The organism is Clostridium sp. C2-6-12, assembly GCF_009928485.1.
Classification (GTDB): Bacteria; Bacillota; Clostridia; order Clostridiales; family Clostridiaceae; genus Clostridium.
In genome coordinates, this window is sequence record NZ_JAABNP010000039.1 from 1 (window position 1) to 54,086 (window position 54,086).

General features: G+C 29.8%; 43 protein-coding genes, 1 riboswitch and 1 other annotated feature. Of the genes, 9 read left to right on the forward strand and 34 right to left on the reverse strand.

Going from position 1 to position 54,086, the window contains the following annotated elements:
- Nucleotides 1-45 precede the first annotated feature (45 nt).
- The 13 genes from GXK56_RS23190 to GXK56_RS23250 all read right to left on the reverse strand — a co-directional run bounded on the left by GXK56_RS23190 (nucleotide 46) and on the right by GXK56_RS23250 (nucleotide 13,537).
- On the reverse strand, nucleotides 46-942 hold the full coding sequence (locus tag GXK56_RS23190) for a M20/M25/M40 family metallo-hydrolase (RefSeq protein WP_160691918.1): 897 nt from the start codon (nucleotides 940-942) through the stop codon (nucleotides 46-48).
- A 76-nt stretch (nucleotides 943-1,018) separates the two neighbouring features.
- Nucleotides 1,019-1,939 carry a ribokinase gene (rbsK, locus tag GXK56_RS23195; RefSeq protein ID WP_160691920.1) on the reverse strand — a complete coding sequence of 307 codons (921 nt, stop codon included), beginning with the start codon at nucleotides 1,937-1,939 and terminating at the stop codon, nucleotides 1,019-1,021.
- Between the two features lie 445 nt (nucleotides 1,940-2,384).
- Nucleotides 2,385-3,146 carry a Nif3-like dinuclear metal center hexameric protein gene (locus GXK56_RS23200; RefSeq protein WP_160691922.1) on the reverse strand — a complete coding sequence of 254 codons (762 nt, stop codon included), beginning with the start codon at nucleotides 3,144-3,146 and terminating at the stop codon, nucleotides 2,385-2,387.
- Between the two features lie 67 nt (nucleotides 3,147-3,213).
- Nucleotides 3,214-3,771 carry a DJ-1/PfpI family protein gene (locus GXK56_RS23205; RefSeq protein ID WP_160691996.1) on the reverse strand — a complete coding sequence of 186 codons (558 nt, stop codon included), beginning with the start codon at nucleotides 3,769-3,771 and terminating at the stop codon, nucleotides 3,214-3,216.
- A gap of 52 nt (nucleotides 3,772-3,823) precedes the next feature.
- Nucleotides 3,824-4,651 (reverse strand): DUF2785 domain-containing protein, encoded by an 828-nt coding sequence (locus GXK56_RS23210; RefSeq protein ID WP_160691924.1) that lies wholly within the window; start codon nucleotides 4,649-4,651, stop codon nucleotides 3,824-3,826.
- Between the two features lie 66 nt (nucleotides 4,652-4,717).
- Nucleotides 4,718-5,641 carry a YafY family protein gene (locus GXK56_RS23215; protein WP_160691926.1) on the reverse strand — a complete coding sequence of 308 codons (924 nt, stop codon included), beginning with the start codon at nucleotides 5,639-5,641 and terminating at the stop codon, nucleotides 4,718-4,720.
- 118 nt (nucleotides 5,642-5,759) lie between these two features.
- On the reverse strand, nucleotides 5,760-6,923 hold the full coding sequence (locus GXK56_RS23220) for an MFS transporter (RefSeq protein WP_160691928.1): 1,164 nt from the start codon (nucleotides 6,921-6,923) through the stop codon (nucleotides 5,760-5,762).
- 61 nt (nucleotides 6,924-6,984) lie between these two features.
- Complete coding sequence (locus GXK56_RS23225; protein ID WP_160691930.1) at nucleotides 6,985-7,644, reverse strand: TetR/AcrR family transcriptional regulator; 660 nt, start codon at nucleotides 7,642-7,644, stop codon at nucleotides 6,985-6,987.
- Nucleotides 7,645-7,816: 172 nt separating this feature from the next.
- Nucleotides 7,817-9,094, reverse strand: a complete 1,278-nt coding sequence (serS, locus tag GXK56_RS23230) for a serine--tRNA ligase (protein WP_160691932.1) — start codon at nucleotides 9,092-9,094, stop codon at nucleotides 7,817-7,819.
- 555 nt (nucleotides 9,095-9,649) lie between these two features.
- Entirely contained in the window at nucleotides 9,650-10,954 is a 1,305-nt protein-coding gene (locus GXK56_RS23235) for an FtsW/RodA/SpoVE family cell cycle protein (RefSeq protein ID WP_160691934.1), read from the reverse strand.
- Nucleotides 10,955-10,969: 15 nt separating this feature from the next.
- Nucleotides 10,970-11,296: a helix-turn-helix transcriptional regulator gene (locus GXK56_RS23240; RefSeq protein WP_160691936.1), complete on the reverse strand. Its 327-nt coding sequence runs from the start codon at nucleotides 11,294-11,296 to the stop codon at nucleotides 10,970-10,972.
- 358 nt (nucleotides 11,297-11,654) lie between these two features.
- Nucleotides 11,655-12,407 (reverse strand): alpha/beta hydrolase, encoded by a 753-nt coding sequence (locus GXK56_RS23245; RefSeq protein ID WP_243156225.1) that lies wholly within the window; start codon nucleotides 12,405-12,407, stop codon nucleotides 11,655-11,657.
- Nucleotides 12,408-12,532: 125 nt separating this feature from the next.
- Nucleotides 12,533-13,537 (reverse strand): effector binding domain-containing protein, encoded by a 1,005-nt coding sequence (locus GXK56_RS23250; RefSeq protein WP_160691938.1) that lies wholly within the window; start codon nucleotides 13,535-13,537, stop codon nucleotides 12,533-12,535.
- A gap of 346 nt (nucleotides 13,538-13,883) precedes the next feature.
- Between GXK56_RS23250 and GXK56_RS23255 the strand changes: the two genes are divergently transcribed.
- Nucleotides 13,884-15,545 carry a glutamine--tRNA ligase/YqeY domain fusion protein gene (locus GXK56_RS23255; RefSeq protein WP_160691940.1) on the forward strand — a complete coding sequence of 554 codons (1,662 nt, stop codon included), beginning with the start codon at nucleotides 13,884-13,886 and terminating at the stop codon, nucleotides 15,543-15,545.
- Nucleotides 15,546-15,629: 84 nt separating this feature from the next.
- Nucleotides 15,630-15,714: riboswitch (glycine riboswitch) on the forward strand.
- A 262-nt stretch (nucleotides 15,715-15,976) separates the two neighbouring features.
- On the forward strand, nucleotides 15,977-16,573 hold the full coding sequence (locus GXK56_RS23260) for a trimeric intracellular cation channel family protein (protein WP_160691942.1): 597 nt from the start codon (nucleotides 15,977-15,979) through the stop codon (nucleotides 16,571-16,573).
- A 91-nt stretch (nucleotides 16,574-16,664) separates the two neighbouring features.
- Here GXK56_RS23260 and GXK56_RS23265 read toward each other — a convergent pair whose 3' ends face one another.
- Both GXK56_RS23265 and GXK56_RS23270 read right to left on the reverse strand, forming a co-directional pair.
- Nucleotides 16,665-17,534, reverse strand: a complete 870-nt coding sequence (locus GXK56_RS23265) for a methionyl aminopeptidase (RefSeq protein WP_160691944.1) — start codon at nucleotides 17,532-17,534, stop codon at nucleotides 16,665-16,667.
- Between the two features lie 32 nt (nucleotides 17,535-17,566).
- Nucleotides 17,567-18,247 (reverse strand): DUF5680 domain-containing protein, encoded by a 681-nt coding sequence (locus GXK56_RS23270; protein WP_160691946.1) that lies wholly within the window; start codon nucleotides 18,245-18,247, stop codon nucleotides 17,567-17,569.
- Nucleotides 18,248-18,479: 232 nt separating this feature from the next.
- Between GXK56_RS23270 and GXK56_RS23275 the strand changes: the two genes are divergently transcribed.
- Both GXK56_RS23275 and GXK56_RS23280 read left to right on the forward strand, forming a co-directional pair.
- Complete coding sequence (locus GXK56_RS23275) at nucleotides 18,480-19,331, forward strand: helix-turn-helix transcriptional regulator (protein ID WP_160691948.1); 852 nt, start codon at nucleotides 18,480-18,482, stop codon at nucleotides 19,329-19,331.
- 135 nt (nucleotides 19,332-19,466) lie between these two features.
- Nucleotides 19,467-22,085, forward strand: coding sequence for a glycoside hydrolase N-terminal domain-containing protein (locus tag GXK56_RS23280; RefSeq protein WP_160691950.1), 2,619 nt, complete (start codon nucleotides 19,467-19,469; stop codon nucleotides 22,083-22,085).
- 88 nt (nucleotides 22,086-22,173) lie between these two features.
- Here the strand turns inward: GXK56_RS23280 and GXK56_RS23285 are convergent, their stop codons facing one another.
- From GXK56_RS23285 to GXK56_RS23305, 5 genes are all read right to left on the reverse strand, one after another.
- Nucleotides 22,174-23,142, reverse strand: coding sequence for an alpha/beta hydrolase-fold protein (locus tag GXK56_RS23285; RefSeq protein WP_160691952.1), 969 nt, complete (start codon nucleotides 23,140-23,142; stop codon nucleotides 22,174-22,176).
- Nucleotides 23,143-23,278: 136 nt separating this feature from the next.
- Nucleotides 23,279-24,940 carry a glutamate--tRNA ligase gene (gene gltX / locus GXK56_RS23290; RefSeq protein ID WP_160691954.1) on the reverse strand — a complete coding sequence of 554 codons (1,662 nt, stop codon included), beginning with the start codon at nucleotides 24,938-24,940 and terminating at the stop codon, nucleotides 23,279-23,281.
- A gap of 70 nt (nucleotides 24,941-25,010) precedes the next feature.
- A complete protein-coding gene (locus GXK56_RS23295) occupies nucleotides 25,011-25,601 on the reverse strand; it encodes a hypothetical protein (RefSeq protein WP_243156227.1) in 591 nt (196 codons plus the stop codon).
- Nucleotides 25,602-25,699: 98 nt separating this feature from the next.
- Nucleotides 25,700-25,932 (reverse strand) — a binding site (T-box leader).
- 80 nt (nucleotides 25,933-26,012) lie between these two features.
- Entirely contained in the window at nucleotides 26,013-27,692 is a 1,680-nt protein-coding gene (locus GXK56_RS23300) for a M3 family oligoendopeptidase (protein WP_160691958.1), read from the reverse strand.
- 189 nt (nucleotides 27,693-27,881) lie between these two features.
- A complete protein-coding gene (locus GXK56_RS23305) occupies nucleotides 27,882-29,243 on the reverse strand; it encodes a peptidoglycan-binding protein (RefSeq protein WP_160691960.1) in 1,362 nt (453 codons plus the stop codon).
- Nucleotides 29,244-29,451: 208 nt separating this feature from the next.
- Between GXK56_RS23305 and GXK56_RS23310 the strand changes: the two genes are divergently transcribed.
- Nucleotides 29,452-30,498, forward strand: coding sequence for a galactose ABC transporter substrate-binding protein (locus tag GXK56_RS23310; protein ID WP_160691962.1), 1,047 nt, complete (start codon nucleotides 29,452-29,454; stop codon nucleotides 30,496-30,498).
- 63 nt (nucleotides 30,499-30,561) lie between these two features.
- On the opposite strand, the gene GXK56_RS23315 is transcribed toward GXK56_RS23310, so the two are convergent.
- Nucleotides 30,562-31,491, reverse strand: a complete 930-nt coding sequence (locus GXK56_RS23315) for an EamA family transporter (RefSeq protein ID WP_160691964.1) — start codon at nucleotides 31,489-31,491, stop codon at nucleotides 30,562-30,564.
- 201 nt (nucleotides 31,492-31,692) lie between these two features.
- Here GXK56_RS23315 and GXK56_RS23320 point away from each other — a divergent pair, with 201 nt between their 5' ends.
- A complete protein-coding gene (locus tag GXK56_RS23320; RefSeq protein WP_160692000.1) occupies nucleotides 31,693-32,598 on the forward strand; it encodes an AraC family transcriptional regulator in 906 nt (301 codons plus the stop codon).
- A 46-nt stretch (nucleotides 32,599-32,644) separates the two neighbouring features.
- Here GXK56_RS23320 and GXK56_RS23325 read toward each other — a convergent pair whose 3' ends face one another.
- On the reverse strand, nucleotides 32,645-33,232 hold the full coding sequence (locus GXK56_RS23325; RefSeq protein WP_160691966.1) for a hydrolase: 588 nt from the start codon (nucleotides 33,230-33,232) through the stop codon (nucleotides 32,645-32,647).
- Between the two features lie 224 nt (nucleotides 33,233-33,456).
- On the opposite strand from GXK56_RS23325, the gene GXK56_RS23330 reads away from it, so the two are divergent.
- Nucleotides 33,457-34,878: a PLP-dependent aminotransferase family protein gene (locus GXK56_RS23330; protein WP_160691968.1), complete on the forward strand. Its 1,422-nt coding sequence runs from the start codon at nucleotides 33,457-33,459 to the stop codon at nucleotides 34,876-34,878.
- Nucleotides 34,879-35,030: 152 nt separating this feature from the next.
- On the opposite strand, the gene GXK56_RS23335 is transcribed toward GXK56_RS23330, so the two are convergent.
- Nucleotides 35,031-35,333, reverse strand: a complete 303-nt coding sequence (locus tag GXK56_RS23335; protein ID WP_243156226.1) for a hypothetical protein — start codon at nucleotides 35,331-35,333, stop codon at nucleotides 35,031-35,033.
- Between the two features lie 586 nt (nucleotides 35,334-35,919).
- On the opposite strand from GXK56_RS23335, the gene cooS reads away from it, so the two are divergent.
- On the forward strand, nucleotides 35,920-37,839 hold the full coding sequence (cooS, locus tag GXK56_RS23340; RefSeq protein ID WP_160691970.1) for an anaerobic carbon-monoxide dehydrogenase catalytic subunit: 1,920 nt from the start codon (nucleotides 35,920-35,922) through the stop codon (nucleotides 37,837-37,839).
- Nucleotides 37,840-38,112: 273 nt separating this feature from the next.
- Here cooS and GXK56_RS23345 read toward each other — a convergent pair whose 3' ends face one another.
- The 9 genes from GXK56_RS23345 to GXK56_RS23385 form a co-directional block, all read right to left on the reverse strand.
- Complete coding sequence (locus GXK56_RS23345) at nucleotides 38,113-38,643, reverse strand: glutathione peroxidase (protein ID WP_160691972.1); 531 nt, start codon at nucleotides 38,641-38,643, stop codon at nucleotides 38,113-38,115.
- A 298-nt stretch (nucleotides 38,644-38,941) separates the two neighbouring features.
- Nucleotides 38,942-40,924, reverse strand: coding sequence for an EAL domain-containing protein (locus GXK56_RS23350; protein ID WP_160691974.1), 1,983 nt, complete (start codon nucleotides 40,922-40,924; stop codon nucleotides 38,942-38,944).
- A gap of 206 nt (nucleotides 40,925-41,130) precedes the next feature.
- Nucleotides 41,131-41,565: a helix-turn-helix domain-containing protein gene (locus GXK56_RS23355; protein WP_160691976.1), complete on the reverse strand. Its 435-nt coding sequence runs from the start codon at nucleotides 41,563-41,565 to the stop codon at nucleotides 41,131-41,133.
- Between the two features lie 165 nt (nucleotides 41,566-41,730).
- Complete coding sequence (locus tag GXK56_RS23360; protein WP_160691978.1) at nucleotides 41,731-43,776, reverse strand: amylo-alpha-1,6-glucosidase; 2,046 nt, start codon at nucleotides 43,774-43,776, stop codon at nucleotides 41,731-41,733.
- A gap of 269 nt (nucleotides 43,777-44,045) precedes the next feature.
- Complete coding sequence (locus GXK56_RS23365; protein WP_160691980.1) at nucleotides 44,046-44,378, reverse strand: hypothetical protein; 333 nt, start codon at nucleotides 44,376-44,378, stop codon at nucleotides 44,046-44,048.
- A 119-nt stretch (nucleotides 44,379-44,497) separates the two neighbouring features.
- Complete coding sequence (locus GXK56_RS23370; RefSeq protein WP_160691982.1) at nucleotides 44,498-45,409, reverse strand: hypothetical protein; 912 nt, start codon at nucleotides 45,407-45,409, stop codon at nucleotides 44,498-44,500.
- Nucleotides 45,410-45,919: 510 nt separating this feature from the next.
- Nucleotides 45,920-46,813: an AraC family transcriptional regulator gene (locus GXK56_RS23375; RefSeq protein ID WP_160691984.1), complete on the reverse strand. Its 894-nt coding sequence runs from the start codon at nucleotides 46,811-46,813 to the stop codon at nucleotides 45,920-45,922.
- A 304-nt stretch (nucleotides 46,814-47,117) separates the two neighbouring features.
- Entirely contained in the window at nucleotides 47,118-47,993 is an 876-nt protein-coding gene (locus GXK56_RS23380; RefSeq protein WP_160691986.1) for a helix-turn-helix domain-containing protein, read from the reverse strand.
- A 223-nt stretch (nucleotides 47,994-48,216) separates the two neighbouring features.
- Nucleotides 48,217-49,287, reverse strand: coding sequence for a GNAT family N-acetyltransferase (locus GXK56_RS23385; RefSeq protein ID WP_160691988.1), 1,071 nt, complete (start codon nucleotides 49,285-49,287; stop codon nucleotides 48,217-48,219).
- A 441-nt stretch (nucleotides 49,288-49,728) separates the two neighbouring features.
- On the opposite strand from GXK56_RS23385, the gene GXK56_RS23395 reads away from it, so the two are divergent.
- Nucleotides 49,729-50,937 (forward strand): GGDEF domain-containing protein, encoded by a 1,209-nt coding sequence (locus GXK56_RS23395; RefSeq protein ID WP_160691990.1) that lies wholly within the window; start codon nucleotides 49,729-49,731, stop codon nucleotides 50,935-50,937.
- A gap of 99 nt (nucleotides 50,938-51,036) precedes the next feature.
- Here the strand turns inward: GXK56_RS23395 and GXK56_RS23400 are convergent, their stop codons facing one another.
- The gene (locus tag GXK56_RS23400) at nucleotides 51,037-52,632 is read right to left on the reverse strand and encodes a peptide chain release factor 3 (protein ID WP_160691992.1); all 1,596 of its coding nucleotides are present in this window, start codon (nucleotides 52,630-52,632) and stop codon (nucleotides 51,037-51,039) included.
- Nucleotides 52,633-53,047: 415 nt separating this feature from the next.
- Nucleotides 53,048-53,998 (reverse strand): glycerophosphodiester phosphodiesterase, encoded by a 951-nt coding sequence (locus GXK56_RS23405; protein WP_160691994.1) that lies wholly within the window; start codon nucleotides 53,996-53,998, stop codon nucleotides 53,048-53,050.
- Between the last annotated feature and the right edge of the window lie 88 nt (nucleotides 53,999-54,086).

The following is a 54,086-nucleotide window of genomic DNA, read 5'->3' on the forward strand; positions in this document are numbered from 1 at the left end:
TATTGCCAAGAAGGAGTTGATTTTATTCAGTTTACACAAAATTTTTTACAGAGCCTGCTTGACTAAACTCAATGCATAATTACCATTATGCTGTAAAGTTCTCCGACTTAAATTTTCTGCACTATCATCTGAATTATGGTAAGTTTCATACCCCATTATTGATGCAAAATTAAAGCCTTCCCTCCCACCTGTTTTTAGCACTGTAAAATCTGTGTTATTGGGCATATGCTTATAAATTTCATATAAGAATGAATAGGCTACTGGTTCTAAAACTGATTTTTTAAATTCTTTCATAAACCAGTCATTATTATCACCTGTCTCAAACATTATAACTGGTCCTGAATTTCCTCTTGCTTCAAAATTTATTACCATACTAACATCTTTAAATGATTCTTTTTTATCCACAAATGATTTTGCTCCTAAAAGACCTTCCTCTTCTCCATCTGAAAGTAAAAAAATAACATCATTTTTTAGAGGTTCGCCTGACTTTAATGCCCTGATTGTCTCTAATATAGTTGCAACTCCACTAGCATCATCTGCTGCTCCTGGCCCTCCACTTGTAGAATCGTAATGAGCTGATATCAATATAGTTTCTTTACTGTCTCCAGTTCCTTTTAGTCTACAATATATATTTTCTATATTTCCTTGTACGATTTTTCCCCATATTTCATTTGTTGAAAAATCCTTTTGTATTTCTGGTTCCAACCCAAAATTCTTAAGTTCATTAATTAAATAATCTCTTACATTATCATGTTCTTTAGAACCTATGGGATGAGGTCTAACTGCAATTTTTTCTACATACTGCATAGCTCTTTCAGCCGAAAATTCTTCTTTTGAAACATTTTGTCCATTAACTTGTGGTAGTATAAAGCTGCTTATACTTAATCCTAAAGCTAAGATTATAGTTACTAATATTACTATAATTTTAAAAATTCGTTTCATTAAAATCACTCTTCTCTTATTTGATTTACTTGGTTAATAATAATACTAATTTTTCAAATTAGATTTTAAATCAAGATTATTTCTTATTAAAAATAAAGCTCATAACACTTTCATAACTTGGCATAGCTTCTTGTGCTCCCAATGCTGTAGTTGAAATTGCTCCTACTGCATTGCCAAATCTAATGCATTCATCTAGCTCTTTTCCATCTGCTAATGCAAATGAAAATCCTGCATTAAAGGAATCTCCTGCTGCAGTAGTATCGACTGGCTCAACTTTAAATCCAGGTATTTTTTTATATTCAACCTTATTTATAAGAGCAGCTCCCCTACTTCCTAACTTAGCAATTACATTTTTAACACCTCTATTAATTAGTATTTGCGCTGCTTCTTTTAAATCTTTTTCATCTTCTACACTTTTGCCAGTTAATGCTTCAATTTCTGTTTCATTTGGTGTTATATAATCTATGTATTTAAAGATTTCTTCTGGAAGTTTTGCAGCTGGTGCTGGATCAAGGATGATGGTCTTTCCCTTGGCTTTTAATTTTTTTATTGTCTCAGTTACCGTAGCCATTGGAATTTCCAACTGAAATAAAAATATATCTGCCTCTTCTAATATATCCCTCTTACTTTCAATGTATTTAATATCAACTTTTCCATTAGCACCTGGTATTACAACTATATTATTTTCCCCTTTCTCACTAACTTGTATGACTGCAACTCCTGAAGATATTCCTTTTTCAATATGTATCCCAGACTGGTTTACATTATTATTCTTTAACACTTCCAAATACTCTGCACCATACATATCCTCTCCAACTTTTCCTATCATAAAAACATTAGCACCTAATCTTCCTAAAGCTACTGCCTGATTAGCTCCCTTACCTCCTGGAAATGTTTTAAAACTCTCTCCCACAATAGTTTCACCTGGTTTAGGAAAGTTCTTAATTTTAGTTACCAAATCCATATTTAAGCTTCCAATAACACATAATTTTTTCATATTAATTCCACCTTTTACTCTTAAGAATTCTTATTTTGTATACAAAAATTATATTATTTTTTAACTTGTATCTAAATAAGTAATTGACTCTAACCGCCATTACCCTAATACTTACAATTATAACATTATAAAACTATTATAGTTACCTTAGTTTTATATTTTACCTATTTACCTTATTTCTTGCATTAATAATAGAGAACTGACCTAGCAGGAGATATTAAAATTAATGTTATACTTAGCAAATATTATTCTTAATAATATAAAAATGAACAATAAACTAATTATAATACCAACAGTTTATTGTTCATCTTTTATTTTTAATATTATAAGGTTCTTAATTTCTTATGATTATTTTTTATTTTGTCTATGTTAATGAAAAGTGTTAATTACATAGTATATAATAATGGAACTTCTTTTCAAAAGTTTCATTATTATATACTATGTTTTATTTTATATTAGCTTCATAATGCTCTTCATTAAGTCTCACTATTTCAAGTTGTTTTATTTTCTCATTCAGTTTCAATACTAAACTTTGAATCCCAAAGAATTCTGTGAAGGTATGACTCCCAATGATAAGATTTATCCCTTTAAACTCAGCATATTGAATTGTATACAAATTACATTCACCTGTAATGTATACATCACACTTATTTTGAACTGCTTCCTTAAGGCAAGTTGTTGAAGCTCCATTACCACAAACTAAGCCCACTCTCTTCACCTTTTTGTCATTAAATCCCCAAAACTTAACTGGTTCTTCAAGTAGATTTTCAATCTTTTTCACTAATTCATTAAATTCAATTTCTTCATCGTATTCTGCAGTTCTACCAAAATATAACCCTTCCCATTCATAGGTTCTTTTAATATTTTCTAAATTTAGTTTTTTCAATAAACTATCATTTGTTCCAAAGTCACAGTCATCAAGTGGCAAATGATTATAGTAGTGACTTATACCGTACTCTTCTAGTTTTTTTATACACTCTTCTTTTAATCCGTATATCTCCTCCCATGCATCATGGTGTGTCATCATCATATCAACTCCATGAATTCTTGCTTCTTCTATAGTTTCAAGTGTTAAGTTAACACAGTATCCTATTTTTTTAACTTTATTATCTGAATTGTATGTAATCCCAGATTCACTAGAATAGATTTCTTTACTTGTTACATTAAAAAGATCATTAATTCTTTCAACAATCTGTAAAGTATCCATTATACTTCCTCCATAATAAAATTTATTAATTACTCCTATTCTACATTATTATTCTTTATCATAGTCTTTATTTAATATTTTTCAACCATCTATAATCGCTTTTAATTTCTTCTTCATCTTTATAAACATTCATCACTTTACCTATTTCTATAGCAAATTCAATAAATGCCTTGCCGATAGATGTTATACAATTACCATCTGTAACAACATCTTCATCAACAATATTTATATTTTCATACATAGCTTTATTACTTTCATCTATTATAAAACCTTCACTGTTTCCATTAGCTTTTTTATTATCCAGCAATCCGTAATAAGCCATAAGGTCAGCTCCTCCACAAATTCCTGCAATAATTTTGTTTCTTTCATTTAGTTTAAAAATAAATTCTTTCAATTCTTTATTTTTGTATAGCTGAGTTGTATCTCCTCCAGGTATAATAAAAAGATCAATATCATCTGGATTTAAATCCTTAATTGTTTTATCAGGTAAAAATTTTTGTCTTTCTTCACTTGAATACACTCGATTTTCTAATGCCGCTGAGAAAGCATTTTCTTTAAATTGATTAACAGCTAGTACAACTTCAAATTCACAAAAACCATCATAGTAAAACACACATACATTCATTTTATAACCTACTTTCATCTCTATATTTATTTAAAAATCAGTTTATAAATTTTTATTTTAAACTGAGAATTACTTTTTTGATTTCCTCATTGATATGAGTAAAATTATCTTGAGTTATTAATCTAAAATACAATGCTCTTAAGAACCCTTTTACATTAACTTTTAAATGCATATTTTGAATATAACTTGTTTTGTGATTATTTAATTCAAATTCATTCAACCAATCAGTTATTTCTAAATCACTAAGTATATTTTTGTTACACAAAGTTTTAACTACAGTAACCAATCTTTCATTTTCCTCTTCTATAAAAACGTGGTATCCTATGCACACTTTTGTTTTTATAGCTTTTAAAACATCTAACAAATCATTTTTAGTAATAAAACTGCATTTAACTAATTCATCCAAGGCATCTGCTGTATGAGCTGCCGAATGAGCCCAACCTTTTACCTCAACATATCCTCTAACATCTTTTTCATTATTCATATATTCTATAAGCTTATCCTTCACTTCATATAACTTTTCTTTACTCAAAAAGTTTTCTTGCCTATGATTTTCAATTATAAGTGCAACTATCAATACTGAAAAAGTTCTTTTAAAAACAGCATCCTCATCTTTTTCATATAATTTATAAAACAGATGATCCTTGTCTATACTAATCTCCAATAATTTTTGTAGTTGTTCAGACGTAAACTTGTTTTTTGATATCCAATGAAATAAAATTCCATAGATTAATTCATCTCTAAGTATAGGATCTAGTGAACCTATATTCTCAAGCATTTCTAGTCCAATAGCAAAATAACTTTCTTCATTTTTTATCGAATAATTATTGTTTTGAATTTTAATTAGTTTTTCTTTTAAATTATTTTCTTCGTATATCATATATTTTTTCACTTTCTTTACTTCTTCTTTTTTTCATTATAAAATACAATGACTGACATCTATATGTCAGTCATTGTATTTATTATATATATTTTTTATGTATTCTTTTATTTCTTTTCTTAATTCTGCTGGAGCTATAACTTCACAATAATCTCCAAATCCTAAAATAAACTTTTTAAGTCCTTCGTCTCTAGGAAAGGATCCTTCAACTATATATTCACCATTTTCCAAAGGTTTAATTTTATTCTTTGAAAAATATTCACTTAACTGCTCTCCTATTTCATTTGAGAATTTCAATGTTACAAGAATACTGTTCTTCTCATAACTTTGGTTAAATATTTTTTCTATTTCTTCTTTAGATATTTCTCTTTTTATAAAACTTTCACCAAGTTTCATCTTTCTTATTCTAACAAGTTTAAATCGTCTATAATCTTTTCTTATTTTGCAGAAACCAATTATATACCATTGCCCTTCATCGAATTCTATTTGTATTGGTTCAACCACTCTCTTTAGATGTTCCATTTTCCTATTAATATATTCAAATTCTAAAACTCTACTTTCTTCAATTGCTTTATTAATCAAAAATAAATACTCTCTTAATTCTTGCTCCATACTAAAGTGAGACATGTCTATACTTAACTTATCATATTCTTCATTAGTATCCTTCGATAAAGCTTCAAACTTAAGAACTATATCATTAAATTTTTTATTTTTTCCAAATAAAAATTTCAAATTATCCATTACAGCTATTAATGGTTCAATTTCATTTTTATTAAAGAATATATTATTTAGATTATAATTTTCCATGATATAATAGCCTCCACCTTTTCCACCAGTAGCTGCTATTGGTACTCCTGCTTCCCCTATTTTTTCTATATCACGATAAATTGTTCTTAAAGATACCTCAAAATGTTCTGCAAGTTCTTTTCCTGTTACTAATCCTCTTTGAGAAATTATTATTATAATTGATAGAAGTCTATTTGATCTCATAAATCTTAAATACGTTTTTCACGTGTATTTCCTTTCACTAAACTATACTTAATATATATGTTTTTTTCTCTAAATACAAAAGCTTTTATTTTCAAACTAATTTCTCTGCAACAAAATTTTAATTCTTAAGCTTATTGAATTTACTTGAAAATACAACAACAGTTGCTATAAACATAATTATTGCTGCAACTGGGAAGAAAAACTTAAATCCAATCAAATCTAATATCCACCCCATTGAAAGTGTTGCTATACACTGACTTGCTGAAATAAACAAATTCATTATCCCCATAAATTCACCTAATCTTTCTGGTGGAACTATTTCAGCTAAAATGGCATATATGGTTACTTGAATACATATAAAACCAATTCCTATTAAGCCAAGAAGTATATACATAGCAGCAGAGCTTTGTACAAATGAAGCTGCTCCTAACCCTATTGTAAAAATTATTGTTCCTATTAGTAAAACCACTTTTCTGTTAGTTTTATCTGATAAAATACCTGCTGGTAAAGCAAATAAAGCTCCAGTTATAGTTAAAATAAAAAGCCCATTACTTGCTGTCCCATTTGAAAAATGTAACTGTTGCACACAATACTTTACAAAATAAGGTGTTATACATCCATAGCTAAGAAAAATAAAAAATACTGAAGCAAATAACTTTAATACAGCAGGAAACTTAATAAAATCAATTGAAATTTTATTAGGCTTGCTATACTTGTCCTGATTTTCCTTAATAGGAATAGTACCTATTAGTACCGATATAATTCCTAATAACGCTGCAGCTACAAATGGGAAAGCGTGATTTATATCCCAAAGCATTGGGCCAGTAAGTAGAATTATGCCACTTCCTAATACACTAATAATTTTTGAAAAACCATTAGCTAAACCTAGCTGATTTTCCTCAACAACTTCTGGTATTAAGGTATAATACGGTCCTTGAAAAAAATTCAAACTAAAGTAAAACAAAAAAGCTACTCCAAACATAATAGAATAGCTGCCTGAGAGTGGCAGAAAAGCAACAAATAGAGCTGCTAAAATTGCTCCGCAAAGAATAAATGGTTTTCTTTTACCCATCTCAAAATTACTTCTATCACTTATTATTCCAGCTAAATACTGAACAAAAATCCCTGTAAAAGCTCCCATTGAAGTTAATGTGCCAAGCTTTAAATTTCCATCTGTTACAGTACCTACAAGCATTGGAATTAACGACATATTCATAGCCCATAAAAGGCCTACACTTAAATTAGGTATTCCAACTACATAAGGTATAAACTTTTTATTCATTTTTATAACAATTCCTTTCTCTACATAAACAATATTCAAAAATTTCTTTCATAATTATTTATTAATTACTAATGAATCTAATTGCCATATCTATTATAATTTTAATTTGTTCTTCTCCGTTTATATATTCATCGCTTTCTAAAACATCTCCACTTAAAATAAGTTTTTGACATAAGCTCATCAAAGCATGGTTAATACTAAAGTAGAATTGATCATTACACAAATCCTCTCGTATTGTTCCATCTTTCTTTCCAATATCTATAGCCTCCATACATATTGATTTTAAATCTATGATGTTTTCCTCATAATCTTTAAGTTTTTCTTTTGAAATTTTTTCTTTAACTACATATCTATCAAATTCATCAATAAATCTAATAAATTCAGTATGCTCTTTATAAAGCTTAATAAATACTTGTAATATTTCTTTAACCTTTGTAATACCATTTTTATTAAGAAATGCTTGATCATTATAATATTTATTTAATTCAGTAATTTCTTGCTGCCAAAATCTACAGGCTACTTCTACTGCTAGATCTGGCTTAGTTTTAAAATATCTGTACACCGAAGCCACTCCAACTTCTGCTTTTTCAGCTATATCAGTCATTTTTGTACTTTCTATTCCTTGCTTTTTAAAAACCTCTAAAGCTGAAGAAATAACATCTTCTTTTCTCTGATTTTTTTGAATGTCTAATTCATTTTTGCGTTTTTCTTTTAAATCCATTTTATTCTCCTTAAACAATTGATAGTGTAACTATCATATTAATATATATTATATCATTAACAAGATCAATTTCAATATAACGTTTTCACTTTAATAATAGTGGCTAAAAAAAGTTAAGAAAATAATTACTATATAAAATAATTATCTTCTTAACTCCTAAAAATAAAATCTATTATTTAATTACTGTCATTCCACCCATATATGGTTGTAATGCTGTTGGAATGTTTATAGAACCATCTTCATTTAAGTTGTTTTCTAAGAAAGCAATAAGCATTCTTGGTGGTGCTACTACTGTATTATTTAAAGTATGTGCAAAATATTTTCCATCATTTCCATCTACACGAATTTTTAATCTACGTGCTTGTGCATCACCTAAGTTAGAACAACTTCCTACTTCAAAATATTTCTTTTGTCTTGGAGACCAAGCTTCTACGTCTACTGATTTTACCTTTAAATCTGCTAAGTCACCTGAACAACATTCTAATGTTCTTACTGGTATATCTAAAGAACGGAATAAATCTACTGTATCTTTCCACATTTTATCATACCACTTCATGCTATCTTCTGGTTTACATACAACAATCATTTCTTGTTTTTCAAATTGATGAATTCTGTATACTCCTCTTTCTTCTATACCATGAGCACCTTTTTCTTTTCTGAAACAAGGTGAATAACTAGTTAAAGTTTGAGGCAATGAGCTTTCAGGTAATATTGTATCAATAAATTTACCAATCATAGAATGTTCACTAGTTCCAATTAGATATAAATCTTCACCTTCAATTTTGTACATCATAGCATCCATTTCAGCGAAACTCATAACTCCTGTTACAACTTGACTTCTGATCATGAAAGGTGGAATGCAATATGTAAATCCTCTATCTATCATAAAATCTCTTGCATACGAAATTACTGCTGAGTGAAGTCTTGCGACATTTCCCATTAAGTAATAGAACCCATTACCAGCAACCTTTCTAGCGCTATCTAAATCAATTCCATTTAATTTTTCCATAATATCTGTATGGTATGGAATTTCAAATTCTGGCACAAAAGGATCACCAAAACGTTCTACTTCAACATTTTGACTATCGTCTTTACCAATTGGAACACTTGGATCTATTATATTTGGAAGCGTCATCATAATAGTTTTAACTTTTTCTTCTAATTCTTTTTCTTTCACATCTAATTCAGCCATTCTCTCTGAATCTGCATTAACTTTTTTCTTAGCTTCTTCGGCTTCTTCTTTTTTTCCTTGAGCCATTAATCCACCGATTTGCTTAGAAATCTTATTTCTATCAGCTCTTAAAGCTTCAACTTCTTGAATTACCTTTCTAAGTTCTGCATCTAAGATTAATACTTCATCTACTAACTCTAATTTATTGTCTTGGAACTTATTTTTTATGTTTTGTTTTACTAGCTCTGGATTTTCTCTTACAAATTTTATATCTAACATGAGTTTCCCTCCTAAATTAAATGTATAATTGAATATAAAAAAACCGTCCCAAATATATAAAATGGGACGGAATAATCCGCGTTGCCACCCAAATTGCTGGTATAATGAACCCAACCACTCGACTATAGTAATATAAAGGTTACTCCCCTTTCGATTCATCACCGACAGCTCCAAAAGTGGAAAGATTTTGCCTTTCACCGCTTCGCACCAACCATCGGCTCTCTGAAGAAATTCATAAATCGTAGCTTTTATCATAACTGCTTATTCATATATAAATTTTTTACTATTTATTATTATATCTATATTTCTTTCAATTTTCAAGTAAATACTTATCTTTGATTGAAATTTGTTTTAACTGTTTTGAAATAATATAATAAGTTTTTATGATAAGTTCCTGTATATCATTAATTTTATGTTTAATGAAAATAGCACAATGTTACTTTACTATCACTTGTAATATTAGATCTATGAATTATTATCCCTCGAAATGAATTTTTAATCATTTGAAACACTATTTTTTTTAATCTATCTTGATAATAGAAGATACCTTAAGTGTTATACTTGAAGATTAGCAGGACTTCTATCCTTAAGTCCTCTTCTTCGATATATGCTACATAATAACCCAATCATAATTATACTAGTAATAGAATTGATAGTTCCAAAACATATAAATGGTAAACCAATATACACTGCAAAAAAACCTAAATTACTAAACATATTTATTATTATCTGCATAAAAAACATAGAACCCATTGATAATATTATTGTTCTTCCATAAGAATCTTTAACTTTATTCATAATAGTAAATATTCTTGCTACAAATGCCATCACTATAGATATACAAATGCCTCCAAATGCTATTCCAAAATTAGAAATAATATAAATTAAGGTAAAATTACTTTTTAAATCTCCTAGCTCAAATTTTTCCACATTCATCTCATTTCCATACAACGTCGCCTTAGATAATAACTCCCTTATCCTTGTATTAACATATCCATTCCCCTTTGGATCTCTAGCTGGATCTATAAGACTATAAAAACGTGCCAATCTATATGGCTCACTTACTACACCAAATAAAATAACTAATATAACAAACACAAACTCTACACCTATTAAGCTTATTTTAAATGATCTCTTTACTTTTGATGACAAAAAAATTACATTTATACCAGATAGATAAATTAAACCTACAGTCATATCTCGAGCAATAAAAAATAAAAGTAATGGGATGATGCCCATAGCCCCAATATAAATTATGTCAATCTTATTATTTATACTTTTAATATTTATTACACCGCTTAAAGCTATTAAAAGCAATATTGTTACAGCCAAATGAAAAGAAATCTGACTTTCAGAAAACCGCCCAAATTTAATAGTAAAGAAACTGTCTGCCATAAAGGATGTAATCATTAGGATAATTATTGCTGCTAAATATATATGGTAGCTATATCTTTTAATTTTTCTATAATCAAAAAAGTATATTCCTATTGCAATTATAGCTCCTATTATTAATCCAATTATATTATCAAATGAAAAAGTTTCACTGGATATACTATTTTTTTCTATTGAATATATAGTAATTATTCCTATAATCGCTAACGCCAATGATAATATAATAGTAATTATATCTGGTTTCACTTTGTGTACTTTATTTAACTTAATTCCACATTCATAAGCACTTCCAAGTCTTTTTATAGCTTCATTTACTGCTTCATCTTCACTCATTCCATCACTTATATGCTCATCTACAATTTCATAAAGATGTTCTCTAATTTCATCAGAAATTTCTTCATGAACATCTTTATTTTTAACATAACTGCATATATCTTTAAGGTACTCATTAATAATTTCATTATTCATAGAAAATGCCTCCCCTTACTCAGTAATTATCTTATTTACAGTTGAAGTAAATAAATTCCATTCCTCTTGTTTTTCTTTTAATTTTCCTATGCCTTTTTTTGTTATTTTGTAGTACTTTCTTTTCCTAGCATTTTCGCCTTCCTTCCAAAAGGATTCAACTAAATTTTCTTCTTCAAGACCATGAAGGATTGGATAAAGTGTTCCTTCTTTAAATTCAAAAACACTATTTGATTTTATCTGCATTTCTTTAATTATTTCGTAACCGTACATTTCACCTTTTCGTAATAAGCTTAAAACTAAAATACTTGTACTTCCCTTTATAAGCTCCTTATTTATTTTCATAATTAAATCCATTCCTTTCTTGATGCACAAAATACAATATAAACATTTCTTTTAACTAAGCTAATATATACCTAGTAAATCTATGTATAAAATATACGCTTTATTCCTTATATTGTCAAATAATTTAATTAACATTTCTCTTTATAAAATACTTTCTTATTAATATATAATAGATTCTAATTAAATTGATAAATTAGAATTTAAAAAAGGTAAAGTTTATGAATAAAATAGCTTTTCTATTTCATTCATAAACTTTACCTCTTCACTCTTACTTCTTATTGGTTAGCAACTTATAATTTTATAAACTATATTTCTAAGACTTTATATATACTAATTTATTGATCACAGATTATTCATATTATCCAATTTCCTTTAAAAATTTTGCAATATCCTCTGAAGCATTATGCATTTGTTCTTCATTGCTTATAGTTGCTTCTCCGTCACCTTTTTGATGTCCATAATCTCCAAAACCACCATGATTTCCACCTTTTATCTCTTTAAATTCTGAATCAATAGGCATAACTTCCTTACACTTCTTAACTTTATTTAAATCAGCAACTTTATCATTATCTCCCCATAAAGACAATACTTTTATATTTCTATTAGTAAAATCCTTACCTTCTTGAGAATAAGAAGCTAAAAGAACTAATCCTTCTATTTTATTATTTTTTTCAGCATAATCTGCTGCCATAACTCCTCCTAAGGAATGTCCTCCTATAACCCAATTACTAATATCATTGTTTTCTATTATAATTTCATCAGCTTTATTTGGTGATAGTATTGCTAAATTAAAGCTCATTTTAGCTATTACAACTGTATAACCCTTTGATGCTATTTCTTTGGCCATTGGCGCATACGCTGAAGCTTCTACCTTTGCACCTGGATAAAATATAAATCCTATGTTTTTAGAATTATTTAGTGGTTTAAATGTAATATTCCCTTTATCTTCAACTAAAACAGTTGAATCTGATTTTAAGCTATTTAGACCTATAGACCCTACTTTGTAATATGAACTAACATAAATAAAAAAAGCTGAAATTAAAATTATTAATAAAACAGAAAATATTCTAGTAAACTTGGATATAAAAGATTTTTTACCTATCTCATTCACCTTCTTTCTTAATATTATTTGTTATAATATGATATTCTATCATATTTGATTCATTAAGAAAAAATTAAAAGCAGATATGCATCTTCAATTTTATGCATACCTGCTTTTAAAAAATAAAGAATATTCTATTTATTTTGCTTTAATTTTATTGGATATAATAAATCAAGCTGATGTTCGTCACTTTCTGGCCAATTAAGATTTGAATAATAGACATAATTCATATGCTCTTCAAGTAATCCTCCCATACACTCTGCACATTGACCATTTTCATCCACAATGCTATTGGATTCATACTTAGAATTATTAACATTAACCCAGTTAGCTAGCCATTCCCATTCATGAAAATTAGGAAACACAATTGTATGGGCCGCATACATCCCTCCAGGAAAACACTTTCTTTCTAGAGGATCTGGTACTTCCATATCTTCAGGAATTGTTACCCATAACTCGTATCCATATGTTGCTTTTTCAGGAGATGGATTTGGATTATTAAAACCAAATACACGTGCATCCGGTTTTATTTTATACAAATTGCTATCCTTCAAAAACTTTTCTAATTGCTTTCCTGCATTGTCTTCTGGATTTTCTCCAATATAATGACTTGCTGCAACTGTGCATGGCGGCAAATGAATAATCCTCACATTCTTTAGTGTTGATAGGTTTTCTGATGCTTTGTTTAAATCCTCCATTGACTTTTCCTCCTTAAAATTATTTTTTTGTAAGGATAAGGAGTCAATTATTTTAAGTATGGAATCCCCTTCCAGCAAATTAAATTTCAGTTGCAACTTTCCATTCTCCTGCAACTTATCAATAAATATATTTAGTATTTCTTTAATTGTTGATAATGCATTTATTTCATCATTTAACTCTCTTATATTTTCCTCAAATATTTCAATAGCTGTCACAAGCTCCTGATTTCCAAGTATATGCTTAATTTGTTTTAATGAAATACGTAATTTTCTTAAAAGAATAATTTGCTGCAAAGATGAAATTGAGTTTTCATCATAAACTCTATAAGCATATCCCTCTTTTTTGCTACTTTTAATAAGTCCTATTTGTTCGTAATAACGAAGAGTTCTTGTAGATATGCTAAAAGTTTTTGAAACCTCACTAATTGTTTTAAGTTCCATTCTTAAACCTCCTTCCTTAATTAAAATTTTAAAGTACGACACGACGTCAAAGTCAATAGAGCTTTTACAAAAAATTTTTAATAGTTCTTCAAATATTCTCATACGTATATTACCATATTATAATATATCTCACATTGTATAGCTTAGTAATTTCAAAAATTAATTATATCTAACTAACTTTGAAATATATGCACCTTATAGTAATTATAATAATTTTATCTTTATTTTTTCTTTATATTGGATTAAAATTGTTATTAGGTTAAAATAACATTGTCGTTAGGATAGAATACGATTTAATTCATATTCTTTTCTTGAACTTAAATACGGTTATAAGTGAGGTAAAACTATGTCAAACGAAATTAATTCTTCTAATTTTATAAGAAACATCGTAGTAGAAGATCTAGAGAGCGGAAAACATAAGGAAATAATTACTCGTTTTCCTCCTGAACCAAACGGTTACTTGCATATAGGGCATGCTAAATCTATACTTTTAAATTTTGGTTTAGCTGATGAATTTAACGGAAAAACTCATTTGAGATTCGATGATACAAATCCTGTGAAAGAAGATACTGAATATGTTGAATCTATTAAAGAAGATGTTAAATGGCTTGGTGGAAACTGGGATGAACTTTTCTTTGCATCTGATTATTTTGAGGAAATGTATAATAGAGCAGTTTTATTAATAAAAAAAGGTAAGGCTTATGTTTGTGATTTAACACCTGAGGAAGCAAAAGAATATAGAGGTTCTTTAACACAACCTGGTAAAGAAAGCCCTTACAGAAATAGATCTGTAGAAGAAAACTTAGCTTTATTTGAAAAAATGAAAAATGGTGAATTTGCTGATGGTGAAAAAGTTTTAAGAGCCAAAATAGATATGGCATCACCAAATATAAATATGAGAGATCCTATTATCTACAGAATATCTCATTCTACTCATCACAATACTGGTGATAAATGGTGTATCTATCCAATGTATGACTTTGCTCATCCATTAGAAGATGCAATTGAGCATGTAACTCATTCTATTTGTACATTAGAATTTGAAGACCATAGACCTCTTTATGACTGGGTAGTAAGTGAATGTGAAATGGATGCAACTCCTAGACAAATAGAATTTGCAAGACTAAATATGACTAATACAGTTATGAGTAAGAGAAAGCTTAAACAATTAGTTGATGAAAAAGTTGTAGATGGATGGGATGATCCTAGAATGCCTACTATCTGTGGACTAAGAAGAAAGGGTTGCACTCCTGAAGCATTGAGAAATTTCTGCACAGCTATTGGTGTTGCAAAAGCTAATTCTATAGTAGATTCTCAAATGTTAGATTATTTCATAAGGGAAGATTTACAATTAAAAGCTCCACTTGCTATGGCAGTATTAAATCCTTTAAAACTTGTAATAACTAATTACCCAGAAGATCAAACAGAAATGCTTGAAATAGAAAATAATGCCAAAGATGAAACACAAGGAAAGAGATTAGTTCCATTCTCTAGAGAAATATATATTGAAAAAGAAGATTTCATGGAAGTTCCACCTAAGAAATACTTTAGATTATTCCCTGGAAACGAAGTTAGACTAAAGGGAGCATATTTCGTTAAGTGCAATGAAATCATTAAAGATGAAAATGGTGAAGTTGTAGAAATACACTGCACCTATGATCCAGAAACTAAGAGTGGTTCTGGTTTCACTGGTAGAAAAGTTAAAGGAACTATTCACTGGGTAGATGCTAAAACTTGTGTGCCAGCTGAATTTAGATTATATGAACCATTAATATTAGATGACGTAGAAGAAAATGAAGGAAAGCACTTTCTAGAACAAATAAATCCAAATTCATTAGAAGTGTTACAAGGTTTTGTTGAGCCAACAGCAGTTAAAGATGCTAAACCTCAAGATAAATTCCAAATGGTTAGAAATGGCTTCTTCAATATAGATACAAAATATACTACTGCTGATAAGTTAGTATTTAACAGAATTGTTTCTTTAAAGTCATCATTTAAGTTAAGCTAGAAATATATAGGTTTAATAATTTTTTACAAATACAACTTATATAAATAAATCATAAATTAATAAACTAAAATAACTATTTATCGTATGACGAATTGGGGAGAGACTGTTAATAACAGCGCCGAAGGTGAAGCCGCAACAAACTCTCAGGCAAAAGGACCGAATTCTGACGATACTCTGGAAAGTCACATGACACCCAAGAAGCAATCTTTTATTTATAAAAGAGAATCTTTCAGGTACAATAACAGAGGCGAATTGTTTATACAATTCGTCTCTTTTTTTTGCGTACTTATAAAAAGAGTGACTTTACCACGATACAGAATTCCCCATAAACAGGAACTTATCTACAAATAGGAACTTGTATTATTAGCTAGACGTAATATGGATCATAGGTTCATTAATAAAAATTAAATAATAAAAAGGAGTAATTTATAATGTATGATATTGCTGTATTAGAATACCTAGGCATCTTTGCCTTTGCTGCTTCTGGTGCCTTCGTTGCAATAGAAGAAAAATTTGATTTATTTGGAATTTATATCTTAGCTACTGTTACTGCCATGGGAGGAGGGGTTCTTCGTGATATTGTTACAAATGTAGGAATACCATTGTTTTTTTCAAACTATAAAACAATTCCTTTTATCCTTTTAGGTGGAACAATTCCTATTATTCTTCGTGGAAAATTAAAATATAATACATTATTTGTAGTAATTGATGCAATTGGATTGTCCGCCTTTTTTGTATCCTCTGGCATTAAAGCTATCGAAAGTGGATATAATTTAATGCTATTTCTATTTGCTGCAAGTATAACTGGTGTTGGAGGTGGAATGCTTAGAGATATAATTACTAATAGAAAACCTGAAATTTTTAAATGCGATATTTATTGTGTTGCAGGGATTGTTGGTTCACTTTTATTATGGTTCTTATATCCTGCTGTAGGTGTTCATATCGCACAGCCATTATCTCTGATTACTATATTTTCAATTAGAATGATTTGTTACATGAAAAAAATTAATCTGCCAGTTATTAATTAGAAAGATTTTAAAGCATGTCCTAAAATCATTACCATCCAATTTTAGGACATGCTTTAATTATTTATTTTCACTTTAAAATTTTTATTCATATCTATTTTGAAATGACTTCTATTCCCTCTTCAGTTATAAGTACTGTATGTTCCCATTGTGCTGAAAGAGAACCATCAGCAGTCAATGCAGTCCACCCATTATTTTTGTCAATTATTACTTCATGGCTTCCAGCATTTATCATAGGCTCAATTGTAAATATCATTCCAGGTACTAAAACCATATCTGTTTCTCTTTTTCCAAAATGAAAAACAAATGGTTCCTCATGAATATCTAATCCAACTCCATGTCCTCCAAATTCTCTAACTACTGAATATCCATTATCTTCTGCATGTTCTTGAATTACAGCTCCAATATCACCTAAGAAACTCCAAGGTTTGGCTGCTTCCAAACCTTTATTTAGGCATTCTTTAGTTACTTGTACTAATTTTCTAGCTTCCTCATTTACTTCACCAATCATAAACATTCTTGATGCATCTGAGTAATATCCATTTAATATGGTTGTTACATCTACATTTACAATGTCACCACTTTTAAGAATAACCTCTTTGCTTGGTATCCCATGGCATACTTCATTGTTAATTGAAACACAAATACTTTTAGGATATCCATCATAATTTAGAGTTGCTGGAATTCCACCATTAGATATAGTATAGTCATAAGCCAATTTATCTATCTCTTCTGTTGACATTCCTTCTTTTATATTATTACTAATTAAATCTAAAAGACCATTATTAATCTCGGCGCTCTTCTTTATTCCTTCAATTTGTTTTTTTGTTTTTATAAGCTCTCTTGTCGGTACTATGTGCCCTTTTCTTTTTAATTTATCTAATCTTTCATCAAATTCTAAATGACATTTCTTATATTTCAACCCACTTTTGCACCAACATAAATCGTTTCTATTTAAAATCATAATACTATTTCTCCATTTATATATTCTATATGCTACTTAATTGATCCACCGTGAAAATAGCATTCATAAACCTTTATATCCTCAAAATAAATTTCTTCATGTCCTTGAAACCAATTAAACTCGCCATTAATAATACAATGATATTTATACTGCCCATTTTGATAGATAACTGGACCACGATAAGGACTTTCTTTACTCACTAAACTTAAAACTTCCTTTAGAAAACTTCCAGAAAATCTTTCGTCTAGTACTCTTCCAATATAATTCATTGACCAAAATGGAATATCATCCTTCCATAAAGCTTCTTCCCCTGAAAATCCTTCTCCACCTAAATATGTATCAATATATTTTAAATTACCATCTACATATTCTAAGTCATGAGAATTGGGTCTTGATGGTCTACTTTCTGTCCCTTTTCCAGCATATGTGGATTTTTTCGCCTTACATAAGAAATCAATTATATCTTCATATATATAGTTAATTTTATTTTCTTCTATGGACAAACGGCAATTTTCTTCATAATCATTAACTAATTTATCAATGCTTACCTTAAATAAATCACTCAATGAAATTAATCTAGCTATATCAGGGTAAGATTGCCCTACTTCCCATTTTGCAACTGCTTGTCTTGATATTCCTAAAACCTCAGCTAACTTTTCTTGTGACATACCTTTTGCTTTTCTAAGTGTCTGCAATTGTTCTTGAAAACTCATTATTTAACCACCTCTAATACCAGTATACTTAGAACATTATCATATTTCTACCAATTAAGTATAACAAGGTTGACAACTAGAAGTTGCTATAAATAAAAAATTATTTACTAAATGACATGTATATTCATCTCTTATCTTCAATTTGTATCACCCCATATGTAAAATAGTTAATTCGTAATAAATTATTGTTATACTAAAATTTTTCACTTATAGTAAATATGAGGTGAACACAATGAATTTTGGAATTGAATTGCAAAATTACAACTTTTTAATAAAACTTGAGAACTGCTCCATAAGAATTATAGATGGAAATTGGGGGACTTTTAAAAAATCTTTTACTAATCATATGCACAGCTATTATGAACTTCATTATGTATCAGGTGGGCAAGGTGCCTTAATTGCTGATACTTTAAATATTCCCCTGTACAAGGGTTGCTTTTATCTTCTGCCTCCAAGAATTAATCATGAGCAATTGAGCAATCCATTAGATAATTTAGAAGAATATCATCTTGCCTTTGAACTCACTTGTAACTCTGAAAAAGATTTAGCTTGGAAATGCCTCTTTTCCAATGGATATTATAATACTAATCAAAATAATCTTGAAATCTTTTTTGATAACATAGTTAAAGAATCTAATGAAATGCAGTATGGTTATGTAGATAAAATTCATCAAAATATACAGTCAATTTTTATTACGCTTATAAGATCAATTTCTAAAAATAACGATGAAATTTCTGTTACACAGGCCAACTGGGATGATAGGCGTATAATGCTCATAGACCAAGCATTTATCTATGAATATAATACCATTGCCCTATCAACCTTAAGTAATAAATTAAAGCTTAGCACTCGGCAAACACAGAGATTTATACAAGATAAGTATGGAGTTCCTTTTTCAACGCTAAAACTCCGATCAAGGTTGAGCCATGCTGCAATGTTATTAACTACAACAAAACTATCCTTGGATGAAATAAGCCTTCAAGTTGGTTACCTGAATTATTCATTTTTTAGCAAATCCTTTAAAAATCAATATAAAATGACTCCAATGAATTATCGAAAATCTCATTATCAAGAACAGACATAACTAAGCTGGTTATGCTTATATGACATTTTTTATTTAACAAGGTCATATAAGGCTATGGTTAAAATTATTAATATAGATTTATAATATCCTTAGAAAACTTCATGTCCATATTATGTATAAAGAAAGGGATTTTATATGTCACAAAAATACAAAACCAAAATATCTTCTAACTCATTTACTGAAATCATTCCATATTATAATTATGACATCAGAGAAGCAGGCTGGCGTGACGGAATGGTTATTGGCAATGGTGAAAATGGTGTAGTCTGCTCATGCTCTCCTTATTCTGAAACACTAATCTATCAAAATATGTACTTCATTATGCCTTCACGTCAACCTCGTTTTGTACCACCTGAAGTTACGAGTGAGCTTAATGAAGCTAGACAAGCAGTAATAAATTTTGATGACAGTTGGAATGTCCATGACAGAAATCGTACATTTCTTTATTGTTTTCACCCAGGCCACCAGCTCAGATTGAATATGGCGAAACAGGAAATACTAGATTATTCTCGTGAAACAGATTATGAAAAAGCTGAGATATCAGTCAAGTATTCAGATAAAAATGGAACATGGCTAAGAAAAACCTTTACCTCGAGAGAGGATAATGTAACTATTACAGTAATAAACAAATCTAGTACAGACACAAAAATCAATGTTGATATTTCAGTAGATGATTTTTCTTCTATGAAGAATTTTGGTGGAGGTGTTATTAAAAACGGTGTAAAACGTGATGAAGAGAACATGCAATACAAAAAGCTTGTTGATGAAGAATGTTCCTACATCTCAATGGTTGCACATTACCCGTCCTATGATGGAAGTGAACTTTCAGAGGGTGGCTTTGCAGGCGTTACTAGAGTTATTACAGTTGGTGGAATGAAAAAGAAATTGCTTGGAAATGATTCAAAAGAAACTGTTAATGTAGGAATTGATAAAAATCCGATTATTAGCATTACAGGTGCAGATAAAGTTTATTTAATCACAAAAACTTCACGTACACATCATATGGGTAAATTAAGTGATTTTTCAGATACTGAAGAATATGATATAATCAATGAATTGCTATCTGATACTGAAAAAGTAGATACTAAATACAAGAATGAGAATGATAACTTTTCCTATAATTCAGCACTTGTACCACATGCAAAAAAACATTCATTGCTATTTAATTCAGTTTCATTCAGTCTTGGCTCAGATAGATACAAATATTCCTATAATGAAGACTTATTAAAGAAACAAGCAGATAGTAACAGCTTACTAGATGCTCTTGTAGAAAGAGCCTATAATCAAGGCAGATATGCACAGATATGCTGTTCAGGTTTCTCCGCTCCACGACTTTGCGGTCTTTGGACAGGGGAATGGAATCCTGGATGGAATGGTGCCTACACTATGGATGCTAATGTAAATCTTCAGGTTTCTGGAATGAATACAGGAAATATTTACGATGCCGCATTAGGATATATATATTTTGTTCTAAGGCAGATAAAGGATTGGGAAGAAAATGCAGCTTTAGTCTATAGCATGAAAGATGCTCTGTTGATTCCAGTCAATACAGATGGTGACAGAGCTATAATGGTTGAATATGATCAAGATTATCCTTTTCAATACTGGAATGCTGGAGCAAGCTGGATGCTTTTACCTATATTCGAGTTCTGGCAGTGTTTCGGAAATCAACAAATACCAGTTAATGATAAGATAAGTCATATATATAAACAGGAATATATTGATTTGGAAAAAGATATTTTATATCCACTCCTAAAAAAACAGGCTAACTTTTGGGAACAGTTATGCACACCAGAATATTACACTGATATCAATGGGAAAGCTTGTTACGAAAAAGGAAAGAATAAACTTTTAGATGGAGAGAAATATCTTATCATTCCATCCTACTCCCCTGAAAACAAACCAAATGGCTACAACAGTATAATAACCGCCAATGCAACCATGGATATTTCTGCAGCAAGGGATGGACTGAAGATGACCATTTCCATAGAAAAAGCATTGGCGTACAATAACTATGAAAAAGAAGTGGAAAAATTGGAAAAGCTTATTGATAAACTTCCTGAATATAAATATGACGACACAGGTGCACTGTGTGAATGGGCAATGAATGAATATGAAGAAAATAACGCTCATCGCCATATAAGCCACCTATATTGTGCATGGCCAGCATATGAAGCTAATAATAATGAAATGTTGACTGCGGCATGCAATACAGCTATAGAAAATAGAAATCGTGAGAATGTTGGAAAGGATGATACAGCATCTCATGGATGGGTTCATAAGGCATTAGTTGCTGCAAGGCTTAAAAATGGCGAATCTGCATATGATTTACTTAATACCATTATGTCCAGTGATATTTATTTTACATCTCTTATGACTGATCACAATACAGATAGAAGCAGGGGGGTGTTCTGTACTGATACTTTAATTGGGACAGTAGGTATCATAAATGAAATGCTTTTATTTTCAAATACAGGTGAGATAGAACTTCTTCCTGCATTGCCATCAAAGTGGAAAAAAGGTTCTATAAATGGACTTATGGCTAGAACAAATGCAAAAATTACAAAACTTGAATGGGATCTTACTAAAAGAAAAGTTATTGCTTCTATTCTCTCTTATTCTTCACAATCAATCAAGATTACATGTCTGATTGGTACAGGCTCCTTTGAAACATCAAATGGAGTAATATATACTAATGGTGATGAAATAGAATTTAAGAAAGATCAAGAAATAACCATTAGTATTTGTATATAAAATTAATATGTAAATAAAATTATTAAACCTTCAGTCTGATGAAAATATCAAACTGAAGGTTTTTCTATATACTTAAAAAATAATTCCTTTATTTAAAAATTCTCTTTGCAAAGTTATAAAGACCATGTTTCCAAACAGTAAAATCATGGTTACCATCAATAGTATACCAAATATGGTTAACTTTATTCTCAATTAATGTTTGGTGATAAGTGTTAGGTGTATTTCTAACAACACCATCATTATTTCCAGTACATATCATTATTAGTTTAGGGGTATTAACAGAGTTTTGTGGAATAGTAAATTGTTCTTTAGTAAATTGACCTGGGAAATTTAATTGGCTATCTGCAAGTAATCCAGGTGCTGGTGAAAACGCTCCTATATAACCAAACTTATCTAGGTTCTTAAAACCTATGTATAAGGATTCTTTTCCACCCATTGAAAGTCCAGCTATAGCAGTATTTTCTCTTCCTTCTTTAACTGAGTATTTTGATTTAATAAAAGGCATCAAGTCATTATTTAAATCATTTACAAAATTATCAAAAGCATTTATGTTTTCTTGACTAAAAATATTTTTAGGTACTGAATCATCAGCAGCTGCACGAATATTAGGCATTACTACAATCATATCTGATGCTTTATTTTCAGAAGCTAAATTTCCTATTATTGCTCTTGGGTTTCCATCTAGCCATTCAGAATCTGTGCCGCCTATGCCGTGTAATAGGTATAATACTGGATATTTCTTATCAGCTGAGTAGTTCGCTGGCAATAAAACATAGCATTTTCTTGTAGATCCAGTTGTTTTTGAGCTATAGGATACTTCTTCTAACTTTCCATATTTTACATTAAGTTTATTAGTATCAAAACCATAAGGGACCTCATAGTCAGCCTTAGCTTGTACCTCACTTCCTGTAAGTTGTAATTTTTGTCCAGCATCTTTTAAGTTTATTTCTGCTACATTAGTATCAGCAAATGCTGTGACTGCTAAAGGTTCACTACACATGCAAGATATAAATAAAGTAGAGAAAGCTAAACAAAATGCTTTCTTTCTTAAATTCATAAAAAAACCACCTTTCAATTTATAGTATTCATTCCTTAATTATACAATTACAAAAAGTCAATATCAATCGTTTTCATAAATAATAATCATAAAAAAAGCATGACACCCTATAAATAAGGGTTTCATGCCTCAATATCTATATATTTAAAAATTTATCAAATCTACTTCTAGTATTTTCTTCACCTATTATTTGCATTATAGTATATATGTCCGGTGAGTTAGTTCTATGAGTTAATGATGCTCTCACTGCACCTGCAACATCAGAAATCATACCTTTGTATTGATCTGGATTTGCTTTGAAATCTTTTCTATTTGCGCAATATCCAAGTCTAAGTCCAATTTCTTTTAAATCTTCAAACCAAGCTTCTTGGTTTTCAACATTAAAATTGAACTCTTTTTTATAAGTTTCAACAACTTCTTTAGCAGCTTCTAGGGTCATTCCCTTTGGAAGTTCTATTTGCTCTGCTGTTTCTTTATAGAATAATTCATCAAAGAAATAGAATATTTTAGCTTTTACTTCATCCCATTTAGCAAAATCTTTTCTTGGTTTTGGACCTTCTTTATCTATATTGAAGATTTTCTTTGCCATAGCTTCATTTCCTGAAACTAATTTAAACATTTCTTCATCAAATTCTTTAGCCCAAGCTGTATATTGATTATATACATCTTCAGCCTTCATAGCAGCAATACAATCCTTTGCTACATCATTTAACTTAACTAAATCGAATAAGGCTCCACTCTTACCCATTTTCTCTAAATGAACTTCAAATTCATGATAATCCACTTTAGGATTTTCAGCTCTCCATTCTTCATAAGTAGAATTTACTATATTAAGTAAATATTCAATTACTGTTACTGTTGGGAATCCAACTTCCTTATAATAAGAAACAGCAGCTTCTGGATCTTTTCTCTTAGAAAGCTTTCTCTTTGATCCTCCATCTTGCTTCATTATTACTGGGATATGAGCATATCTTGGAGCTTCAAAACCTAAAACTTCAAATAATTGAACATGTATAGGAAGTGATGATAACCATTCTTCTCCTCTTATTACATCAGTAGTTCTCATTAGACAATCATCAATTGCATGCGCAAAGTGATATGTTGGAAGACCATCTCCCTTTATAAGTACTACATCTTGATTGTTTTCTGGGAACGATATATCACCTTTTATTAAGTCATGGAATTCAACTCTATTTTCAGGATTTCCAGGAGATTTTAATCTTATAATGTACTTTTCACCATTTTCAATTCTCTTAATAGCTTCCTCTTCAGTTATATTTCTAAACTTAGCATATTCTCCATAGTAACCTGGAGTAATTTTATTGGCCATTTGTCTTTCTCTTAATTCTGCTAATTCTTCTGGAGTGCAGAAATCTGGATATGCTAAGCCTTTTAAAAGCAAATCTTTTGCAAAAGTATTATATATATCAGCTCTTTCACTTTGTTTATATGGGCCATATTCCCCTTTAGACGTTTCTTGTCCTGTCATACCTTCACTAAAATCTAAGCCAAAGTTATGCATAGTTGCAATTGTATCTTCTATTGCACCTTCTACTTCTCTCTTTTGGTCAGTGTCTTCTATTCTTAAATAAAATACTCCACCACTTTGACTTGCTATTCTTTCATTGATTAATGCAGAAAATACTCCACCTATGTGTTGGAAACCTGTTGGACTTGGTGCATATCTTGTAACTCTTGCACCTTCTTTTAGATTTCTCTTTGGATATTTTTGAATATAATATTCTGTTGTATGTTCAACATTTCCAAATATCATTTCTGCTAATTTTTCAAAACTCATTATATATCTCTCCTTTAATTTTTTTGTGCACAAGGTATTTCTGGCCCCTTGTTATGGCAATTTATTTTTATCATAAAGATATTACAACTTCAGCAATTTCCTTTTTCTCAATTAATGGAATTTCATATTCTTTGAAAATCAATTCGATTCCAGAAACATCATCTGGCAGTGCAGGTGATACAACAAAATTATAACAAAAATGATCTGCTGCACCACCTCCACTTTTCATTCTGCAATTATATTCGTTTCCTATAAATAGTTCAAAACTACTATGCTTTGATATGCAATTTGAAGGATCATCTATATCATTCTTATCTATAATAAAATTTATAATACTTGCATTTGAGTACTGACGAATTACAGTTATAGAAAAAAGACGATTATCTTTCTCTGCTATCTTTAATACTGGTATATTCATCCTAAATTCTTCTGGCTCAACAACTGGTTTATATAATTCTTCCTCCCATAGTGAACTGAATACTGATTTTAATTGATTCTCATATAAATCAAACTTTAATGCCCATTTTGAGATATACTCAAAAGGTGGATAACCCGGATTATTCTTCGAGATTTCCTTACGCTTTTTTATTAATTCACAAATCTTCTCATCAACTTTAACTATTTTTTCTTCATAATGATCAGTTGGCCTTCTAAACGGCATTAATTCCACTTTGCACCTCCCAAGAAATTTTCTTATCTTTAACATTTCTGAAACCCTGTAATTTCCTCGTACAATAAAAAAATCCTCTCATCCTAAAAACTTAGGACGAAAGGAATATCTTCCGCGTTACCACCTAGATTGATCAAACTATTATAAGAGCTTAATCCACTCAATTATCTTTAAGGGAATAACCCCACAAATATACTACACCAAAAGGCTTTCTATTCATTGCTCCAAAGCTTCCTTCAATAGTTTTAAATTCCAGGTTTACACCCTCCCTAGATCTCTTAAAATTAAAATACTATTTACTCTTCTTTTTCAACACACTTATCTTTTATAATTCAATTTTATTATTTATGAAATACAAGTCAATTATACATTTTGAAAATACCAATGTAAAGATAATTTAATTTATAATTTTATCTTATCAACAATTTCCTTTATAAATCCATCTTCAAATGGACTTTTAAATCCAATCTTATGAAGCATATTAGGGAAATAATCTTTTGCTGATTCTAAGCTGAATGTAATATATTTTTCCCATGCATCCTTATAATCTTCATCCATTCTTGTCTTAAATTGAAGTGCACATGTTTGTGCAAGACAATAATCAATATAATAAAATGGACTATTATATACATGTTGTTGCATTTGCCAAGTACGTCCCTCACCATAGAATTCATCATCATTAAAAGCAAGATGTGGTTTATATTCCTTTTCCAATTGCCTCCAAACATCTCTTCTTTCAGAAGGTGTAAGTTCTGGTTTTGTATAGATTATTTCTTGGAATTCATCTACCATACATCCATATGGTATAAATGCAATAGCATCTTCTAGCTGCATTTTTCTATAATCTTCAGCTCTGTCTCCAAAAAATAATTCCATCCATTTGCCTGTGAAAAACTCCATTGACATTGAATGCACTTCAGCAGTTTCCATAGTTATATTGTTATGCTCTAGTATTTCATCATTTCTTGTTAGGTATCCTTGGAATGCATGGCCACATTCATGTGTCATAACATCTACATCACCACTTGTACCATTAAAATTAGCAAAGATAATTGGAGCCTTATAAAGCATAAGCATATCCATATATCCACCTGCTTTTTTATTTGGTCTTCCTAGCACGTCAAACAATTCATGTTCTAACATAAAATCAAAAAATTCTTTTGTTTCTGAAGATAATTCTCCATACATTTTTTTACCTGCTGCAAAAATATCATCAGCATCTCCAATAGGAATTGGGTTTCCATCAAGGAAATAAACTCCTTCATCAATATAATCAAGTTTTTCTATACCAAGACGTTTTCTTCTTTCCTCATGCATTTTAGATGCAAATGGTACAAAAAACTTTTTAACTTGATTTCTAAAATTAGCAACATCATTTTTATCATAAGAATTACGCTGCATATTATAATAGCCAAGCTCAACAAAATTATCATATTTCATTGCCTTTACCTGTTCATTACGATTAGCTACAAGCTTATCATAAATTTCATCTAACTCATTCTTAACTGTAATGAGTTTTTCACTTCTAGCTTTTGCTGCTTCAATTCTTGTTGCTCTATCTTTGGATTTTAAATATTTTCCTAATAAAGATAAGCTAAGTTTTTCACCTCTAAATTCTACATTTATTTGAGCAATTAATTTATTATATCTTGAGGCAAGAGCATTTTCCTCCTGTTTAAGTGGAATAAGCACATCATCAAAAGCTTTTAACTTAATTTCTATATCTTTAAAAGGAACTTCTCCTATCTTCTTTTCAAAAAAAGATCTATATTTAGAATTTAAAAATAGCTTTTGATATTTTACTGTAAAACTCTCAATTTTAGGAGCTATTTCATCGTAATAATCCTGCTCTTCTTCATAAAATTTATTTGAAACATCTCCATCATGCCTCATTCCTGCTAAAATAATAGCAGTACGTACTTTTATCATTAAATTATAATATTTTTTATGAACTAAAAACTGTTCTTCTCCATCTTTAGCTTCATTAAATTCTTTTATTATTTCTAGGGCTTCCTTTTCAAAATCTTCAATTTTTATTCTTTCATAAGGAAGTTTTGATAATTTAAAATTTTCCTTTTCCATCAATTTCACTCCTAACTTAATTGGTTCATGTCGGTTAAATATCTGCTTTACCATGCAGATATTTAATTTATTGTACATTTTCTATTATATAGTTATTTTATAATTTTTTGTATATTATAAAAAATATTTTTCCATAAAAAGAAAAAATAGCAGTTTTCTTTAACCCAAACTGCTATTTATTAATGAAATTTAGTAATAAAACTTAGGAATTCCTCTCTTATTATCCATTCCCGGTATAATTGGTGGAATGAACTCGTTTAATGCTCTGCTAGACTCAGTGGTTGTAAGTTCTGCAAGTTTTGTTACTCCAACATAAACATCTGATATCTTGTACCAGGTTGCATAGTCAACTACACCTGTTTGAGGCAAGGTAAATATTTGTTGAAATACTTTCACTGCATCTGCAGTTTTTTGCGTGTACTGGCCATCTTCAGCCTGCTTTGGAATTAATGGATAATTTCTAGCTATTCTATTTAATTGACCTTGAATTGTCCTTACATCTGTGCCCGTTGAACCTATAGTTAAAGGAGTTCCTGGATATGACTTTGGACTTCCTTCAACCTCCTTTGCAGTAAGTAATTCAATATCATCTCCATAGTAGTATCTCAATATATCATAAGGAGTTCTGCCTTGTTGTGCTAATGATTGGCTTCCCCATTGACTTAACCACTGAGGGCAGCTAACACTCTTACCGTCACAATATTGTGAAAAAAGAGGCTGCTTCTTTCCAACTCTTTTTATATAAGTAGAAAAAATCTCATCGACCACCTGACTTATACTGTCATAAATATTTCTTCCATAATTAAAAGCATGATCATAAGCTGTAGAGCTTGTAATATCATAATTTTTACCTTTTCCTCTATACCATTCAGTAAAAATTCTATTTAAAGTAAAAGATATAATGCAATAAATATTTGCTCTTATAGCTGAATTATTCCAAGTTGAATATATTTCACATGAAGCAACATTTTTAATATAATCTTTAAATGGTACTGTATAATTTGGAGCTGATGGATCATTAGGACTTCCTTGATGAACAATAATGTATTCTGGAACAACAACTTCTGGCAATACAACTCCTGAAGTTGGTGGTGGAACAGGTTTCTCTTCATCTTCAGGTATTTTAGGCGGAAAATTTCCATTTAAGGTATTGGGCTGTACATTTATAACCTCTTGTCTCATATTACTTCTTCCTAAGTTTGGTGCTAAATTACATATTTGATATGCAACTTGGGTAGGAAATACTTGACATCCTCTTATTACAATTGGATTAAAACCATTTCTCTCAACAGTTATATCATATAAGCTGTAGGGTAAATTAGTACTTTCTTTATTCAAAGAATATTCTAAAGGTGGTGCTGGTAAATCTATTTGCTGAGTCAATCCAGCTGAATTTGTAGTTAAATCAATTGTTTGTAAATTTCCTGTGCCTTCCGCACCCCTTACAGTTATCTTTGCTCCATCAATGGGAATGTAGTCATTGCCTCTAAAACATTGGACCTTTAACCTCCCAATATTACTCATGGGATTTATGTTATTTGTAATATCCATATAAAGCCTCTCCATATTTTTTCTCAAAATATTATATTTCAGCAGCTTAATATTTATTACAAAATTAAACATATCTTTATTTTGAATTTGCCTAATATTGCATTTTAACCTTAGAAAAATAAGTAGATTTAACATGAAGTATAAATCTAAAATAAAATGACAACATAATAATAACTATTGTAATTTGAAAATATTTGTGGAGGTCAATATGAAAGTATCAAAAAATATATTTTTTCTTCCTATTATATCTATATTATTATTCCTTTTCGTTACAAGAAATATTGTTTATGCCACTTCTGCTCCTAATACTCAAACTCCAATTAAAGCAGCTGTATTTTTAAATGATTTTAATGATCAATTCATTAGTAATGTTAAGAAAAACTTAGAAGCTATTCAAACGAAAAACGGAAATAATATCCAATTCACTTTTTTTGATGGTAAGGGAAATCAAGTTATTCAAAATCAAGAAATTTATCAATCACTTAATAAGCCCTTTAACCTTATTATATTAAATCCAGTAAGTAGTGATCTTAATAAAATTCAAGATGTCTTGAATAAAATAGGACAAAACAATATTCCATTAATCTTATACTATGGAAAGACCACACCAATAGTAAATTACCTAAAAACTTATCCTAATTCTGTTATTATTGACACTGATATTAATCAATCTGGAATAATGCAAGGAAAAATCTTAGCTGATCAATGGAATTCAAACAAAGAACTTTTAGATAGAAATAAAGATAATATAATGCAGTATGTTTTGCTAAAAGGCCCTGTAAATAGTCCAGAAACAATAGCAAGAACAAAATATTCTGTTCAAGCAATTAACGATTCAGGAATTAAAACTCAGGAGCTTTCTTCAATCACTTGTAATTGGGATGAAGAATGTGCTAGAACTGCTATTGAATCAAATTTATTGACTCTTGATGGAAAAATAGAAACTATAATTGCTAATAATGATGCCATGGCAATAGGTGCTGTTAAAGCCCTTCAGAAGTATGGATATAATAAAGGCGATAAATCAAAATATATTCCAGTTGTCGGTGTAGATGCCTTACCAGAAGCTCAAGCATTAATTAATCAAGGTGCCCTGACAGGTACAGTTGTGCAAGATCCGCAGACTCATGCAAATGCAATTTATACCATAGGCATGAATCTAAGTTCTGGCAATCCACCCCTTAGTGGTACAAATTATAAATTTGATGAAACTGGAATTACGGTTGAATTACCTTATTATGAATACTTAAAATAACCCGTTATGTTAGTATTCATCTACACCCATAACATTTTAAGTAAAATATTATGGGTGTATCATTTAAGAAACTAACTCTTTGGATTCCTTAAGACTTTCTCCATTTTTAATCCAAGATAAAATTATAATAGTGATTATAATAAACGCTGTTCCTAGCCACTCTGCTATTCCAAGCTGTTCATTTAACCATACTACAGATAACAAAGCTGCAGATAAAGGTTCAGCTGAGGATAATATACTTGATTCTATTGGCTTTATATACTTCAAGCTTTCCAAAAAGCATGTGAATGCAATTAAAGTTCCAAATAATACTACAAATATGATTGCAAGTATCGAAGCAACAGACCACTCACCATTGCAGTCCCATGGCTGATGAATAAAGCTGAAGGCTACTCCACCTATTAGCATTCCCCATCCAACTACTAATACAGAGCCCCATTTTGTAAGTAGTGAACGTGGCTGCAAAGTATAAAAAGCTGCTGCGAAAGCTGAAGTAATTCCCCAAAATAAAGCCAGTTTTGAAATTGATATACTATGAACATTGCCTTTTGTAATAATAAGAAAAGTTCCTGACATGGCTAAAATTATAGCCATTAGCTCTTTTAAATTTGGAATTCGCTTAGTTTTGATAGCTAAATAACAAGTTATTATAACTGGAGACATATATTGAAGTATTGTCGCTGTTGCTGCATTTCCATATTTTATAGCAGCAAAATATGTATATTGAACACCTAACATACCTATGATGCTGAATAATATAAGCCTTAACCTATCCTCTTTAAATTTCCATATTTGAAATATATCTTGTCCACCTTTAATAGCGGATAATACTAATAACGCAATTCCTGATACTAATAAACGTATTACAACAAGCCATTCTGGAGTAAAGCCGTTTTTTTGAAATAAAAATTGAGCAACTGTTCCAGATACTCCCCATAGCATTGCAGCTGTAATTACTAATATTATTCCTTTTATTCTTGATTCAAATTTCATTATATTTTCACTCACCTTTTAAGTTTTTTTATTTTCAGTATAACTTTAATTGTATTAACTTAATCAAGTAATTACTTTCTTCAAGCTACTATAAATATATTGATTAATATAAAGTAATCTGTAATAATTTTATTATTATATTAAGCTATCCACAATTAATATATTATCAAAAATTAAAACTATATTAGCGAGATGATAAAAATGCAAGCAACAAAAATAGAAGTAAATGATAATTTACAAGAAACAGTAAAACATGGTTCTTATGATTTTCCACTAGCAATCTATACTGACAAATTCAATTTATTTGAAGAAGGGTATATAAGGTGGCACTGGCATAAAGAGCTGCAATTTTCATATTCCCTTTATGATAAGGTAGTTGTTTTTATTGAAGATGAAAAAATAGTTTTATGTCCAGGAGAAGGAGTTATGATAAATTCAAATGTCCTACATCAAATTAAACCATATAACAATAGTGATTGTATGATGTTTTCTCTTGATTTTGATCTTTCTTTAATTGGTGGTAAAGAAGAATCTCTTATAGAAAAGAAATATTTAATTCCATTTGCTGAAAGCAACACATTAAAGTTTGTAAGCTTAAAACCTGATATTCCATGGCAGAAAAAGATATTGGAACACTTAGAGACAATCTTTATGTTATATAATGACGAGCCCTATGGATATGAGTTAGAAATTAAGAATAACCTAGGCATCCTTTGGCTTAACTTAATTAAAGAAATGAAAAACGAAATCAAAGCTTCTCATACTTCAGTTTCAAATGATAATGAGCGAGTAAAATTAGCTCTTGAATATATACACAAACATTATGCAGATAATATTATTTTAGAAAATATTGCAATGACAGCAAATATAAGCAAAAGCGAATGCTGCCGCAGCTTTAAAAGAATTTTAAAAATCACACCTTTTGAATATTTGATGGAATATAGAATTTCAAAGGCAGCTGAACTTCTTTTAAAAAGTACAGATTCTATTTCTAACATTGCTTTTGATGTAGGTTTTAATGGAATAAGTTACTTTGGAAAGATCTTTAAGAAGTATAGAAACTGCTCACCTTCTGAGTATAGAAATAAATATTCCAATTTGAGATGAGAATACTTATTTACTAATTCTCCTCTCAAATTGAAGAGTATAAATCTTATTCAAATTCTTTCATGCTATTATTTACACTTTCCTCACATGATCTCATAGCCAAAATTGTTTTATCTAAAAGTTCATCTAAAGTCCATTCAAGTAATTCTGCTCCCTTTTGAATAATATCTCTTGAACATCCAGCTGCAAACTTTTTATCTTTATACTTTTTCTTTAAGCTTGATAATTCCATATCCATAACACTCTTTGATGGACGCATTCTTGCAGCTGCACCTATAAGCCCAGTTAATTCATCTGTTGCAAATAATACTTTTTCCATAGTATGATTTGGTTTTATATCAACACAAATTCCATAGCCATGGCTACATATAGAATAAATCATTTCTTCACTTGCATTAATTTCCTTCAATAATGCTGGAGCTTTTACGCAATGTTCTTCAGGCCACATTTCAAAATCAATATCATGTAAAAGTCCTACCATTGCCCAATAATCCGCTTCACTTCCAAAGCCTAATTGTTCTGCATACCATCTCATAACTCCTTCTACTGTAAGAGCATGAAGTATGTGAAATGACTCCTTATTATATTTCTTTAGTAAATCAATTGCTTCATTTCTTGTAATTGAATTGTTCATTATATTTCCTCCTGTTAATTAAATAGTTATTTTATCTTTTATTTTATACTTTGAAGTTACTGTTAAGTTTGTAAGTAAATATATTATACATATCCTAAAATATTTCTTGTTTTCAAGATAACTGAATTGTTTGTTTTTTCAAATTATACCATTGCATATATTTGCATACAATAATATAATTGTATGCAAAACAATTTGATTGAAAATTTGAAAGGAGGTCTTTTATGCCTGTTAATTCCTTTGATAACTATCCAATGAGCTGGAAACCAAATATAACTAATAAAAAGTGTCCTATTTATAAAGCATTAGCAGACTTATTAGAAGAAGATATTAAAAATGGAATTTTAAAACCTGGCGATAAGCTGCCTCCACAAAGAGAGCTTGCCGATTTTTTGGATATTAACCTAAGTACAATCTCTAGAACCTTTAAATTATGTGAACAAAAAGGATTAATAAGTGGAACAATAGGCAGGGGTACTTATATATCCTCTGATGCCAATGTTAACAGTACTCTTTTAAATCCAACACATGCACGAAATTTAATTGAAATGGGTGCTACACATCCAACTTATTCACAAAATAAATATGTAATTAAGATCATTGAGAATATGTTAAAGCAACCTGATTCTCATAAGTTTTTAGAATACTCTTCACCTTGTGGAACTTCTTCACAAAAATTATCAGGTGTAAAATGGCTGAAAAAAGTTAACATAGATACAACTGAAGATAATATTCTCCTTGCTTCAGAGGGACAAAATGCCTTATGTGCGGTTTTATCTTCTCTTTTTCAACCTGGTGATCGTATTGGTACTGATCCATTAATTTATTCAGGCTTAAAAACTTTAGCTAAAATGTTAGGAATTCAATTGGTTCCTATAATGCAAGAAAATAATGAAATGTCTCCTTTAGCTTTGAGAAATTATTGCAAGAATAATGATTTAAAAGGTTTATATTTAATCCCTGATCACCAAAATCCAACTACACACTCCATGTCTTTGCAAACAAGAAAAGAAATTGCTAAAGTTGCAGTGGAATATAATTTAATTATCATTGAAGATGGCATAAACAGTATATTAAGTGAAAATAGCAATACTCCAATTGCTTCACTTGCTCCTGAACATACTATTTATATATCAAGTACTTCAAAAGCATTATGCGCTGGACTTCGCATTGCATTTATAGCTACACCTTCTATTTATAAAAAAAGTCTAGAATCAGCTTTATATAATACAAATATTATGGTATCACCTTTTAATGCAGAAATTGTCCATAAGCTTATAAGCTCTTCCGTTGCAGATAAAATAATTAAAGAGCGTAAAGAAATGACAATAGAAATGAGCAATTTAACAGATTATCTTCTGAAAGACTACAATCTTATAGGAGATAAAAGCTGTAATTTCCGCTGGCTCCTGTTACCTGAAGGCTGGAATGGCAAAACATTCGAAACCTGTGCTAAAAATGCAGGTGTCCAAGTTTATTGTGCTGAACGTTTTGCTGTTGGCAATGCACCCGTACCTGCAGCTGTTAGAATTTCCATAGCTTCTCCCAAAAATTTAAAGGAATTAGAAAAAGGCATAAACATACTAAAATCCCTATTAAAAAATGATGATACATTTACTATGTCACAAAATTATATCTTTATATGATAACTATATTTCACAACTGTAAAAAGTACACTATTATTCCTTCAGCAGCATTTAACATGAGAAATCTTACAATTTAACATAAGAAACTTTACAAAAACACACCGAGTATTGATTATTATTGATACTCGGTGTATTTGTATAATTATTTCATTTTACCAATTTCCCCCAGGGGTCTGACCCCAATCAAAATACCTGCTCATTTTGCTCATAGCTAATAATTTAGAAGTACCTGTTTTTTCCCAGCTTTCTACTTGTTCAATTGCCTCTTGAGGTTTCTTTCCTAGTCCTACAAGCACTCCTGCCAATATAAATTCCTGATACAAGTGTTCAGGATTAATTCCCTCTTTAGCTTCTGCTAGTGCACGATTAACTAGTGGAGTAATATATTTAACCCAGTCATCAGGAGTATAATTAGCTGTGTTATTAACCATTTCATTGGCTTTAGTTGTTTCCATAGATTTTACTCATTCTCCTACAAATAATTAACTCACTTTTATTTTATTACTTATTTATAGATTTGTTCTTTGAAATTCTACAAATAAATATAAAACTATACAGAAAGTATAGATAAAGGGAAATGGGTAAAGGTATCTTTGAAGTAGCCAACGAAGTAAGCAATCTTTATCTGCTAGTGAATATCAAGCAGCCGCAACAGAGCGAATCTGAACTTCCTTTCCCTTAGGAATATGAACCTCATATTTAAGTTCACAGCTTTCTCCAATCTTTATTTTATCTGTTGACGCAGGAATTGCTCATAAATTATTTGCCCCCTTTTCTTTCTTACAGATTTTTTTCGATTCATATACTTCTTAGATATATTATAAAACTTTTACTATGACAAATGTATGTCATAATTACTTTTAATCTATAATTGGTAACTGTCACCAATAAAAATTTTAACTTACATAATTATCAGTTTTATTGGGAAATCTATTTTTGTTGTAAAAAACTCTAAAAACTAATATTTTTAATACGCAAATCTTTGGGTTTGAAATACCTTTTTATATTTTACATTAAACAAATTAAAGGAGTGACTAATTTATGAGTGAAAAAACACAAGAGAGATTTGAAGGCAGAGCTAGTTACCATGACTCTGTTGAAGAAATGCTTAAAAGAATTAGAGAAGATGGAATGTCAAATGCCTTTGACAGATATGCACAACAGGAAAAAATCCGTTGTAACTTCTGCCTTCAAGGTATAAGCTGTCAATTATGTTCAAATGGTCCTTGCAGACTAAATGAGAAAACTGGTCTTGAAAAAGGTGTATGCGGAATCGAAGCAAACGGTATGGCCATGAGAAATTTTCTTCTTAAAAATATTATGGGAGCTGGTACTTACAGCCATCACGCTTATGAAGCTTTTAGAACTCTAAAGGCTACAGGTGAAGGAAAAACACCTTTTAAAATTACTGATGTAGATAAACTTAAGTGGATGTGTGAAAAAGTAGGCATAGATACAAATCAAGAAACTAATAAAATGGCAATTCAATTGGCTGATTTACTTGAAGCACAACAACATATAGGAATTGACGAACCAAACATCATGGTAGAAGCTTTTGCTCCAAAAAAGAGAAAAGAATTATGGAAAAAGCTTGATATATCACCTGCCGGAACAATTCACGAAGAACAAAATTGTGTAGCAAGCTGTCTTACAAATGTTGATGGAAGTCATGTTTCACTTGCAATGAAAGCACTTAGATTAGGTATAGCTACAATTTATAACACTCAAATAGGACTTGAAATGGTTCAAGATATACTCTTTGGAACTCCAAAACCTCATGAGGTTAATATGGATCTAGGAATTATGGATCCAGAGTATGTAAACATAGTATTTAACGGGCATCAACCTTGGCCAGGTGTTGCTACTATACTAAAAGCTAGAACTCCAGAGGTTCAAGAAAAGGCAAGAGCTGCTGGTGCAAAAGGACTTAGAATTATAGGTTCTATTGAAACTGGTCAAGAATTGCTTCAAAGATTTGAAATGGATGAGGTTTTTGTAGGCCACATGGGAAATTGGCTTACTATTGAACCTTTACTAGCTACAGGAACTGTTGATGTCTTTGCAATGGAAGAAAATTGTTCTCCACCTGCTATAGACATGTACGCAGAAAAATATCAAATAACCTTAGTTTCTGTAAGTACAATAATTGATATGCCAGGTCTTGAACACAAAATTCCTTATGAACCTTCTGAAGTTGCTGATATGGCTGATAGATTAATTGATTTAGGAATAGAAAATTATAAAAAGCGAAAAGAAAGAAAAATAGTTCCAATGGTTCCTCAAAAAGTACAAAAAGCCATAGCTGGTTTTTCAACAGAAGCAGTACTTGGTGCTCTTGGCAATAAACTAGATCCATTAGTTGAAGTTATAGCTGCTGGAAAGATTAAAGGCGTTGTCGCTCTTGCTAATTGTTCTACCTTAAGAAATGGTCCTCAAGATTCTATGACTATAAACCTTACAAAGGAACTTATTAAAAAGGATATCTTAGTAGTAAGCGGCGGCTGCGGTAATCATGCGCTTGAAGTTGCTGGTTTATGTACAGTTGAAGCTGCTAATAATATGGCTGGAGAAGGCTTAAAAGAAGTATGCAACATGTTAAAAATCCCTCCAGTATTAAGCTTTGGAACTTGTACTGATACAGGAAGAATCTCAATGCTGGTTACTGCCCTTGCAGATCATTTAGATGTTGATGTATCTCAACTTCCTATAGCAGTTACAGCTCCTGAATGGATGGAGCAAAAAGCTACTATAGATGGTGTATTTGCTTTAGCATATGGTACCCTTACTCACTTATCTCCTACACCATTTATGACAGGTGCTCCTCAGCTAGTACAATTACTTACTGAAAAAGCAGAAGATGTGACAGGTGGACGAATAACTTTAGGTGATAATCCTAAGGAGGTTGCTGATAATATTGAAGCACATATAATTAAAAAGAGAAAAGAAATGGGACTCAGTTAGCAGTTAACAGCTTGTGCCATTTAGTAAAACATTTAGTCTATCAAAGTTAATTTTCTTCATTAAAAACCGGAGTCAAATTAAAGCTTAAATAAGCATTTAATTGACTCCGGTTTTTTAATAACAATTCATAGAATAATAAAAAAATCAGAAAAAGTTATATGCTCTTTATATAGCTAACATATAACTTTTTCTAATCTATATTGGGAGGATTATTATTTATAATGGCAAACTCTGAAAATATAAATTTTCTTTTATTTCTTCAATAATTTGTGACTATAATAATTCTTTAATTTGTTCTTCTATTTTTTCTGGCTCAACTGTTGGTGCAAATCTAGCTATTACTTTACCTTCTTTAGAAACTAAGAATTTTGTAAAATTCCATTTAATATCATCACCACTTGTATTAAAGCCTTTTTCTGATAAGAAATTATATAATCCCTTTGATGCATCATCTTCATTAGCAGAAGGGGCTTCTTTTTTTAAGAAAGTATATAAAGGATCGCTACTTTCTCCATTTACATCAATTTTAGCAAAAGTTTTAAATGTTGTACCATATGTTAATTGACAAAAACTCACTATTTCTTCATTGCTTCCTGGAGCTTGCTCGAAAAATTGGTTTGAAGGAAAATCTAATATTTCTAATCCACTATCTTTATACTTGTCATATAATTTTTGAAGACCTTCGTATTGAGGTGTGAATCCACAGCCTGTAGCTGTATTAACAACTAAAAGTACTTTACCTTTATACTCCTCTAGTGAAACTAAATTTCCCTTTACATCTTTAACTCTAAAATCATAAATCATTCGACATATCTCCTTCTAAATTTTATTTTATTATCTTTAATTTATTTATTTTTAATTTTACTCAATCTTTTTCACAAACTTAGTATATATTTTATTTTTATTCTTGTCAATTACTAAAATATATTTTTTCATTTACAATTAATATTAATTATTATTTATGCAAATGTTTCTCCTCCATAACAGCTATAGTATTCAAAACTCAAAAAAAGAGCTAGATAAAACATAATAATAAAAATGCTTTTTACCTGACTCCTAATCTAAAAATATTCCTTTATCTTATTAATTAATATATACATAACTACGCTAAAAATTTATCCTTAAACTCCTCTTCCTTCATAGGTTTACCGAAATAATAACCTTGAAATATGTCGCAATTAAGATCCTTAAGACATTCTATTTGTTCTCTAGTTTCAACACCTTCTGCTACAACTTCATAGCCAAAATAGTGACACATTTTTATAATTGTATTTACCATAACGTTAGTTCCATCATCAAAAACTAAAGTATCAATAAAGGATTTGTCAATTTTTACGCTATCAACTTGGAGCTTCTTTAAGTAATTCAACGAAGAATATCCTGTTCCAAAATCATCAAGACTTACCTTTATTCCATAACTCTTAATCTTTTTGATACTCTTTATAGCAATATCAAAGTCTCTTATTATTGTTGATTCCGTCACTTCAAACTCTATATATTCAAAAGGTACTTTATATTCTTGTATTATTTTTATAGCATTCTCACATATACTTTCGTCAATAATCTGTTCTGCTGATAAATTAATTGCTATTCTAAAATTTTTATACCCATCTTTAATCCATTTGGATATATTTTTACACACGTCAATAATCACACATTCACCAATATCTTTTATAAGCCCTTCTTCTTCAGCAAATTCAATAAAATCTAATGGTGGTATAATTACGTCTGCCTTAATCCATCTTACAAGGGCTTCTGCACCTAAAAACTTCTCCTCTTTTGAAACTTTAGGCTGATAAAAAGCTATAAATTCCCCATTTTTAATGCCTTCTTCTATTGCTTTTTTCTTTAGAATTTTATCATATACATCGGAATACATCTGTTCCTCATAAAATACATATTTATTTTTCCCAATTTTCTTCGCCTCGTACATTGCGTCATCTGCATTATTATATAAAGTTTCAAAATCCTCTCCATCTTGATTAATTACTGTTATTCCTATACTTGCGGTTACATAGTCAATGTCTTTTCCTTCAATATGAAAAGGCTCCTTAAAAACGCCTTGTATTTTCTTAACTACAATTTCTGCTTGATTTTTATTATAAACAGAATTAATTAAAAACAGAAATTCATCTCCTCCCATATGATAAACATGATCCTTAGTATGTATTACTCTTTTAAATCTTTTCCCTACTTCTTTTAAAAGTTTATCTCCAAAATCATGTCCCAAAGTATCATTAACTGCTTTAAAATTATCAATATCCAAACTCATAAGTATTGCAAATTTATCTCTATATAACTCTTTAATATCTTTGGATATTGTATTAATAACATGATTCTTATTAGGTAATCCTGTTATTGAGCTATACAGTGCATAATATTCTGCCCTTTGATTAATTTTTTTAACAACATATATCATCAAAATAAAGAAACCAATCATGAAAAAGTTAATAATAAAAATTGTATGCATAATTATCTTTTCATTTTTTTTATTTTGCTTGTTTAACATATCAATGCGATTACTTGAATAATTTACTAATTTTTTGCTCAATTCAATTCTTTTGTCTTCAGATGAAATTATTTCTTTTATTTCTTGCTGCCCAATTGTATTTGAATTATTAATCTCCTCTAAAACGCTTTTAATTTTATTATTATACTCGGTATCTGAACTTATTAACTCTTCAATCAATGCTTTTTCTTCATATAATAAATTATTTAACATTTTATATTTTTGAATATTTTCATCAATATCTTTTGAATATATCTTTAAGCTTTCTAATAGAGCTTCATTCCAGCTGCTGGAATATTTACTTGAAGATATTCTCATATTTAATATATCATCATTTATTTTATTAGCATAAATAGTAGCCATATAACCTTCTTCATAAATTTTATTTTGATTATTATAGCTATAATTCAAAGTTCCATGAATAAAGATAGTGAATGCTGAAAAAATAATTACAACTAAAATTGTTATTTTTTTAAATATTGACTGTAATCTGTTTCGTTCCATATTCTTTTCTATAGAAAATATTTCTTTAATTTTATTAATTACTTCTTTACCAATTATATTTAATTTTTTCATTATAAATATTCCTTCTTATCTAAATTAAATTTTAATTGTATAATTAAGCTATAAATTATATGGTAAATCTTTCTCATATTTCATACAATTTGCATATACAATACAAATATTACTACATGTTTTCAATAAATTCTATAAGAAATTTATATATAACAGTTACTTAACATTGAAAACAGCTGTCTCTATTGTTATTTGGGTTATTCGATTCACAAAAATAGACCACCAATATTTGATTGGTGGTGTGCTAAAATATTGATTTCTCCTTTTATTTTTGTAAGATTTCCACTCACTTCAAATTTTAGCTGAATTGGATGAAACTGATGTTTATTACGAAATTTTTGAGGAGACTGCTTATACATGCTTTTGAATGCAAGGCTGAAAGCCTGTTGTGATTCGTATCCTGCATCCAAAGCTATTTGAATAATTTGTTTTTCAGTAAATATCAAACTCTTAGCTGCCTCCGTTAATTGTCTGGGTTTGATATATTGATGCAACGCTAAACCTACTACTCCAGTAAACATTCGATGCAAATGATATTGTGAATACCAAGTTGTAGCAGCTAGATTGTCCAAACTGATTTCTTCAGTTAAGTGCTCCTCTATATAATCTATTAAGAACCTGATCACCTCAGTATTATTCATGAGTGTCACCTCCTTTTCTTAAATAATATCATTTCTATATCTTTCTATTTTCATATTTCTTCCTATATATTTTGTCCTTGTTTTGGTAAAAGCAATACAAAAAAAGTGAGAGAAAATCTCCCACTAAATTATTAAATATGATTGAGTAATGCTAGCTATATATGATTAGACATAAGGCAACACATCTCGAGTATAGGCTCTTAAAACCTCTCCTACACTCCAGGCTTGGCTATAACAGCCTCTGCTGGTAGCTGCAAAATCACCATCAAAAACTTCTGCAATTCCATTTATGCAGCCATCCTTCATATGATCCTCGAAGACTTCGCACATTTCCTTTGCCTTTATTACTGCTTCCTTAGAATAATCATTTACCTTACAATAAGCTGATATAAATCCGCCTATAGTAAAGCCCCAGGTTGTCCCCATATGATATGCTAAATCTCTCTTCATTAATGGCCCTGCGTATTCTGATTTATATTCCTCATCTAAAAAGGATAAAGACCTTAATCCATAAGTTGAATATAATTCTTTATATACCTTATTTACAACTTTCTTTTCCTTTTCTCTGTCTAACATTGCAAACGGTAATGATACTGCCCAAATTTGATTTGGTCTAACTCTTCCATCATTTTCATCAACAACATCAAATAAGCATTGCTTTTCTTCATTCCAAAACTTTTCATTAAAAGACTTCTTAACCTTTTCAGCTAAGTTTCTATACTTTTCTGGATCTTGTCCAAATTTCTCTGACAAGTATGCCATTATTGATAATCCATTATACCAAAGAGCATTTATTTCTACTGGCTTACCATGCCTTGGAGTAACTACTAACTCTCCAACTCTAACATCCATCCAAGTCACTTGATCCAATCCACTTCCTGCATGTATCAGGCTATCGTCTTTATCCATTCCTATATTAAAATCAGTTCCAGATGAATATGCATTTATGATTTCAATAAGTTTAGGAAATATTTTATCCTCAACAAATTTAAAGTCACTTTCTTCACCAGTATACTCTAAATATTTATATACAGCTTGAAAATACCACAAAGAAGCATCTACAGTATTGTACATTGGTTCTGCTCCTTTATCTGCAAAGACATTAGGCACAAGCCCATTTTTCACATATTGAGCAAAAGACTCTAAGATTTCTCTTGCATCTTCAAATCTCTTAGTAGCTAAAGTCAAGCCTTCAAAAGCTATCATAGTATCTCTTCCCCAATCCACAAACCAAGGAAAACCTGCTAAAACCGTCTTCAATTTTGTGCTGTTTCTATTAACAATAAAATGGTCAGCAGCCTTTACTAAATTTAAAGCAAATGGATCTTTATATTCTGATAATTCCATAAGCTCTTCAGCTCTTTCTCTATATTCCTTAACTATTTGAAATCCATCTTTAGAATCAATTTCTTCAACAGTGCATTTAAAATAAAATCTCTTAGTTTCAAAGGGTTCTAAGTCAATTTCAATATCATATGGTGTATAATGATTATCCAAGCCCTTTGAACCTGTTCTATTTTCAAATTCATAATAATGATTTGCCTCAATTATAGGATTTTTGTCACATGCACCAATTTGACTCTCCTCATTAGTGCTGCAACTTAATCTTTCTATCTTCCTTTCTTGAAATATCCCTTCAGAAGCTAAAAAGTTTATAGTTACATTTTCATCTTTATGAGTATATAATTTCAAAACCCTATCTTTTAATTCAGTCTTAAATTTTAATTCTTCAGCTTCTATAAACTGACCTGCTTCTTTAAATGTAAACAAAGGTGTCACGTTAATCTTTGCTTTTAAACTTCCATTTTCAACTTCATAACATATAGCCACAGTATTATGTCCATACTCCATTGCTATAGATTTTTTTATATGGATATCTTCAATTTGATATTTATATTCTGGAACAGAATCAAATTCAAATCTTTGAAGGTACTTATATCCTTCTTTAGAATAACTGTCATACTCCTGACAAGCTAAGTCATATTCCCTACCTTCAACCTTAACCATTTCCTGAGTTCTAGATAATATAGAATATCTGTCTACTGGTGGATTCATAGCTGCTATTAAATATCCATGATGAACTCTAAAGCCACTGTTAATTATAGTTTGCCCTGAATACCCTCCTATTCCATTTCCAATCATCCATTCTCTTTCATTTCCTTCTTCTAAAGTTCTCCAATTTCCTCTTCCAAATTTGTATGTAAGTTCCATACGGCTTCCCCTCTCTAATCACATTTTGGTTTAATAGTGCAAATATTTTAAAGTTTTTTGGTGTATATCTTTTCTTTGCACTATTTAATCGTATTGTTGAAAGCTTATCCGTAGCATTTCATACTTAAACTTATTCTCACTCCTTTTATGGTTATTCCCCTTCTAGGTTAAATTATACATTTGAAGTCAGCAATTAACAATTAGCAGTTTTCACTAATCTTCCTTAAAAATAAAAAACACTAGAAGAGAGCCTATTTCATTGCTCTCTTCTAGTGACTATGGTTTTTTCCTCTCCTACATCTACCAAGATCATCTTGACAATCTGCAAGCTGATCCATTAAATTATCTACCATCTTGTCAGTTAGACATATTTGATTATTTATTAGCTTGTCGTTGGTGCAAAGCAAGTAGCTAATAAAGTTTTGATTAGTATATGCATATAAAAATAGCAATATCATTATTAGCCTGCATAATAAAGCTTCTTGATTTCCAACAACCATTGTAGATAAGGTCAAGTCACTTACTGGGTCACAAGTACATCCTGGACCACTATTTGCTCCTAGTGTATCGAAATCAGAATTACAAAAATCGCAGTTACTCATTCTCTTCCTCTCCATGTACAAGAATATTGTATATAATATTATTATGATTTATCTGCATTTTTTGTTACTTCTTAAAACTAACTTGGAAATATTTTTCTATGATATTATAGGAACATTCATTAATTAAAAGTGAATGTATTTAACATTTCATGCAACCTTGTTCCATAACCTTCCTCTGCCCCAACAAAATAATTTATTTCAACTAAATATACTACATTGTTTTTTTCTGTAAGATAATATTCACAAATTCTTGAGTTATACTTATTGCCTTCTTTAATTACCAATCTTTCTGCTTTATATCCTTCTTTGCCTATTGTTATATTTTGAGGAACAGCTTCTTTAGTTGCTTGATGAATCAAACCTTTCATTACTTCTTCTAAAGACATGCCATCAATTTTAGATACAGCTAAAAATACATTAGGATACTTACTAGTATCTGCATTTGGCGCCATATAGGAATCTACGCCTTCAGCATTTTCAAATTTAAATCTATTTTTATCATAAGTAATTGTATAACCTAAATTACTTTTATTAACTTCAGTATCTATTTTCTCTTCTGTTCCTTCAATTATTACTTTATTATTATCTTGATTATTCTTAGAGTTAGCTTCAGGCTTCTTCGCTTTTGAACTCCCAGAAGCATCCTTATTCTTTTCACTTGAATCAACCTTTTTAAAGGTAATATTTCCACTTGCATCATCACCAGATAAAGTAAAAGTATAAGTTCCCTTATCAGTTATCTCAAAGGTAAATTTGCTACTTCCAATTAAGTTTCCTTCATATGGAACCTTTTTATTATCCCCTTCTACCTTTATTGATGCATTTCCTTCTTGTAGGTTCATTATTGTCTCTATAGTGTCTCCTGCCTTTAAATCTAAGCTCGCCGATATTGGTTTACTTAAGTTTTTAAACTCATACTCAATAGTGTTTCCTGTAATATTTTTATTTACTACATGCTGAAAATTATCCCCACAGCCAGTAAAAAGCAACAAAATCGTTAGGTTTATAGCTCCAATAATAAACTTTTTCATATTTGTTACCTCCATATATCAATATTGCCCAAATTTATGAATTTATATCACACATTAATTAATTTTATATTATGTACGTATTTCTATTTCTGAACCAATTCATGAATCCAAAAACAAAGCCAATGATATCGTATACAAAAGCAAAAAAATTCATATGTTACTACATACTATGTATCCAATATACTATATGCCACACTTAGACCAAGACTGACAATCTTATAATTTGATTAATATTATTATGATGTTGGCTGAATTTTATGCTGTAAGCACTCATTAGTAAAGAAATTTTAGACTTATTGCAAGTAAGAAAACCTTATTGTAAAATATTTGTTGTTTTAATATATTATAACATCTATATTTACAATATACAATTTATAACTATAGTGGATATATAGCCCATGAAATATAGGGAAGCCTAAGCTCCCATATATTTCAAAGTATTTATCGAGTATATGTTATTCACATAATCTATTGTAATATTTATCTAGTAACCTCTTTATTGCAAATAATCTATTTCTTCACTATAGGATACCATAATTCAATAGATCCATATTCTTCTGTGCCACCATAAATTTCAAAGTTTGCTCCCTCTGCTCTTTCGTAATTAGCAGTTGGTAACCATTCACTATAAAATCTCTTTTGCAATGAAGTTAAAACTTTAAAAAATTCCTCTCCCCACTTAAACTTTTCTGAAGAAAAAATCACATAAGTTTGTGAAGGAATGTGGACAGTTTTATATCCTTCTGTTTTACTATTTTTTGAAACAAATGAAAATAGCATATAAGGAAATGTATTTTCTTCTGTTTTGCAATAATACTCTGCTGCATGAATCTTACACGAATTTTGTGGTAAAAAGCTTGGCACATCTCCTGAGTTAGAAAACAGCCTATCATATTCACCATTTTTTTGACACTCTTCCCAAAATTCATTTGGTTTTAAATACCCTTCCTCCCCTTTCAATGATGAGATAGTTTCAATACCAAAGATATCAAAACCTTCCTTAGTTTCAATTCTGTAGTCCATTTCTTTTACTCCTTTAATTGAAATTTGAAAGGAAATTTTAGGATAAGCTTTTAATTTTACTCCAGCTTGTCTTGCTTCTTTTGGTGTCAAACCATGTAATGACCCAAAAGCTCTTGCAAATGACGTTCCTGAATCATACCCATACTTCATAGCTATTTCAATTATCTTAAGGCTAGTATTCTGCAAATCCAGTGCTGCCTGGGTCAATTTTCTTCGTCTAATATATTCAGCCAATGGAATATCTGTAATGAAAGAAAACATACGTTGGAAATTATAAGATGAGCAACAAGCTTTAGCTGCAACTAAATTTAAATCAATTTCCTCAGTTAAATTTTCTTCAATATAATCGATTGCTGAATTCATTTTAACAAGCCAATCCATATTAATCCCTCCTTGATTAAAGAATAACTCATATGACTTTTTGATTCGCAACATTTTATGCACAATATTATCTATACTAATTTAATCTTAATCTTTATTAAGAATGAATTTCCGTAAAATTATTACATGTAACTTGAATTATATAACAAATTTAGAAACTAAAAAAGACTATGAAGTTTTTAACTTAAAATATCCTTCTTCATAGTCTTCTTATATTTGAATTATGAGTGTGAATTTATAGATTTTCACAAAAGTTTATCTTTAAAAATTAACATACATTATTATATAAACCCACATTGCAAAATTATTTTATAGAAATATAATAATTCACAAGACTTTCCTTCTCATTAATAATCTCATAATCAGAAGTTTCAGCAAGTTCAAACCCAGAATTAGGTAACCAAATACCATCAATATAATCATATACTGGTTGATTTAAAATTTCTCCATTTAGAGTATCATTCTTTAAATCAAGAGTAAAAACAGCATATTTCCCTTGTGGTATTAACTTTTTGACCATGCCTTCAGGAATACTTTCACACTTGGATACTTCAACACAATAATAATAAGTATAGTTAATTTTATCATCTTCTTTGATTATATCTATGGGATCATAATCATATACTGCATAATAAATATCTTTATCTATCCTATTTTCAATGCTATCTGCTATTTTCATGAATTCGCTTTGTACTTTTGCTAATAGTCCATATTTAATATTTTCGCTTTGATTTATTTTTCTAGATATACCTAGAAGCATTTTCTCATCCTTGCAAATAATTTCTGGTTTCAATATTACCATCCCACTTTCATTTTTTATTGAAAGCAAATTGATCCTTTCAAATAAATTCGGCTCTACATTAGTTTTCCGAAAACTGCTTGGCGGCGCGCCATAAGCCAATTTAAAAGTTCTCGTAAATACCTCATGTGATTCAAAACCATATTCAAAAGCTATATCAGTTATGCTACGCTTTGTAGTTACCACATCAAATACTGCTTGACTCAACTTTCTTTTACGTACATATTCTTTCACAGAACAACCAATAATAGCTCCGAAAACCCTATAAAAGTGTGGAATTGAATACCCTGCAACTTTTGCTATTTCATCCAACTCAACTTTACCTTCCAAATTATCTTCAATATAGTCGATTGCTTTTTGTAGATTGATATAATAACTCAAATAATAACCCTCCCTTTTGCTTTCTATATTAATCATACATTTGTGAGAGGATAAAAACTTGATATTTCTTATCATCTTTTATTGATAATATATCCACCATTTTTATTTTTCAAGTACACTTAATTTTTTATTCATCACTACTAGCTTTCCTTATAACTCTTTCAGCTTTTACTTCCAAGCTATATGTTAAGGGGCAAAATGACCTCATATAAAATATTTTAATTTACTGACTACAACAAATATTTCCATTTAGAAAATCACTCCAAACTTGACCACTAAAATTGGAACATAAACCATGATGTTGAAAATAAGCAATATCATTTTTAAATCTTGAATAATCTTCTATAATTTTTTTCTGTTTCATATTAGACATAATATTTATAGTTTTTTCAACATTATTGGCTTTTATATAACAGTAAAGACATTCCCATATCAAACTTTCCTCAGTTTTTGATGCATTTTCTAAGTATTCTCCCCATTCATACCATTCAGCTTCAGATAAGTCCTTTAAATTCTCAATTGGTGGATATGATGAAAATGAATAATACTCATTACTATACTTAAACCCACGTTTTTCCGCAATTCTTCTCGAACCTTTATTAGAATCTACACAAAGCCATTCAATTGTTTTATATCCCTTAGCAAAACAATCTTTGATAGTTGCAGAAACAACTGCTTCCCCAAAACCTTTATGCCTATATCTTTCATCTGTCTGTATACCAATTGCTATTTTATTGTCATAACTACAATCACTTAATGACCAGCTTACAATTACCTTGTCATTATGAATGAAATACCCTGTTCCGTACTTTTTAAACATTTCATCATCTCCCCAGTTTTGAGCCCATTCAAGTACTTTATCTGAGTTTTCATAAGTGCTTTCTTTTAATAAACCTATATCTACTTTTTCTATTATAAATCCATCCATCAAAGTCAAATTACATTCATTAAACTCCTCAACAGATAATATATAATGCCTTCTTTTATATTTTCTAATAAATGAATTCTTATGAAGAGTTGGTATTACCTCCATCCATTCCTTTGTATCAGGTGTTAACTGATCCCAAAAGTCTAGTTTTGAGGAAACTTGAGAATTAAAAATCTCATCATTAGAACTGCCTGCAACTAAGTTACATTCACTGGTTTTTATTAATGCTGCTGTTGAATTATCAATGTTATTTACATATATCTCACCAGGCATAATTCCATTTATAACAGAAAAAACAGATATTTCATTTTGTGATTTAATTAAATGTGCTATTTTGCTATATTCCTTACTCTTTAATTTAAACATCCAAATCCCCCTTATATTTATTTAAAATCATAATAATTTTGAATCCTATTTCCACTTAATAAAATTATAAATACAGATGTAAAAGTATTCAAAAGAAACAATAATTATAATTATTTTTTCCTAAAATCTTTACCTATTCATTCTTATATTTTTCACATTCCCATATTCAAGTAAACATTTTTATAAATAGCTTTTGAATGTGGTTTTAATAGCGAATCTAACTTTGCTATTACCTTTAAAAAATATACTAATATGAGCCCTAGAGAATTTAGAAATGTATCTTTTTAATATTAAAGGTTTCATTAACCTGAGCGAAAATTATTATATATTCTTTACCGACAAATTAGCTTTTCAAGTTACATATATATCATAAATTTTTAGCTGGGAATTTGTGATTGCCACCAAAATTCTATCTACCTAAATTAAGGGGGACTAACTAAAGTGAAGATTACTTTTAAAACGGTTTTATCATACATTACATACGCTCTTATTCTTTTCGCATGTTATTTTTTAATAAAGAAACTCCCTTCCTTTACTCTCCCTGTTATCCTTGTTCTAAAATACTCTTCATTAATTATATTTGGAATAAGTGTTATCTTAAGCATTCGTTTTAATAAGGGGAGGATTTTTCTTATAACCTTACTTCTTACTTTGTGCCAATTAAATTTAACCTTTTATGAAGAATTATCATTAAGTGAAGCCATATATACTCAAGTTTTATATCCCGTACTGTGTGTATTAATACCAGTTAATATTGCTGCAATATCACTACTTAAGGAAAAAGGTATATTTTCATTATGGGGTAAATTACGTATTTGCCTAATATTAATTGAATTCCTTGGAATTTATGAAATTTCTGCAAATGCTAATCCTTCAATACAGAAATTATTATCATATAAGTTTATAGAGATTCCTGTTGAAAATATTATCATAAATCAAGCAACTCTATTAACCTTTTTGTTAATAATAGCATTATTTATAATAAAAGCTTACTTAAAAAGAAGCTCATTTGAAGTTAGGTTAATAGGTGTTATTATTTCTGTTTTTGCTGCCCTTATATATATTGAGAATAAAATATCTTTTTCAATATTTTTAAGTGCTGCTGGTTTAATGTTAATCATAAGCATCATTGAAGATTCTTATTCCATGGCTTATTTAGATGAGCTTACAGGCATTCCTTCCCGCCGCGCCCTTAGAGAAGATTTAGCTAAGCTTGGAAATAAATATGTTATTGCAATGACAGATATTGATTTCTTTAAGAAATTTAATGATAAATATGGACATGATGTTGGAGATGATGTATTAAAACTAGTAGCTTCTAATTTAGCCACAGTTGCTGGTGGTGGAAAAGCCTTTCGTTATGGTGGCGAGGAATTTACAATAATCTTCCCTGGAAAATCACTAAACGATGTAATGCCACATTTGGAAAGCCTACGTGAACAAATTTCAAAATGCGGCTATACCAGAAAATCTACAAAAGGAAAAGGTTCAAAATCTAAGTCTAGCAGCTCAGGACAATTATTTGTTACTATAAGTATAGGAGTATGTGAAAAAAGTAGTAAATTTAAAGACCCTGAAGAGGTAATGAAGGGTGCTGACAAGGCACTTTACAGAGCTAAGAAAAAAGGAAGAAACTGTGTGAGTAAATAATATTTAACGTATATATAAATAAGGACTAAGATTAAAATCATAATATGTCTTAACCTTAGTCTTATTAATTATTCTTTATATTTTAAAGTATATAAAATCTTATTCTTCACTCTTTCCAACGTCAGAAAGTACTAATCCCTTATTATGCTCTAAAGCCCAGCTGATACCCCAGTCATTTTGGAATATAAGCAGATTTCTGTCTTTAAGGTCTTTAACCTTTCTAGTATCTGAAGTTAAGTTTAATGAATCCATGTCAACATCTTTGTTTTCGATCCATCTTACATATCTGTAAGCTAATCTATCCATTTTAACATCAACATTATATTCATTATTTAATCTATATTCAAGAACTTCAAATTGAAGTACACCAACAACTCCAACGATGATTTCTTCCATACCTATATGGATTTCTTTAAATACCTGAATAGCTCCTTCTTGAGCAATTTGAGTAACACCTTTTATAAATTGTTTTCTCTTCATGGTATCAGTTGGTCTTACCCTTGCAAAATGTTCTGGTGCAAAGGTTGGTATTCCTTCAAATTTAAACTTATTGGATGACATACATAATGTATCTCCAATTGAGAATATACCTGGGTCAAATACACCAATTATATCTCCTGCATAAGCTTCTTCAACAATTTCCCTTTCCTCTGCTAGAAATTGTTGTGGTTGAGCAAGTTTTATCTTCTTGCCACCTTGTATATGCATAACTTCCATTCCTTTTTTAAATTCCCCAGAACAAATTCTCATAAAGGCAATTCTATCTCTATGTGCCTTATTCATATTTGCTTGAATCTTAAATACAAAAGCAGAGAAATCCTTATTCATAGGATCAATTTCTCCTATGCTTGAGTTTCTTGGAAGTGGTGATGAAGTCATTTGTAAGAAATGCTCTAAGAATGGCTCAACACCAAAGTTAGTTAAAGCAGATCCAAAGAATACTGGTGTTAATTCACCATCTCTTACCTTTTTAAGATCTAGCTCATCTCCAGCTATATCTAAAAGCTCAATATCCTCCATAAGTTTTTCATGAAGTGGTGCTCCAAGAAGGTCTTTAAAGATTTCATCATTAACATCACCTTCAGTTGCTTCAACTTCAGTTTGACCATGATTTCCACCATTAAAAGCTAAAACTCTCTTATTTTGTCTTTCATAAACACCTTTAAATTCTTTACCAGATCCTATTGGCCAGTTTATTGGATAAGTCTTAATTCCAAGTTCACTTTCAATATCATCAAGTAAAGTAAATGGATCTTGAGCTTCTCTATCCATCTTGTTTATAAATGTAAATATAGGAATTCCTCTAAGTGCACAAACATGGAATAACTTTCTTGTTTGATCTTCTATACCTTTAGCAGCATCAACAACCATTACAGCACTATCAGCAGCCATAAGCGTTCTATATGTATCTTCTGAGAAGTCTTGGTGACCAGGAGTATCGAGTATGTTTATGCAGTATCCATCGTAATTAAATTGCATAACTGAAGAAGTAACAGATATACCTCTTTGCTTTTCAATTTCCATCCAGTCAGAAACAGCATGCTTAGAAGCTTTTCTTGCCTTAACAGAACCCGCAAGTCTTATAGCTCCTCCATAAAGTAATAGCTTTTCTGTAAGTGTAGTTTTACCAGCATCAGGGTGAGAAATAATAGCAAAGGTTCTTCTTTTTTCAATTTCTTTTATATAATCAGCCAAAGCTAACCCTCCTAATTAAATCAATTAACAATTTACAGCTAACAGTTAACAATTAGAAATAAATTACTACGTAATTTAGAAATTTGTTACATAGATATTATGACCTAATTGTTAATGTTTAATTGCTAATTGTTAATCAAAATATATACTATAATTCTTTACTTTTAATTTAAAAAATTCTATAAGAAAAGTGAAAATGAAAAATATAACTTTTTTCTATTTCACTATTAACTAAAGTATTATATCATATTACCAATCTTCTGTACACTCATGAATTTCACTATAATTTAAATCTGTAATCCATTTATGTAATTTATTTATGCATTAAAACTCATTAAAATTTCTATAGTAACAAAAAACTCCATTGCGCTGGAGTTTTAATAAATCCTAGAGTATTTTCTAATCAACAAAATGATTACTTATGCCCTTCACAATTTTCTCTAACCAAATTCAATAATTCAACTTCATTAGTAATTATACTATCAGCACCTATATTCATTACCTTCTTCATATCATTAGGTTCATTAACTGTATAGGTGTTAACCAATATTCCAGCTTTTTTTATTTCCTTCATATAGTCTTCATTTAAAATACTTGGAAAGTAAGGATGATAACATTCCGCCGAAATAGTTTGCAGATACTTTGGCACATTAAAAAGTGTTGTTTCAGTCAAAGCACCTAACATTATTTTATTATCTCTGCCATCATTAGATTTATTTCTCTGTTTTTCTAATTCCCTTATCTTTTTTAAACTTAAATGATTGAAGCTCGAAATCACAACTCTATCTCTTAAATTAAATTCATCAATAATATTTAACACCTTTTCCTCTAAGTTATTGTATTCAATTACACTATTCTTAAGCTCTAAGTTCAATATTCTTAAATCAGACTGTGAAAAAATCTCTAATAATTCTCTTAAAGTTGGTATTTCCTCTCCATCTTTATTTTTAAAATATTCAACTTCTTCTCTAGTGTATTCACCTATTTTTATTTTATTTCTATCCTCTATGCTTCCATTACTTTTACTAAAAAACTTATTTCCCTCACCTATATCCAAATCAACTTGTCTTGCTTTTGAATCTTCCACTTCCCCTAAGGCATCAGTTTTTAAAGCTTGAACTCTTGGTACACTCTTAGTTCTAAATATTTTAAGTTCATCTAAAGTATAGTCCTTGACAAATCCGTGACCATTGGTAGTTCTATCTAGGGTTTCATCGTGAATTAAAATCAATGCACCATCCTTAGACATTTGAACATCCGTTTCAATACCATCTGCCTTATATTCAATCGCCTTTCTAAACGCCAACATAGTATTCTCATCAAACTTACCGCTATATCCCCTATGTGCAATATTCAAAATTCCCAAATCAATTCCCCCTTTATTTTTTAATATAACTATTAGGTTGTTGAATAACTAATTTTTACAAATGGTTATTCAAGAAAATATTCTTAGG

Bases quoted from the DNA above. Each gene is read 5' to 3' on its own strand.
- GXK56_RS23190 (WP_160691918.1), bottom strand. From the start codon at position 942: ATGAAACGAATTTTTAAAATTATAGTAATATTAGTAACTATAATCTTA.
- rbsK (WP_160691920.1), bottom strand. From the start codon at position 1,939: ATGAAAAAATTATGTGTTATTGGAAGCTTAAATATGGATTTGGTAACT.
- GXK56_RS23200 (WP_160691922.1), bottom strand. From the start codon at position 3,146: ATGGATACTTTACAGATTGTTGAAAGAATTAATGATCTTTTTAATGTA.
- GXK56_RS23205 (WP_160691996.1), bottom strand. From the start codon at position 3,771: ATGAATGTATGTGTGTTTTACTATGATGGTTTTTGTGAATTTGAAGTT.
- GXK56_RS23210 (WP_160691924.1), bottom strand. From the start codon at position 4,651: ATGATATACGAAGAAAATAATTTAAAAGAAAAACTAATTAAAATTCAA.
- GXK56_RS23215 (WP_160691926.1), bottom strand. From the start codon at position 5,641: ATGAGATCAAATAGACTTCTATCAATTATAATAATAATTTCTCAAAGA.
- GXK56_RS23220 (WP_160691928.1), bottom strand. From the start codon at position 6,923: ATGAATAAAAAGTTTATACCTTATGTAGTTGGAATACCTAATTTAAGT.
- GXK56_RS23225 (WP_160691930.1), bottom strand. From the start codon at position 7,644: ATGGATTTAAAAGAAAAACGCAAAAATGAATTAGACATTCAAAAAAAT.
- serS (WP_160691932.1), bottom strand. From the start codon at position 9,094: ATGTTAGATATAAAATTTGTAAGAGAAAATCCAGAGCTAGTAAAACAA.
- GXK56_RS23235 (WP_160691934.1), bottom strand. From the start codon at position 10,954: ATGAATAATGAAATTATTAATGAGTACCTTAAAGATATATGCAGTTAT.
- GXK56_RS23240 (WP_160691936.1), bottom strand. From the start codon at position 11,296: ATGAAAATAAATAAGGAGCTTATAAAGGGAAGTACAAGTATTTTAGTT.
- GXK56_RS23250 (WP_160691938.1), bottom strand. From the start codon at position 13,537: ATGGAACTTAAAACAATTAGTGAGGTTTCAAAAACTTTTAGCATATCT.
- GXK56_RS23255 (WP_160691940.1), top strand. From the start codon at position 13,884: ATGTCAAACGAAATTAATTCTTCTAATTTTATAAGAAACATCGTAGTA.
- GXK56_RS23260 (WP_160691942.1), top strand. From the start codon at position 15,977: ATGTATGATATTGCTGTATTAGAATACCTAGGCATCTTTGCCTTTGCT.
- GXK56_RS23265 (WP_160691944.1), bottom strand. From the start codon at position 17,534: ATGATTTTAAATAGAAACGATTTATGTTGGTGCAAAAGTGGGTTGAAA.
- GXK56_RS23270 (WP_160691946.1), bottom strand. From the start codon at position 18,247: ATGAGTTTTCAAGAACAATTGCAGACACTTAGAAAAGCAAAAGGTATG.
- GXK56_RS23275 (WP_160691948.1), top strand. From the start codon at position 18,480: ATGAATTTTGGAATTGAATTGCAAAATTACAACTTTTTAATAAAACTT.
- GXK56_RS23280 (WP_160691950.1), top strand. From the start codon at position 19,467: ATGTCACAAAAATACAAAACCAAAATATCTTCTAACTCATTTACTGAA.
- GXK56_RS23285 (WP_160691952.1), bottom strand. From the start codon at position 23,142: ATGAATTTAAGAAAGAAAGCATTTTGTTTAGCTTTCTCTACTTTATTT.
- gltX (WP_160691954.1), bottom strand. From the start codon at position 24,940: ATGAGTTTTGAAAAATTAGCAGAAATGATATTTGGAAATGTTGAACAT.
- GXK56_RS23295 (WP_243156227.1), bottom strand. From the start codon at position 25,601: ATGCCGTTTAGAAGGCCAACTGATCATTATGAAGAAAAAATAGTTAAA.
- GXK56_RS23300 (WP_160691958.1), bottom strand. From the start codon at position 27,692: ATGGAAAAGGAAAATTTTAAATTATCAAAACTTCCTTATGAAAGAATA.
- GXK56_RS23305 (WP_160691960.1), bottom strand. From the start codon at position 29,243: ATGGATATTACAAATAACATAAATCCCATGAGTAATATTGGGAGGTTA.
- GXK56_RS23310 (WP_160691962.1), top strand. From the start codon at position 29,452: ATGAAAGTATCAAAAAATATATTTTTTCTTCCTATTATATCTATATTA.
- GXK56_RS23315 (WP_160691964.1), bottom strand. From the start codon at position 31,491: ATGAAATTTGAATCAAGAATAAAAGGAATAATATTAGTAATTACAGCT.
- GXK56_RS23320 (WP_160692000.1), top strand. From the start codon at position 31,693: ATGCAAGCAACAAAAATAGAAGTAAATGATAATTTACAAGAAACAGTA.
- GXK56_RS23325 (WP_160691966.1), bottom strand. From the start codon at position 33,232: ATGAACAATTCAATTACAAGAAATGAAGCAATTGATTTACTAAAGAAA.
- GXK56_RS23330 (WP_160691968.1), top strand. From the start codon at position 33,457: ATGCCTGTTAATTCCTTTGATAACTATCCAATGAGCTGGAAACCAAAT.
- GXK56_RS23335 (WP_243156226.1), bottom strand. From the start codon at position 35,333: ATGGAAACAACTAAAGCCAATGAAATGGTTAATAACACAGCTAATTAT.
- cooS (WP_160691970.1), top strand. From the start codon at position 35,920: ATGAGTGAAAAAACACAAGAGAGATTTGAAGGCAGAGCTAGTTACCAT.
- GXK56_RS23345 (WP_160691972.1), bottom strand. From the start codon at position 38,643: ATGATTTATGATTTTAGAGTTAAAGATGTAAAGGGAAATTTAGTTTCA.
- GXK56_RS23350 (WP_160691974.1), bottom strand. From the start codon at position 40,924: ATGAAAAAATTAAATATAATTGGTAAAGAAGTAATTAATAAAATTAAA.
- GXK56_RS23355 (WP_160691976.1), bottom strand. From the start codon at position 41,565: ATGAATAATACTGAGGTGATCAGGTTCTTAATAGATTATATAGAGGAG.
- GXK56_RS23360 (WP_160691978.1), bottom strand. From the start codon at position 43,776: ATGGAACTTACATACAAATTTGGAAGAGGAAATTGGAGAACTTTAGAA.
- GXK56_RS23365 (WP_160691980.1), bottom strand. From the start codon at position 44,378: ATGAGTAACTGCGATTTTTGTAATTCTGATTTCGATACACTAGGAGCA.
- GXK56_RS23370 (WP_160691982.1), bottom strand. From the start codon at position 45,409: ATGAAAAAGTTTATTATTGGAGCTATAAACCTAACGATTTTGTTGCTT.
- GXK56_RS23375 (WP_160691984.1), bottom strand. From the start codon at position 46,813: ATGGATTGGCTTGTTAAAATGAATTCAGCAATCGATTATATTGAAGAA.
- GXK56_RS23385 (WP_160691988.1), bottom strand. From the start codon at position 49,287: ATGTTTAAATTAAAGAGTAAGGAATATAGCAAAATAGCACATTTAATT.